Here is a 55033-nt window from a genome sequence, read left to right on the forward strand (position 1 = left end):
CCGGTACGAACGCGATGCCGTCAACTACTGCGCCTTCGCCACCCTGGCCGCAGCGCTGACCTGCTTCAAGCAACTCACCAAAGCAACCACGTGAGACCGGCTCTTAGGACAAATTTTTCACAAAGCGCGTCTTTGCTCGCAGCGCGTTATTGAATCGAAAGTGATCACGTGCCTGTAGGTTGATCACCATGGTCGAGGTCGAGGGTGCGCACCGGTTGTCGCCTGCGAAGCGTGAGGTGCTGCGGTTGCGGGTGGTGGCGGCGTTGGAGGCCGGGAAGGTCGAGGGGTATCGGCAGGCCGCTGAGGTGTTCGGGGTCTCCGAGCGGTCGGTGGGCACCTGGTGGCGGGCCTATCGGCGGGACGGTCGCGACGGGCTGGCGACCCGCAAGGGGCGTCCCGGCCCTGCCGAACTGATCAGCGCGGAGGACCGGGGCACGCTGTTCGCGGCGATGGCCGACTACACCCCCGAAGAGCTGCTGATCGGCGGGCCGCTGTGGACCCGTCAGGCGGTGGTCGAGCTGATCCGCCTGGTCGTCGGGGTCGACATGACCGAACAGGGCGTGGGGTTGTGGCTGCGTCGCCACGGGTTCACTCCTCAACGCCCTGCGCAGCGGGCCTACGAGCAGCAGCCCGCCGCCGTGCGCGCCTGGTTGGACGAGAACTGTCCGGTGATCGAGGCGCGTGCGAAGGCCGACGGTGCGGCGATCGCCTGGGTGGACCAGTGCGGGCTGCGCCCCGATGCCGCGCCGCCCGGCCGGTCCTGGGCGCCGAAGGGTCGAACGCCGATCGTGCGGGTGACCGGGAAACACTTGCGGGTCAACGTGATGTCCGCGGTCGCCTCACGGGGCGCGTTGTGGTTCACCGTGTTCACCGAACGCTTCACCGCACCGGTGTTCACCGCGTTCCTCGACCGCGTGGCCCGTCAGGCCGGCCGGAAGGTGCACGTCGTCGCCGACCGGCACCCGGTCCACCGCGGCAAGGCCGTCCGCGCCTGGCTGCGGGACAACGCCGACCGGATCGAACTGCACCTGATGCCCGGCTACAGCCCGGAGCTCAACCCGGACGAACTGCGGGGCGCCGATCTCAAACGCAACGTCAACGCCTCCCGCGCCCACACCGCCGACCACCTCGCCCACGAAACCAGACGCTTCCTGCGCCGCCGCCAACACCAGCCGCACATCGTCCGCGGCTACTTCCGAGCCCCACACGTCCGCTACGCCATCATGTAGGCAACTGAGCACTTTCGGCTCAATAACCTCATCGAAATTCCGTTGGCAATCTGTCTGGCGAAATTCAGTCGTGTCGTTCGACCAGGGGAAAACGGAGCCAAGAAATGCCGTTTTCGCTATTGCTTGCGGTCGGTGTGAGTGCGAACGATCCCAGGAGCGCCAGTTTGTCGGCGTCGGCGGTCCCGGTTTCGGCGTAGCACAGGACGAGGGTGATGCCTTCGGTTCCGGTGATCGGGAACCTTTCGCGGTGCAGACGCATCCTTCCCACCTGGGGATGGTCGAACGGGACCGCGGCGCCGTGCTGCCTGCCCACGTCGTGGCGGTTCCACAGAGCGCGAAAGCGTGGACTGGCAAGGGAAAGCTCGCCGACGAGCTCGATGAAGCGGTGGTCGTCGGTGTCGGTGCCCACGGCTTGGCGCAGGTGTGCGACGTAGCACTCCGTGGTCCCCTCCCAGTCCAGGTGGAACGTGCGCTCCTCCGGAGCGAGGAACACGTCGAGCAGCTGGTTGCGTCCGACCGACAGGCGCGGCGACAGCGCGGTCGCCGTGGCGTTGGCGGCCAGGACGTCGAAGTAGCGCCCCTCGACGAACGCGGGACACGGCAGGATCGGCAAGAGCTGCAGGATGCCGGCGGGCACCGATTCCGTGCCCGACCTGCGGCGCTTCCGCCGGGGCTTGTCGGCACCGAGGCCGAGCAGGTAGACCGTGTGCTCGTCGTCGAGCCGCAGGACACGGGCGAGCGACTCCAGCACCTGCACGGACGGGTTGCGGTCGCGCCCCCGCTCCAGACGCAGGTAGTAGTCGCGGCTGATCCCGGCGAGCATGGCGACCTCGTCGCGCCTCAAACCGGGCACCCGCCGCCCACCACGATCGGCGAGGCCTGCTTGCGCGGGCGTGACAAGCGCGCGTCGGGCGCGGAGGTAGTCACCCAAGTGGTTCGGCTTTTCGGTCACCCCAGCACCGTAACCCGCCTCCGACGCGACCTGAGGGGCCCTGTCACTACCCTGGTGCACCACGGCACTTGTCCGGGTTGCGGCACAAGGCGTTGCCTGAGGACGGCATCACCGAACCTCAAGCCCCAAGGACAACCACGCATGCGTTCACCGGTGAATCGACAGATCACCCTGGCCGCCAGGCCGCACGGGAACCCGAAGGAAAGCGACTTTCAGATCGTGCAGCGCCCCGTCCCCGTCCCCGGCGACGGACAGGTGCTCGTCCGCAACGTCCTGGTCTCACTGGATCCGCTCAACCGCATCCTGATGGGCAACGCCAACAGCGACCAGCCCCCCATCGCACTGGGCGAGACGATGTTCGCCTTCACCGTCGCCGTCGTCGAGCAGAGCAACAACCCCGCCTTCGCCGTCGGCGACCACGTCGCCGGCACCACCGGCTGGCAGGACTACGCCGTCTCCGACGGATCCGACCTCCGAATCGTCGATCCGGACATCGCACCACTGCCCGCGCACCTCGGCACGCTCGGCATGACCGGCCTCACCGCCTGGGTCGCCCTGACCGTCCTGCTGAACCCGAAGCCGCGCGGAACACTCCTCGTCACCGCCGCGGCGGGTGCCGTCGGCTCGGCCGCCGCGCAGATCGGCAAGCTCCGGGGCTACCGGGTCGTGGGCACCGCGGGCGGTCCCGAGAAGATCCGGCACCTGATCGAGGACCTCGGCCTGGACGCCGCCGTCGACCACCGGGCACCCGACTTCACCGAACAACTCGCCCACGCCGTCCCCGACGGGATCGACACCCTCTACGACAACGTGGGCGCCGCCCTGTTCCCCGCGTTGCTGCCGCACCTGAACGTGAACGCGCAGATCGCCGTGGGCGGTGTCATGTCGCAGATCACCCGAACCGAGCCCTTCACCGGACCAGACCACCTCCCCGACCTGCTGAGGGCCGCGCTCTACAAAATCCTCACCATTCGCGGCGTCAACGTGACCGAGTACCACGGCCACAGCTACCCCGAGTTCCTCGCCGACCTCGCCCCCGCCATCGCGGAGCGGAAACTGCACTACGGAACCCACCTCGTCCAAGGACTGGAGACCATCCCCGCCGCCTTCACGCAGATGTTCACAGGCCGAACCGCGGGAAAGATGATCGCGCAGATCAGCTGAAAACCCTGCGGATCAGGTGGACGGATCGGGGTGTGCACGCCCGCGCCGGCTCCGGTGTGGTCGACGTCGGCCAGTGTCGGGAGCCCGCCGCGAGCGGCCTTGTACAGGGCGGGCAGTGCGTGCAGGCGGGCGGCGCGCATGTCGTGGAACGAGCCGGGTTCCACGTCGGAGACCCACAGCGGGGTGCCGTCCGGGGCGGAGATGAACTGGATGTTCCCGGCGAAGCGATGGCCTTTGCCGGAGTACCACAGGTCGTTGCCGTTCTGGGTCACGCCGGCCAGCCGGGCGCAGGGCACCGGGGTGCCGTCCAGCACGACGTGGGTCAGGCCCCGGTCGTGTTCTCGCTTGAGCACGTCGTGCAGCTCTGGTGCCTGATCGGCGAGGACGTCGACGCCCTCGTGCAGGTAGCGGTAGCCGGTGGCCTGCGAGATTCCGGCGTCGACGGCCAAGCGGTGAATCCGGTCCCGGTCGCGGAACCAGCGCAGGACCAGCACGGCCTGGCGGAACGGGCTCAGCGCGCGGCTGCCGGACGGGGTGCCGACCGTCCGGCGGTGGGCGGCCAGCAGGCGGGCGAGGAGGTCGACCACGTGGCGGGGGACGTCGAGCGTGGCAGAACAGGTGACCATCGTGAGCCCCTGGTTCAGGGACGTGATCTCGGCAGATCTGTTCCTACCAGGGGCTCACGTCCTTCCGCAGGTCAGCGCCCCGCCAATCCGGCATATGAAGCAGTACCGGCCAATTTCGTTGAGAAAACCTCACTCGCACAGGGCCCCGGCATCTCGATCGACCAACTCATGGCAACCCATCGACAACGTTGTGCTTAGGTCCAACGCGCCAGGCAACGAGGATGGACCACCTGGCTGCTCAGCCGCGGATCCAAGCGCCCGCCGACGGCACCGGTCCGCCAAGACGCCCCACAACCTGCGACGCTGACGCTCCACCGACTCCGCTCGACGGCCACAAGGCCAAGAGTAGTAACGGTTTCCTTTTGTGACAGCGAATTCCCGTATCCACGCGAGGACGGAGCCGGGCCCGCGCCCACCTGAGTCTGGGACATCATCATGACGACGACAAATGACGACACCGGCACGGCATTCGATCACGACGGCGAGGTTCGGCTCGTCGACGAGCCTCGCGAGTACCCGTACCTGGTCAAGGGGATCGATCTGGCCGAGCAAGCCCGACCTGCCGCCGGCGGAGCTGGCGCCAGCACTGTGGATGGTGAGGGGGAGCGCTTCCACCGATCTGCGATCATGCTGCGCCATGGATCGTCATGAGCAGTTCCGCAGCGCCGCAATCGATCGAGGCATCCCGCAGGACGAGATCGACAAGTTCGCCGACCAGCTCCGGTTCGCGATCTGGGCGGGTCCAAGCGCTGCCGGGGATGAGGTCGTCGGGCAGCTCGGTGGGCTTCCTGAGCTACCGGCGGGCATGGAGTGGCCGGGCGACGAGCACCCGTTGCCGTTCATCGGCTCCGTCGACTGCGCGGCCCTCCCGCGAGCCGAAGGGCTTGACCTGCCGGCGGACGGTTCGCTGCTGTTCTTCCTGCACCACGAGGAAGACATGGAAGAACATCCCACCACCGAGTTCTCGCGAGTCCTCTACGTCCCAGCCGGCACGGAAACGGAGGTGGCATCACCGCCGCCCGGCCACGACACCAGGGCGTTCTTTATGGAGCCCATCCCGTTCCTCATTCCCGAGTGCAGACTCACCGCATGGGTGCAACCGGTGCTGCCCGACTGGATCGAACGGCGCGATGTCACGTCCGAAGCGGACGCCGTGAAGCAGTTGTGCGAGCTCGTCGACGATCTCTGGCCGGCTCAGGACCGCTTCTGCACGCTTCGCATCGGCGGGTACTGCCGGGAGATCGGCGGCCACGACAATCCATACGCGCAGATGGCGTTCGATAGCGTCACGGGCCTGCGGGCAGCTGATGCCGACATGCCGATGGAGGAGCGGTTCCGCCTGCAGGACGAAGAGGAGCGCCGGTTGATCCAGGAATGGGTGCCGCTCGCCCAGTTCCCCACGAACGGCGAGTTCTACTACGGATGCTTCCTGATCAGGTTCGATGATCTCGCCGCGAAGCGCTTCGACCAGATGCGTTCGTTCACCATGTTCACCGAGTAGGGGGCGTCACTGAGGGCTGTCACGTGACTGATCCTGTGATTGGTGGTCGAGTACTTCTTGGTCAGCCGGTGAGGGCGAGGTCGTGGAGGCGAGCGATGGCGGAGGCGGTGTCGCGCAGGGTGTGGGCGGCGCGGCGGTGGTCGCGCAGGATGGTCCAGTTCTTCATGCGGGCCAGTGCGTGTTCGGCGCGGGCGCGAACGCTGCGGTGGACGGTGTTGAGGTCCTCCTGCCAGTCGGCGAGTTCGCTGCCGTCGCGGGGTGTGCGGTAGGGCATGATCACCTCGGGGTTGCCCTGGTAGCCGCCGTCGGCCATGACCGGGCGACCGTCGAGCACGCCGGAGTCGCGGTAGACGGTGCAGTCGTTGCGGTTGCCCGGTTGCGGCTCACCGGTGGCGATCACGAGGCGGGCGTCGGCTTCGATGGCCACCTGCAGGTTGGTCGAGTACCGGTAGTTCTTCGACCGTGCGGCCAGGCGGTGGTCGCGGGTGGGCACCAGGGTGCCATCCACGATCGCGTCACCACCGCGCTCGGCCAGCACCCGCACCAGCTTGTGGAACTGCCCCGGCTGCAAGCCCGTGAACGGTGCGATCCACTCCGACCGGGACGCCGAGAGCACCTGCACCCGATCATGATCCCCGATCCACCCCGGTGACCGAGCACCGAGTTACGTGACAGCCCTCAGTGCCGATCGACCGCGTCGCCGACCAGAAGCCCTACTGCTCGGGCAAACACCGTCGACGCGGCGTCAACGTCCAGGTCCTCGCCGACCCGGCGGGTCGGCTGGTGTGGGCCTCGTCGGCCCTGCCCGGCTCCGTGCACGACCTGACTGCGGCCCGCACTCACGGCCTGCTCGACGTGCTGACCGCCCACGACGTCACCACCTTCGTCGACGAGGCGTGTCAAGGCGCGGGCGGCACGGTGCGCACCCGTTCAAGCGCCACGCCACCCGGCCGCGGCTGTCACGCGGGCAGAAGGCGGTCAACCGGGCACATGCCCGCATCCGCGCACTCGGCGAACGCGCTGTATCGCTGCTCAAGGGCTGGAAGGTCCTGATCAAGCTGCGCTGCTGCCCACGCCGGGCCACCGCGATCGTCGCGGCCGTCCTCGTCCCGCACCACATCGAGACCCACCGTCAACCACGATGAAAAAGGTTCTCTCATGCCTTCAGGCTGACGTCGAAGTTCTGGGTGAACACCCGGTCGGGATCCCAGCGGAGCTTCAGCTCGCGGAGCCGGGCCAACGTCGCAGCAGGGAAGGCGCGGAGCACGTCGTCCGCTTGGTGATCGGACTCGAAACTCAGGTAGATCCCGTCCATCAGTGTCCGGAGCGGCCGCCAGGCATCCGCGAAAGCAGCTCGGTCGCCCGTCGTGACCGCGGTGACGGAGAAGTTCTGGTGGCGGTGGGCGTAGGCGGTGGCATCGGCCGGGACGTCGTTTATGGCACCTCCGGCGGAGCGGATCTGCACCATGTCGGCAGCGCCGCCCCGCAGGAGCACGGCTGTGGCACGGGCCAGGTCCGGGTCGAGGTGGTCTGCCAGCCCGGTGTGCGTGACAGCCGCCTGCTGTCCGGTGTGCGTGGCGTTGGTGGTCAGTGGGACCGACGCGTAGGGCACCAGCTGAGCGCGCTGTCTCACGACTCCGGGAAGTCGGACGAAGGGCTCCAGGGCGTCGGCCGCCGCCGCTGTGTCGTCTCCGGCGAAGACGACGGTGGCTTGCGCGAAGGGCGTCGGGCCGCCGATCAGGTAGAGGAACGCGGAGACCTCCCGGGGGGCGGTCTCGAGGACGTGCCCCCACCTCTGGAGGAAGCCGGCGACGTCAGGCAGCGCGTAAGCCACCGTCGCCTGCACCACGGACGGTGTCGGGGCGGCCCGGAACTCGAACGAGGTGACGATCCCGAAGTTGGCGCCGGCTCCACGCAGGCCCCAGAACAGGTCCGGGTGATCTGATCTCGAGGCCCGCACGGTGCATCCGTCGGCGGTGACGACCTCTGCGGCTGTCAGGTGGTCGATGGTGAGTCCGTGGGCGCGGCCCATGAGCCCGATGCCCCCGGTGGTGGCAAGGCCCCCGACTCCGACGTCCCCGGAGTCCCCGGAGCTGATGGCCAGTCCCATGGGGTACAGCGCCCTGGCGACACCGCTCCATCGCGCACCGGGGCCGATCCGGACGTGCTGGTCGTGCAGGCGCTCGACGGTGTTGAGCGCGCCGAGGTCGATGACGACGCCGCCGGTGTTGGTGGAGATGCTGCTGATGCCGTGGCCACCGCTGCGGATGGCGATCGGCTGGTCCTTCGCGCGAGCGAGGGCCAGCGCTTCCGGGACCTCGGCAGCCGAGCGTGGTCGGATCACAGCAGCGGGGGAGCCGGTCGCCACGTAGACGTGTTGGACGCTCGGGTACCGGGCGTCGCCGGGACGGATCACATCGAGCATGGCCGTCAGTCCTGCGGCGGGGTGGCCTGCGGACCGGCCACCTTGTCGACGAAGTACTGCAGGACGGTCCCGGTGAGAGGGCTCACCGCTGTGGCCAGCTCGGCGACGTGTTCCCCGATCTGGGTGCCGTCGATCCACCGGTTGTCATCGACGCCGGCCAGTTGGCGGGCCCTGGTGCGGACGACGCCCAACACCATCTCGTACACACGCGGACCCCGGCTGCCCAGCTCGGCAGCGAGAGTCCGGGTGAGCGACTTGGTGGCCGCCGCCGCCGACGCGACTCCTCCGGCACCGGGGAAGGGGATGTCGGCACTCATCCCGTTGAGCTGCACAAGGGAGCCGGTCCGTGCCAGGGCGGGCACCAGCGCTCGGTAGAGCCGGAAGACCACTGTCTGGTTTGCCGCCACGAGCGCGTCCCACTCCTCGTCGCTCAGCGCGAGGAGCGGCTTTCGCCCCTGATCGCCCCAGGAGGCGACGCTCACCACCGCCACGTCGAAGCGGCCGTGCTCGGTCACCAGCGACTGCACTGTCGGGCCCAGGTCTGCCGACAGGCCGTCGAGGACTGCGGTGGTCAGCTGGCTGACGTCCGCACCGTCGGTGCGCAGTCGAGCCGAGAAGGCATCCAGTCGGCCCTGGTCGCGACCGCCGACGACCACCTTCGCACCGGCGCTCAGGAGGGCTCGCACGACACCCTCACCCACGCCTCCGGCGCCTCCGACGACCAGTGCCGTCGTGCCGGTCATGTCGGCTGGTGACCCCCTCCACGCGGGGATCGTGTACACGTCCGTCATCTCTGTTCCTCATCAGTGCGACCGGTGTCGCGTTGGTCCACGAGTCGACCGCGCTGCGCGAGCAGGGCGTGCCCGACATCATCGGAAGTGGGGGTGGGGGTGTTCGTCGGTGAGCGCAGTCGAGCTCCGACAGCCGGCCGACGGCACAGGCGCGCGGTCCCTCGGTCGGCCAGGTCGGGTCCGATCGTCCATCGACACGGACGCTCGGTGTCTGGTGGGCTCATGGCCTGCGTGGGCGAACGAAGCGGCGGCGGACTGCGCGCCGTGCGCCGGCTCCGTCCGGTCCGCGAGGCGAGAGACTCCGGTCAGCCGTTCGCGGCGACTGCCTGGGTGGCCGCAGCGGCAGCGCTGGCCTGGATGAACATCCCGAGCGTCGAGGTGTGCTCGGACATCAGGCCCATGAAGTGGCCCACCTTCGCCACGTTGGCGTAGCTGCGCTGGAACTCCGATGCCACGGACAGCCAGGTGACCGGAACCACCCCCGCCTGGATCATGCGCTGGACTGCTGCCTCGTGGACCTCCAGGTTGACCCCCGCGGTGACGTCCACGGCGACGTGGACGTCGTAGCCCCGGTCGATGCCGGACAGTGCCGTCTGCAGCACGCAGCCTTCGGTCATCAGACCCGAGAGAACGAGCTTGCGGCGGCCGGCGGCCTCGACGGCCTGGGCGAACCTCGGGGTGTCGAAGGCATCGAAGTTCCCCTCGCGGACGATGACCTCGGTGTCGCCGAGCACCGTCTTCAGGGGCGTGAAGAGAGGACCGGACGGGTCGGTGTCGGCGCCGTTGGTGACGACCAGAGGCACGTCGTACGCCTGTGCGGTCTTCGCGAGGCCCACGGCGTTGTTCACGTGGTACGTGACGTCGTGCGAGCGGAAGAGATTACCGAAGCCGACCGCGTGGTCGATCATGATGATGGTGCTGTCCTCGGGGCGCAGGATGCGCATGACTTCTCCTCGGAGATGGGCTGGCCTCCGCTGTTGCGGTGGACGAGACAATGCTACGACGCAAGATGATACGAGTCAAGAGTATCTCCGCTGGGATCATGTGATATCTTTCGGACGTGACATCACCGGCTCACTCCCGCTCCGCGGACGTACCGCAGCCGTTCGGTACGGATCTGAACTGGCTGCTACATCGTGTCGGCTTTGCTCTCGGCAGCTTCCTCAGCGAGGTGGTCGCGCCGCACGGACTGAGCATTCGCACCTATGTCGTCCTGTCCACCGTGGCGTCGAATCCCGGCATGACCCAGCTGGCGCTGGGGTCGGCCCTCGGCCTCGACAAGACCACCGTGACAGCCGCGATCGACCGTCTCGAGCAGGCGGGCCTGATGTCGCGCCAGCCGGCGCCGGGTGATCGCCGCGCACGAGTCGTGCACGTGACCGACCCAGGTCGGGCGCTGGCTCACCAGGTGCAGGCCGAGACGACGGCACGACAGGCGGCACTCTTCGCCGATGTCGACCAGGTCGATCTCGATCAGATGGTGCGCACGCTGCAGCATCTGGCCTTCGGCCCCTTCGTGGAGAGCGCCCCGGTCACCGGTTCGTGCATCTGAGGTCATCCGCCGGGGGAACCAGCGCCGCGGGCGGCGCTCTGGCGGACCGGCTCGCTGCGATCGCTGCTCCCCGCCCGTGCAGACGCGCCTCGGCGCCAGCGCGGCGACGGGGATGCCGTCGAGCAACTGCGCGCACATCCGGTCCCCGGCGATCGCGACCGGAGCCTCGACGCGGTGGTCGCCGAGATCGCACGCAGCGACTGCTGGCCGGTGCGCCCCCACACCACGCACCTCGGCCAGTACATCGTCCGCTACGAGCGGGCCCTGACGCAGGGTAGGCACCCGCACGCAAACCGCCGGGGAGGAACGTCTCACCGGCCTGTCCGCGCGGTGCCGCGCGCACGGCAGGGAGTGCCTCGCACAGCGAGGCCCCGCTGGCCGTCTCCGGTGCACCCCGCACCGCCCCGTCAGCGACCACGACTGTCGGTCGAGCCCCTGCCGCGCCGGGTGCCACCCGCGCTCGTAGCAGTCACCGCGCCGATCAGCGGGTCCACCGCGACCAGGCCACGGCCTTCGTGCGCGCCACCGGACGGCCAGTGGCACCGGTGGTACCGGCCAGCAGTTCGGCCAGCACCGGCACCGGGCCGGTGGCCAGGCTCTGCAGCGCCGCGGTGGCACGCGCGGCGCAGTGCCGCGTGGCGCAGAGAATCAACAACTCAAGACACCGGTGCGCGGTTGTGGATTCGGTGCGTTCACGCTTCTGTTGGCGTGTACCACCTCCCTCGCGTCGGGCACCGGTGCGCGATCATGTCTGTATGCCGAGCAGGTCCGAAGACACGCGTTACCCGTCGAACGAGCCACACGAGTCAGGCATGCTCGAGGTCGGCGACGGTCATTCGCTGTACTGGGAGGTGTCGGGCAACCCTCACGGCAAGCCGGCAGTCGCCCTGCACGGCGGTCCCGGGTCGGGGAGCTCTCCGAGAACGCGGAGCCTGTTCGACCCGAACCGTTACCGCGTGGTCCTGTTCGATCAGCGCAACTCCGGGCGCAGCACACCCTCGGCGACCGATCCGGTCGTCGACCTGTCGGCGAACACCACTCAGCACCTCGTCGCCGACATCGAGGCGCTGCGGGTCCACCTGGGAATCGAACGATGGCTGGTGTGGGGTGGCTCGTGGGGCGTCACACTCGCTCTCGCCTACGCGCAGGCACATCCGGAGCGGGTGACCGAGATGGTGCTCGCGGCCGTGACCAACGGCGACCGCCGCGACACCGACTGGATCACTCGTGACATGGGCCGCGTCTTCCCGCGTGAGTGGGAACGGTTCCGCGACGGCGTGCCCTCCGCCGAACGCGAGGGCGACCTGTCGGCCGCCTACGGTCGGTTGCTCCACGATCCCGACCCCGAGGTCCGGGCCAAGGCCGCACGCGGGTGGTGCGAGTGGGAGGACACGCACATGTCGCTGGCCCCCGACGCCGCGCCGTCCTTGTCGGTCGCCGACCCGACATTTCAGCTGGCCTTTGCCCGCCTCGTGACCCACTACTGGTCGCACGGCTGTTTTCTGGAAGACGGGCAGCTACTGCGTGAGATCGAACGGCTCCACGGGATTCCTGCCGTGTTGATCCACGGGCGTCACGACGTCAGCAGTCCGCTCGGCGCAGCCTGGGCGCTGCACCGAGCCTGGCCCGGAAGCGAGCTCGTGGTTCTCGACCACACCGGTCACGGTGGCGGCAGCATGACCGCGGCGATCATCGCCGCCACCGACCGCTTCGCCCAGGATCAGGGCGAGCAGTCGTCGCCGTTCACCGGAGATCACGACAGAGATCGTCGGTGACGCGCGTCGTCGCGGTCGGCGAGCACTCCCACTTCATCGACGAGTTCCTGTCGCTGCGTCAGCGGACACTGCGCTTCCTGGTCCAGCGCTGCGGGTTCACCGTGCTGGCGTTCGAGCACGGCTTCAGCGAGGGCGTCCTGCTCGACGGGTGGGTGCGGGGACGGGGTGCGGACGGCGACCTGTCGGCTCACCTCGCCGACGCGGTTCCCGTCGGACTGGACGGGCCACTGCGCTGCCGGTGATCCAACGACGATGCGGATCGCCGAGTCGTTCGCGGGCCGCTCCGCCGCCGCGGCCGCACCCGCGTGGGCACGCCTGGCCACCGCCGAGCAGGACGCGCTCAGCGCGGGCCTGGTACGTCTGCTGATCCGGTTCCGCGTCGTGCAGAACCTCTGCGTCTCCCGCAGCGACCAGCACGGCTACGACATCGCCGTGCGCCGCTTGGCGGCCGCCTGTCACGGTGACCACACCTTCCGCGCCATGGTCGACCTGTTCGCCGGGCACGGCCGATCGCTGGCACCCCGGGTCGAGACGTCTGCACGGCCGAGTCGCTCCTGTGGTACCTGCGTCGATCCGAACCGGGGACCCGCATCGTGCTGATGGCCCACAACGCCCACATCCAGAAGACGCCGATCTCCTTCAACGGCCAGCTCACCGGGTTTCCGATGGGACAGCACCTGCACAGCGCCCTGGCAGGGGACCACTTCGCCCTCGGTGTGACGAGCACCGCCGGACGCACGGCGGAGATGCGGCCCGACGAGGGCACACCCTCGGGTTCGCGGTCGAGGACACCGCACCGCGGTCACCCGAGCCCGGCAGCGTCGAAGCCGCCTCGCCACCGCCGACCTCGGACTCGGCACCGCCGATCTGCGTCAGGCACGACGCGGCGCCCCCGGCGCCACCGGCCCCCACCGCATCCAGATGCAGAGCACCTACCTGCACACACCCGTGCTCGACGCGTTCGACGACATCCTCAACACCCCGAGATCCACCATCGCCACCGATCTGCCACACCCGACGACCTGAGAACCGGCGGCGGCCCGCTCTCCGGCCAGGACCAACGCCAGCGGGCGGCAGAGCGGACCGAAAGCGGAGCAGACCTCGCTGATCAAGCCACCGCGCGAGCGCCCCAGCATGGCCGCGCTCAGCCCCGCCCGCACACGGCGGCGCAGCACTCGCCGACACTCCCGCATCATCGCTCCCCCCACTCGCAACGGGCTCCAACAATGATCACGACGCACCACTCCCCCGCTGACCCACGAGCGCCGCACCCGACGGCACGGCCCCGCGTTGGTAGGGATGCCGGTAGCCCCGGGACCGGGGTGACCGGATCAGTCGCGGTGCCCGGTTACCAGCGCGCGAATCTCCGCCAGCAGCGCCGGGGCGTCTTCGGCGGACAGCCCCGACGCGCACCGCCCGCTCCACCGATCAGCGACCCGACAGCCGGGTGACGCCCACGGTCCTGGGCCGCCCGCGCGGGTGGCCGCGCCCCTCGGCGGCGCGCAGCGGCGGTACCACGTCGGCCGACACGTACCGGGCTCACCGGCGCGGGGCGCGTCAGCGGTGTCGTCGGCGCGGTACCAGCGCCGGACCGTGGCCGGAGTGACCCGCAACGAGCGGCCACATCGAGAAACGCCAGCGGACCTGTCTCCGCGGCACCACGACACCGCGCACAAGCCAGCAGCGGCGCATCTCGACCACAGACCACCGTCACCACCCGGTCAGACACAGTGATCACGGCCTCGTGGAACTCGGCGCGACCCCCTCAGCGGGCCGGAACCCCGTCACCACTCCGCGCGTCCGCCTGGCCACCTCGTAGCAGACACGCCGCAACTCCCGAACACCACACACCCGACCAGAAAACCCTTTCACACCACCAAGCACACGCCAGCCAACGACAGCGGACCCGCTGAGGTCGAAACCCTGCGAGACGAGGACCGCTGCCTGCTCGACCACGTGCGGCGGGGCGAGCAGGGCACGACCCGGACGCGCCGGACGACGATCACTCTCGCGTCGTCGTCCGGGACACCCGCGCCGTCGATCACCCGGCTGGTCACCGCAGATGCCGACACGCTCCTGAACGTGATCCACGACGTCGACCACCACCCGCGGCCCGGCGGCGCCGAACCCTGGCTTGCCGGGAGGCCGTCCCCGCCTGGTCGGCCCCGACGACCTCGTGCTCGTCGTGGCCACAGCCAAGACCCGCGTCGTGGGCTACTTGGTTTCGACCTTCGCCAGGGGCGTCTGCCGGGTTTCCAGGGCTTTCACGGCGATGTCCCAGGACGTGTCGCCGGGGAACAGCTGGGAACGGAGGTAGGCCCACACCAGTGCGCGCAGCGCGGCAACCCGTTCGGGGTTCTCGTCGGAGGTCTCCGCGGCGTCGTAGCCGGAGATGCCGCCGAACAGGTGCTGCGCGCCGAGGAAGGTCAGCAGTGTCTTGTTGCCGTTGGGGCTGTGGGTGTAGGCGTCCCAGCGGTAGCTGAGCCGGGAGGAGAAGTGGGGGTTCAGGTCCTCGTCGCCGGCGATGACGAGCGCGGCGCCGGTCATCTGCCCGAAGTCGATGTGCTTCATCATGGGGTAGTGCTCGGCGGCCCACGGCGAGAAGTGCTCGTCGGCGATGCCCGGTCCCCCGATCACGACGCCGGCCTTGATCCTGGGATCGGAGAGGTCCTTCTCCCGAGGGTCGTTCGGGTCGGTCACCTGCGAGCCCAGCAGCAGCGAGACCGTGTGGCCGCCGGCCGAGTGCCCGACCGCGGCCACCTTCTCGGTGTCGACCCGGCCCGGCAGCCCTGGAACCGCGGCGAGGACCTCCTCCAGGTGATCGAGGACGGTGCGCATGTCGACGGCGCGGTCGTACCAGAACAGCGGCGCGTCGGGCAGGTCCTGCTCGCGCAGCCCGAGCACTGTGGAGTCCAGGTGCGTCGGCTGGACGACGACGAACCCGTGGGCGGCCCAGAAGTCCGCGACGGGGCCGTAGCCACGCATCGAGGAGATGAAGTTGGCCATGCCGTGCCCGTGCGAGAGCAGGATGACCGGCAGGTCGGTCCCGGTCACGGGCGCTGAGACCTTGATCTCCAGCGGCACGGGCCTGCCCGGCACCTCGAGGGTGACGGGGCTGTAGCTGAGGATCGGGGTGGGGTCGCTGACCGGGAAGCCGGCGGCGTCCGCGTAGGTGGTGCTCATGATCGTTCCTTTCGGGCCGTTGGTCCGTGAACCGATTGCTCGACGGACTCGGTGAAGTGATCAGCTCGGCCGCTCGACAGAAGATTGCCATACGTAGCAATTTTGCGCAAGCAGGCATTTTAGCCATGGAGTGCATGTATGCTGGGGTGCACGCAGCGGTGATCGACGGAGTGACAGGAGAGTGCTGGTGACCAGTGACGGTCCGGGGCTTCGGGAACGGTCCAAAGCACGACGACGGCGGCTGATCCTGCACACGGCCCTGCGCCTGTTCGCCGAACACGGGTACGAGCGGACGACGATCGCCGACATCGCCGACGCGGCCGAGGTGGCGCCGCGGACCGTGACGGGCTACTTCCCGTCGAAGCTCGACTTCATCACCGAATGGCCGGCGTCCATCGAGCAGCGGGTCATCGCGCTGCACCAGCAGGACCCCACCGTGGAGTTCATCGATCTGGTGGACAGGTGGTGGCACGACCTGCGCGACAACGTCGACCACGAAGAAGCCGCCCTCACCCGCGCCATGACCCTGGCCAACCCCGGCGTGGTCGCCATGGCGGAGGCCGAGGTCTCACAGCGGACCCCCGGAACCGGCTTCCCCTTCGACGGACCCGATCGCGACGGCCTGTTGGGAGCCGCAGGTCGAGCCGCGATCAGGGGCGTCAACCACGTGTTCCTCCGCGGTGTCGCCGAGGACCGCATGACCGACGAACTCCACGACGACCTGCTGCGCCTGATCCGCGCCATCGCCGACAGCACCAACGTCGGCCACGGCTCGCTCAGGCTGGACCCCTAGCGATCAGGGTGCGACCTGCTGGCGGCGGTCGACCGAGTGGTACGAGGCCGGAGTCTGGCAGCAACTGCATGAACTGCCGCTCGCGCAACTGCGCGCCGTCGGGTTACCGGACCTGTCCGGGGCCCCGGTCGACTCCCCCACCTGCATGCGCTCCACAGGGGGACCACACGGGGCCGAGCCCGGTCGACCGGCGCAAGCTCGGTCCCAAGCACCACCTGATCACCGACGTCACCGGCATTCTGTTGGCCGTCACGCTCACCGGCGGGCATCGCAACGGCGTCACCCAGCTGATCCCCGCTGATCGACGCCATCCCGCCGATCCGCGGCGCGGTCGGCACATCACGCCGTCGGCCGAGGCGGCTCTGCGCCCGCCGTGCCCTCCACTCGATGCCGTTGTCGACCACGTTCAGAATCGCGTCCACGATCACCCGACGGCAGTGCTTCTCCCACCGTCCGCCCCGAACGGCCGGGCACGCCGGGTCGGGCAACAGCGGGTCCAGCTCGGCCCACTGGGCGTCGGTGACGTCGGTGGGATACCGCCTCGACCGTCGAACCGGGTGGTGGGAGGCGGACAGGCGGCAGCACGGGGCGCCTGCGGTGGACCCGACCCGTCCGCGGGCATCGGGCACGACAACAACGGAACTCCTGGCAGAACGGCGCTTCGACAACGTCCGATCTACCAGGAGTTCCTTCGTCTGCACACCAAAGGCCCCCGCCTGCTCAAGCCCGGAAACGGGCACTGATGCGCGGGCTGAAAGAATTCCTGCCCGATTCCGGTAGCGGTCACAAAGTGGCCTGAGTGTGAACTACCTTGGTTGACCGGCACAAAGGTGGGGAGTGAAAGCCGTGACGATCTTGGTAACCGGTGCGACGGGGCTGGTCGGGCGGCACGTCGTCGACCAGCTCCTGCGGGCGCGCGAGTCGGTGCGGGTGCTCACCCGCAACCCCGCGAATGCCCGATTTCCCGACGGCGTCGAGGTCTTCACGGGCGACCTTCTCGAGCCCGGATCGCTCGTGTCCGCGTTCGAGGGCGTGGAGAAGCTGTTCCTGTTTCCGCAGCCGGAGACTGCGGTCGAGGTGGTCGACCTGGCCAAGCAGGCAGGTGTGCGGCGCGTCGTCGTGCTCTCCGCCGCGGCCGTGACGCTCGGCTTCGACACCGACTACCACGTCCGCGTCGAGCGCGCGGTCGAGGAGTCCGGGCTCGAGTGGACGCACGTGCGACCCGGCGAGTTCATGACGAACATGCTGCCGATCTGGGGCCGGATGATCAAAGAGTCTCGGACGGTGCGTTACCCGTTCGGCGACGACCCCGGCAACGCCTCGATCCACGAGGCGGACATCGCGGACGTCGCCGTGGTGGCGCTGCTGGAGGACGGGCACGTCGGCAAGGCGTACACGCTCAGCGGTCCCGAGCAGCTCTCCGTGCGCGGGCAGGTCGAGGCCATCGCCGGCGCGCTCAGCGAGGAGGTGCGTTACGAGGAGGTTTCCCGTGAGGAGGCACGCGACATCCTCACGGCGATGGGGGGCTTCGCCGCCGAGAGCGCCGACCTGCTGCTCGGATTCGTCGACTACGACGGCGGTGGGGGCGGCAGCGGCGACGGCTACTCCGACCAGGACTACTCGGAGCTGATGAAGCCGCTGCCCGGCTACGGGGAGGCCACCGGCAAGGCCGGCCGCACCTATGCGCAGTGGGCGCGCGATCACGTGGAAGCCTTCCGCTGACCTCCGACCCTCCTGCCGAGCCCACCGGCCGGCCGGTCGGCTTGTTGCGGCACGGGGAGTGCGTCAGCGCGCAGGACCGCACGCTGACCGCTCGCCTCGGCTCGCCGCGTTGGCGCCGCGGAGCAACAGTTCCGCGGTGCCGCACAGGAAGTGGATCATCGGACACCGCCGCTGCGTCCGCGACCAAGAACGCCTGCCCCGCCATCACGAAGCCATGGTCCGCTGGTCCGTGATCCGAATCGCCACCCGTCGACTCACCCAACCCTCGTAGCTCGGAAACAGCTACTGAGATCCGTGGTCATGCCGTGCAGCTCGGTGGACACGGTGTTCCGGGTCTGCGCGTGCGCCCGGACCACGTCCTGCTTGCCGGTCAGCTCGTCGAGCACCTCCCGCAGCGGCTCGAAGTACTCCATCGCCCAGCCCAGCGCGTTGGCCAGCAGCGCTCAACACTGTCGATGCGTGCCCACGGCTGGCTTGCCGTCACCGAATTCCTTGGCGCAAAGGGGGAATCGGTGTCGGCGAGTCGGACAAGATCGGATTCACGCCACCGGAGATCCGGCGGCTGCTCACCAGAACCGGTCCCGCACGTCGCCGACGCCGCCGACCGCGTCCGGGCCTGGTCCTGCTGCCGTTGCAGTGCTGGGGCGTTCCTGGCGGAGCGCTACGACCTCCTGCCTGTTCCGATCCGGCACACGCTGCCGGACCTGCTGCGAAGCGAACCGGTGCGAGCCCTGTTCCAGGAGTTGCGTGAGGACGCGAATGCCACCAGGGACGCGCAGGCGAAGATCCTCGGGCGCCGAGCCGGCCGAAGGTCGGGCTGCCGTGCGCGACGTTCTCACCGCGACGTGCCGGACACCGCCTGGGCTCGCTGACCGTCCGCCTCCGTCGCCGGCCGACGTCCGCGGACCCTGCGGACCAGACCGAGGAGGACCGAACGCAGCGCCTCGGCCCGACGGCTGGACGGGACGAACATCTGCTGCTTGAGCCGCGCGGTGCGCTGGTGCTTGGTGATGAACGGACGCAGCCCGGCCTCCCAGGCGTCCAGAGCGGCCGTGAGGTCGTCGGGGTGCTCCAGCAGGGCCGCGCTCAGTGCGGCGCCGCCGCGAAGCGAGGACGTGGCACCCATGCCCGAGTAGAGGTTCATGCACCACGCCGCGTCCCCCACCAGCACGACCCGCCCCTTGCTCCACCGCGGCATCCGCACCTGGTGCACCGAGTCGAACAGGTGCTCGGAGGTCTTTTCCAAGGAGTCCAGGACGTGCCGCACCACGGGATCGTCCATTCCGGAGAAGACCGAGCGCAGCCGCTGGACCCGCGACCCGCTGAACTGCTCCTGGATGTCCGCCGTCCGGTACGTCAGCAGCGCGGTGGGCGCGTGGTCGGCGAGCCCGAACACCCACACCGCCCGCTTCGCACGCGTGATGATGATGCTGTCGCTCGCCTCGTAGGAGGGCACCTGCTCCTTCAGCTGGAAGGCGCAGATCATCGCGTTCCACGTGGTCAGGTAGTCCTCGTCCGGACCGAACACCATCCGGCGAACGCCCGAGCGCATCCCGTCCGCGCCGACGACCACGTCGAAGCTCTCGCGGTACTGCGCACCGGTGCCGGCCTTCTCGAGCAGGACCTGCACTTCGGCAGGACCCTCGGTGATCGCGACCGGAGTGGTCCCGAACCGCACCTCGACGCCGGTGATGCCCTGCCACAACGCGGCCTCGACGTCGCCGCGCAGCACCGCTGCCGGCTCCCCGGGCTGATCCAGGAATCCCAGAGCCGGCCTGCGCCTGCCCCGGCGATCCACCGACCACGAGTTCCCGCCCGATCGCCGTTGCGGGTTGCGGGTGTGCAGGTGGTCGGCGATGCCCAGGTCGACCGCGGCCTGCCGGCCCTCCGGGAACAGCCCGACGAAGTAGCCTCCGGTGCGCCGCTCGGGCGCCCGTTCGACGATCACCGGCGTCCACCCGGCCCGGCGCAGCCCGATCGCCGCGGACATCCCCGCGATCCCGAGCCCGACCACCAACGCCCTCTTCCTCACGGCCGTCACCGCGCCGTCCCGGACGGGGCAGCAGCCGTCACCGCGGTGAACTCCGCTGCCAGCCGGCGGTGGACGACCCTGCGGATCAGATCGAGAACGCCCGAAACCAGCACCTCGACCGGGCGGCTGGACGGGACGAACCGCTGTTGCTTGACCCGTGCGGAGCGCCGCTGGCGGGTGATGTAGGGACGCAGGCCGGTCTCCCAGGCGTCCAGAGCGGCGACGAGGTCGCCGGGGTGCTCCCGCAGGGCCACGCCCAGTGCGGCGCCGCCGCGCAGCGAGGACGAGGAGCCCATGGCCGAGTAGGTGTTCATGCACCAGGCCGCGTCCCCCACCAGCACGACCCGGCCCTTGCTCCACCGGGGCATCTTCACCTGGTGGATCGAGTCGAACACGTGGTCGGGGGCCCGCTCCAGGGAGTCCAGGACGTGGCGCACCACGGGGTCGTCGTCCATCCCGGAGAAGGCCGCGCGCACCTGCTCGATCGACGGCCCGGCGAACCGGTCCGGGACGTCCTCGGTGCGGTAGGTCAGCCATGCGCAGGGCGCGTGGTCGGCGAGTCCGAACACCCACATCGCACGTCTTGGGCGCGAGACGATGATGCTGTCGCTCGCCTCGTAGGAGGGCACCTGCTCCTTCAGCTGGAACGCGCAGATCATCGCCTTCCAGTTCGCCAGGTAGTCCTCGTCCGGACCGAACACCATCCGGCGCACGCTCGAGCGCATCCCGTCCGCGCCGACCACGAGATCGAAGTCCTCGCGGTACTGCTTCCCGGTGCCGGCGTCCTCGAGCAGGACCCGCACCCCGCCGGCGCCTTCGGTGATCTCGACCGGAGCGGTCGCGAACCGCACCTCGACCGCGTCCTCGGTCCCGTCGCCGGTGATGCCCTGCCACAACGCGGCCTCGACGTCGCCGCGCAGCACCGCTGCCAGCCCGCTGGGCGCGTCCAGCAAGCCCAGAACCGGCTTCCGCCTGCCTCGGCGATCCACCGACCACGAGTTCCCGCCCGGTCGCCATTGCGGGTTGCGGGTGTGCAGGTGGTCGGTGATCCCCAGGTCGGCCGCGGCCTGCACACCCTCCGGGAACATGAAGATGAAGTAGCCCCCCGTCCGACGCCCGGCTGCTCGTTCGACGATCACCGGCGTCCACCCCGCCCGGCGCAGCCCGATGGCCGCGGACATCCCCGCGATCCCGAGCCCCACCACCAGTGCCCTCTTCTGCATGACTCTTCCCCTCCACGACGACGATCGATCGGTGGACAGCTCAATCCGGCACGACGACGGCCCGGCTGCGCCCGGTGTGCGCCCACGCCTCACCGATCCGGCTCAGCGGGAACGCGGTGTAGGGCACCCGCAGCGACCCGTCGGCGAAGCGGGCCATGACCTCGGGCGCCTCGGCGAGCATCTCCTCCGGGGACACCGATCCGACGCCGCTCCCGGTGATCCGTATCCGCCGACTGCGCAGCAGGTCCGCAGGCAGCGACGCCTCCAGACCCGCGAGCGAGCCGATCTGCGCGTAGGCGGTGTCCGCTTCGGTGTCCTCGCCGCTCCGCCCCAGCACGGCGAATGCGGCCTCGGCGACAGGTCCCCACAGGTAGTCCAGCACGAGACCGGGCTGCGCCTCGGCAACAGCATCGGCCAGAGCCCTCTCCAGGCCGTCGGGCCCGTCCTGGGCCAGCGACACCGTCGTCGCCCCGGCACCACGCAGCCGCTCCAGCGCCTCCGGATCACGCCCGGCGGCGATGACCCGCTCCGCCCCGAGAGCCAGCGCGCCCTGCACCGCCAGGCTTCCCGACGTCCCGGTCGCGCCCAGCACCAGCACGGTGCCCAGGGCCCCCACCTCCTTGCGCCGCGCGGCGAGCACCACCCAGCCAGACAGGCCGGGGTTCATGCCCGCGGCGATCGCGAGCGGATCCGCCCCCGCCGGAACCTCCGCCTGGAACGGAGCGACCAGCCGCTCGGCCATCGTCCCGAAGGGCGGACGCGCGTATCCGGTGTAGACCAGGCGCCCGTCACCGGTGCGTGCGACCGCGTCGATGCCCGGCACCAGCGGATACGTCATCTGGCCGCGGCCGTAGTGCTGGCCGGAGGCAAGTCCGCGGACGACGTTGTGCAGGCCGGCTCCGACGAGGTGCAGTGGCTCGTGACCGGGCGGGACCGTCGGCTCGGGGAAGTCGGCGCACGCGGGTGACACATCGGGGGCGGTGACGACCGCAGCACGCATCAGGTTCTCCTTAACTAAGTTAAACGACGTGGCCAGTGTGTCTGAACACCGTTAAGGTGTCAACCATGACCAAGGGCATCACCCGGGAGCGGATCGTCACTGCGGCGCTCGAACTCCTCGACGACAAGGGCATGGACGGCCTCACCGTCCGCGCGCTCGCCTCTCGGCTGGACGTCCGCGCCCCCGCCCTGTACTGGCACGTGCGCAACAAGCAGGAGCTGCTCGACGAGATGGCCACCGAGGTCATGCGCCGCGTGGCCGGCGCCTTCGCAGCGATCCCGCCCGGCGTCGGCTGGCACGACGACCTCACCTTCTTCGCCCGCGTCCTGCGCTCGGAGTACCTGCTGCACCGCGACGGGGCCCGCATCTTCAGCGGCACCCGGATCACCGACCCGGACGTGGTCCGCATGAAGGAGCCGTTGTTCGAACGCTGGACCGCGGTCGGCTGGAAGCCCGACGACGCCGACGACGCCGTCGACCTGGTCACCGCCTTCGTCGTCGGCTTCGTCATCGAGGAACAGGAACGACGCCAGTCCGCCGAGACCGATCCGACGCGCTACTCCACCACGCAGCGCGACGCCTGGCTGGGTGAAGGCGCGTCACTGGTCAAGGAGGCCGGGCACCTCCACGACGACGGCGACCAGCGGTTCGAACGGCACCTCGGCATGGTCCTCGACGGGATCGCCGCCCGGCTGGACGCGTGACTCATCCGCGCCTGCGCACCAGCACCGTCGCGAGCACCGCGGCCACGACGAGCGCCGCGCCACCCATCAGGATGTAGAGCTGCACCCCGGCCAGGGAGTTCGCGGCGACCTCCGCGACGAGCGTGTCGGTGGCCGTCGCGTTGAGCACCATCACGCCGACGACGTTGAGCACGACCGACCCGACGGAGAGCACGACCGCCACCAGGCTGCCGATCGCACCGTGGTGCTCGGGCGGGGTCATGACGGTCGCGAGGTTGAAACTGGAGGCGATGCCCGCGCCGGCAGCCACGCCGAGCACGGTGGCGCAGACGAGCCCGACCGGGAGCACCGAGATGCCCGCGAGCATCCCGAACGTGGCCAGCACGCCCACCGCGATCCCGGCGAGCAGCGTGCGCGCCGGACCGATCCGGGACGCGAGGACACCGGACACCGAACCACCGATCATGATCCCGACCGCGGACAGCACGAACAACGCGAGCACCACGTCGCCACCGCCGAGGCCGTAGCCGAGGCCGAGCTCGGGCGGGACTTCCGCGACGAGGCTCATCAGCTGCAACATGCTCTGCACCGCGCCGGCCGTGAGCGCCACCGCTGCCAGCGTCGACGCCAGCGACCCGCTGTGCCCACGCAGGTCGACGATCGGTTCGGGGACCCGCAGCACGTGCCTCACCCCGGCGACCAGCGCGATGACGCCGCCGACCAGCGCGGCCAGCAGACCCGGGTTCGCCCAGCCCAGCTCCGGGGCCGTGCTGACGCTACCGAGCACCGCGATCAGACCGGAACCGAGCAGCAGCGCCCCGGCGACGTCGACCGACCCGCCGGAGCGGATCGGCGGTTCCGGGACGAACAGCCGCACGGTGACCGCGCAGACCGTCGCGAGAGCGGTGGCGACGACGAAGACGCTCCGGTAGCCGAACGCGTCGATCGCCGGGTTCAGCAGGAACATCAAGGGGATTCCCAGTACCGACGCGCCTGTGGTCACGACCCCGACGGCGGTCATCCCGACCCGTGGGGTGCAGAGCTGGCGGGTGATCGCCACCGTGAGCAGCACCGCCCCCATGGTCGCGCCCTGCAGGAACCGCCCGAGCACGAAGACGACGACGTTCGGCGCGATCAGGCAGACCAGCGACCCCGCCAGCGTGACGAGCATGGTGACGACGAGGATCCGGCGCTTGCCGTGGATGTCGGCGGTGCGCCCGAGCAACGGCGCCCACATCGCGCCCGCCAGCATCGCGCTCGAACTGAGCCACGCGGCCTGGTCGGTCTGGAAGTGCCGCATCATGTCCGGCAACGCCAGCAGCGGGGCGACGATGACCACGTCAGCCAACAGGTTCGCCCCGACGAGGATCATCAACCAGCCGACCAGTCGACCGCTCCACCTGTCTTCCGCGACACCCGACGGGCGCGCTACCGACGTGCCTTGCACCATGAGTTCTCTCCAGGTAGCGGCAGCCGGGAACGCCCGACCGCCTCGAGGGTTTCCTTCTCCGGTTCCGGGAAGCGCTCGGTCTGCAGCGCCACTGCCCCACGCCCGTGACGGGGCGGCGGACGCGCACGCGGGCGACGCCTCGGCGCACGTGGGAGTACACGTCCTCGAACGCGTCCGGGGTCGCGTCGAGATCATGTGCCGCTGCCGCCTCCCGGCGATCCGCGCCCATCCGCACACGGATCGCCGGATCGTCGAGCAGGGAGGTGAGCGCCGTGGCGAGCCCGGTCACGTCTCCGGGCCGGTACAGCAGGCCGGGGTGCACGAGGTGCGGGAGCGCGACGGCGCCGGCGGCCACCACGGGCCGCCCGACTGCCATCGCCTCCAGCGTCACCAGGCTCTGCGACTCGGCGATGCCCGGCATGCAGAACACCGCGCGGCCCGAGAGCCCCGTGCGGGCGCCGAGCAGCTCGACCGCCCGGGGCGTGGGCGCGGTGACCACATCGGCAGCCCCGTGGACGCGGGCGAGATCCCGCCGGGCCCACGGCGAGACCCGATCGACGAGCACGCCCAGCGCCGGGGGGGGTGCTGCAGCGTGTTCTCCGGCATGGGGTGGTCGGTGGCCACGGTCGGGTACCCGACGCCGAAGGCAACCGCGAGCAGATCGCATCCGACCTGGAAGGGCGACTGCACGTGCACGGCATCCGGGCGCACCGCCCGCAGCACCTGCTGCGCCCCGGCGACGGCCGGGCCGGGCAGGCAGGCGCGGAATCAGTCCTGACCGGGAACGCGGTAGGAGCGGCGAGGCCTGCGGCAAGTCGTGCGGCGCCGTCGATGTCGGGTGGGCAGGTGTCGGCGCCGATCAGGACGCGCAGCGGACGGGGCACGGTCGTTCCGTGGACACGGACACTCCTGGATGGTCGGGGAGAGGTACCCCACCACGATCTCGATCCTGGGTGAATCGCGATCACGATGCGGTTCGGAATCCGGTGAGAGGCGCTGCGGTCAGTACGCCGTGGGTGTTCCGCCGGGCGCCGGGCCCCGGACGAGGAACGCCCCGACGATCGTGAACGACGACAGAGTGGCCGCTACCAGGAACGCCGCGTGCACGCCGCCCGCCGTCTGCTCCACGATCGGCACGCCTTCGGCGGTGAGCGCCGCCGAGCGCACCGACAGCACACTGACCAGCAGCGCCACCCCGGCAGCCCCGGCCAGCTGCTGGGCGGTGCTGAAGATCGCGCTGCCGTAGGAGTACGACTCCGGCGGCACCGCCCCCAGGCCCGCGGCGAACAGCGGCGTGAACACGAACGCCAGTCCGACCGACAGCAGCAGGTGGAACCCGACCCCCTGCAACAGCGAGCTCCCGGCGGTGAACAGGGTGGTCGACCACAGCGCCGCGCTGGTGGCGACCGTGCCGGGCACGAGCAGCGTCCGCGCGCCGAACCGGTCGTACAGCCGCCCGACCACCGACCCCAGCGCACCCATGAGCAGACCCCCCGGCAGGAGCAGCAGGCCCGTGGTGAGCGGCTCCAGCATCAGCACGCTCTGCAGGTAGATCGGCAGCAGGACGGACGTGCCCAGCAACGTGGCCGTCGTCAGCATCATCATCACGCTCGCGACCGTGAACGTCCGCGACCGGAACGCGCGCAGATCCAGCAGGGCGCGGTCGGTCCGCTGCAACACCAGCTGCCGGGCGACGAACGCGACCAGGCCCCCGACACCGACGGCGAATGCGGCCCACACCACGACCTGCGACGTGCCACCGGAGTGGCCCAGGCTGCTCAACCCGTGGACGAGGCCACCGAAGCCGAGCGCGGAGAGCACCACGGACACCACGTCGATCGGCGCCGCGGTGGTCTCCCCGACGTTCGTGATCCGCCGCAGCCCCAACCCCAGCACGGCGAGCGCGATCGGCAGCACCAGCCAGAACGTGTAGCGCCAGCCGAACAGGTCCAGCACGACGCCCGACACCGCGGGCCCGATCGCGGGTGCGACGGAGATGACGATCGCGATGTTGCCCATCAGGGCACCCAGGCGGGCCGGCGGCACGAGCGTCAACACCGTGGTCGTCAGCAGCGGCATCATGATCGCAGTGCCACCGGCCTGCACGATGCGGCCGGCGAGCAACACGCCGAAGCCGGGCGCGACCGCCGCGACCAGCGTGCCCGCGCTGAACAACACCACGGCCGCGGCGAACAGGGTGCGCGTGGGCACCCTCCGGATCAGGAACCCGGTGACCGGGACGACCACGGACATCGTGAGCAGGAAGCCCGTGGTGAGCCACTGCCCTGCGCTCGCCTCGACCCGCAGGTCGGTCATGAGCACCGGCAGTGCCACGCCCATGGTCGTCTCGTTGAGGAAGGCGACGAACGTGGAGACCAGCAGTACCCCGATCACGATGCGGTTGCGGGAACCGAGCTGCCCCGAGGCCCAGGGTCCGTCTTCGACTTCAGCCGTCGACCGGTGCGCGCCTGGCACGATGCCGCCCTCCGCACTCCTCGAACCGGTCCCGGTCAGTCCGGGACGACGACGGCGCGGGTCCGCCCCTGGTGCACCCATGCCTCGCCGGCGCGACTGAGCGGATGACGGCGTACGGCGCGTCGAAGGTCCCGTCGCCGAACCGGGCGATGATCTCGGGAACCTCGGCGATCGTGCGGACCTTCGAGACCGAGCCCGCACCGCTGCCGGTCAGCCGGATCCGGCTCCGCAGCAACGCGGTCGGCAGCGGCGCCGCGGTCCCGGGGAGCGAGCCGATCTGCACGTGGTCGATGGCCGCGTCGTCGTCCGTGCCGACCCCTCCCTGCGAGGCGAAGGCGGCCTCGGCAGCGGGGTTCGTGCCCACGGCGACCGGGCGAGACCCCTGTGGACCAGGTGCCCGTCCTCGGTCCGGGTTGCTGACTGCTGCTGCACGCACCAGAGACTCCTTAACGATGTTCAACTCGTCTGGCGCTCACCGTGCCTGAACTTTGTTAAGGTGTCAAGCGTGGCAAAGGACGCTCGGGGCGAGGACGCCGCGCCTCGGCCGGTCGCTCGGTCTGGGGGCGGTCGTGATCGCCTCCGCGGTTCAGGCGGTGCTGATCCCCCTCTGCGGGCTGCTCTCCGGCCACGTCGAGCGCAAACCCTCTCGGTCGCGGACGGCGAGCTGCTGGCCGGGGTCCGCGCCGCGGCCGGGCCCGGCGTGCCGGTGGTCGCAAGCGTGGACCTGCACGTCAACACGTCGGCTCGGATGTTCGACGCCGCCGACGCGCTGGTCTGCTACCGCACCCACCCGCACATCGACACGGCCGCGACGGGGGCGGCGGCCGCCGGCCTGCTCGCCCGGCTGCTCGACGGCGAACGGCTCCGGCTCGCGTGGCGCCGGGTGCCGTTCCTGACCCCGATAAACGCGGGATGCACGATCTGGGCCCGCCCGGTCTGTCCACGGCGGTCTGGAAATCCCTGAGCGGAGACCGCACCACGGTGTCGTTCACCGCCGAGTTCCCTGCGGCCGACATCCCGGACTGCGGACCGGTGGTGCGGGCGTACGGCACCGGCCCGGTCGAGGAGATCGCCGACACGCAGGACAACCCGGCGCCGGCGGCTCCGGCCGCACCACCGGGCTGCTCCGTGCGCTCCTCGCGGCCGACAGCGACGAGCCCGGCGCGCTCGGGCTCATCACCGATCCCGCGGCCGCCGCCACGTCCACCGGGGCGGGCGTCGGCGCCACGGTGGACCTGGCGATCGGCGGTGATCCCGCGGTGCCAGGGGACGAACCAGTGCGGGGCCGGTTCGTCGTCGAGGCGCTGTCGGACGGACGCCGTCGCTTCGACGGGCCGATGCTGCACGGCACCGAGGTCGACCTCGGTGCCGTGCAGCTGCCTGCGCTCCGGGTCCGTGCGGGTGGCGGTGACGACCGGGCGCTCCCGGGTGTTCGACCGCACCCTGTTCCGGGTGGTCGGCATCGTCGCGGAGGAACAGCGGCTCCTCGTCGTGAAGAGCTCGGTGCACTTCCGCGGGAATTTCGAGCCGATCGCCCGGAAGATCGTGGTCGCCCGCTCCCCCGGTCTCGTCGCGGCAGATCCCGCCGATCTCGAATGGCGTCGGCTGCCGGAATCAGTCCGCGTGCCCCCGGTGGCGGACAGCCGTGACGAGGCACCGAGCGTTGCCCAGTGCCGGCCTCGACGCGGTGGGACACCACGAGATCGTCCTGCCGGCACGGCGACGGCGGCTGGGCTGCGAGGTGGTCACCGGGCGGCGGTGGAGCGGTCGGGCCGGACCGGTCCACCACTCCGGCCGGACCGCTCCGCCGCACTCGCCTGCCGCAACAGGGCCACGGCCGCCTCCGACGGTGACCCGGCAGGCGTCGTGCACACCACGACGGACTGTCCCGGCGAACGCGCGAGGACGAGGGTCTGCTGGGTGACGGTCACCGTGCCGACGACCGGATGGCGCAGGTCGTAGGTGGCGGCGTCGCACGGCGTCACCCGGTGGTCACCCCACAACGCCACGAATTCCGGGCTCTTCATCGTCAGCTCGCCGATCAGCTCGGCGAGCAGCCGGTCCTCCGGATGACGGCCGACGGCGACCCTCAGGTTGCCCACGACCGCGCGCGCCTTGCGCCGCCAGTCCCCGTAGAGCTCCCGGCAGTGCGGGTCCAGGAACAGCATCCGGCTCGTGTTCGGCCGGCGCGCGGGGTCCTCCGGGCTCAGCGGGTCGACGTGCCCGGCGAGCAGGGCGTGGCCGAGCGGGTTCCACGCCAGCACGTCCGTGCGCCGGCCGAGGACGAGCGCCGGGACGCCGTCGAAGGAGCGCAGCAGGTCCCGCGTCTCGTCGGCGAGCTTCTCGGGGCGGGGCCTTCGCGCCTGCGGTACCCGGCGGGAGGCCCAGGCGAGGCGTTCCAGGTGGTCCCGCTCGTGGTCGTCGAGCAGCAGGGCGCCGGCGATCGCCGCGAGCACCTCCGCCGACGCGCCACGGGACAGGCCCTGTTCGAGCCGGGTGTAGTAGGACACGCTGACCCCCGCCAGCTGCGCCAGCTCCTCCCGGCGCAGCCCCGCCACCCGCCGGCGCGGCCCGAGGTCGTGGAGCCCCACGTCTTCCGGGCGCAGCCCGGCCCGCCGTGCCTGCAGGAAGTCGCCGAGCGGGCTTGGTCCGTCCATCGCTCCACTATCCACGCCGGCGACGCCGCCCAGCCACACCCTTCCAGGGGTAGGACAAGGCGGGGCTGGTCGGCGCGCGCGGACGCGATCAGGCTCGACCTGGTCAGGGCAACCGCCCGCGACTCACGAGGAGTGATCATGGATCAGATCGAGCTGGGCGACGTGACCGTCACCCGCGTCAAGGAGTACTACGGCTCCGTCGAGATGGGCCCCGCGGACTTCTTCCCCGAGAGCCCCGAGGGCGCCTGGGACGAGCACCGGAGCTGGCTCGCCCCGGACTTCCTGGACGCCGGCACCGGCGAATGCCGCTCGGCCATCCAGACCTGGCTGCTGCGCAGCGAAGGCCGCACCATCCTCGTCGACACCGGAGTCGGCAACCACAAGGACCGCCCCTACGCGCCCGTCTGGAACCGGCTGAACACGAACTACCTGGACAACCTCGCCGCCGCCGGAGTCCGGCCAGAAGACGTCGACGTCGTCATCAACACCCACCTGCACATCGACCACGTGGGCTGGAACACCTACCTCGACGGCCGGACCTGGGTGCCGACCTTCCCGAACGCCGAGTACCTGATGACGCGCCAGGACTTCGACTTCTGGAACCCGGCCAACAACCACGAACCGGTGCTGGGTCGCGGCAACCAGAACGTCTTCGAGGACAGCGTCGCCCCGGTGCACGAGGCCGGGCTGACCCACCTGTGGGACGGCTCGTACCGGATCGACCGGAACCTCCGGCTGGATCTCGCGCCCGGCCACACCCCCGGGTCGTCCGTGCTGACCCTGGAGTCGGGCGGCGACCGCGCGCTGTTCGTCGGCGATCTGGTGCACACCCCGCTGCAGCTCGTGGAGCCGGAGACCAACTCCTGCTTCTGCGAGGACCCGGCCGAGGCACGGGCGACCCGCCACAAGCTCCTCGGCCGCGCGGCCGAGGACAACGCGCTGGTCTTCCCCGCTCACCTCGCCGGCCGGGGCGGCGCCGAGGTCGAGCGCGACGGGTCGAAGTTCGCCATCAAGGAATGGGCGGGCTTCTCCCGCATCGCCTGAGCCCGGTGGGGCCGGTCTCCTGCCCCGCAGCAACCCGAGAGAGGAAGCGTTTCCCGTGTCCCAGCAGGCAAATCCGGTCGTCGAGACCCCGGCGGGCGCCGTGCGCGGTGTTCGTGACCGCTTCGGCGAGCTCTACCGCGCCGTCCCGTACGCGGCGGCACCCACGGGCGCCGGCCGGTTCGCGCCACCGGCGTCCCACCCGGGCTGGTCCGGTGTCCGGGACGCCACCGCACCGTCGCCGACCGCGCCGCAGCCGACCCGGGACTTCGGGCGGCTCGACATGATCCCCTACTTCGGCCCGGGCTGGGTGCGCGGCGAGGAGTACCTGACCGTCGACGTCCGCACGCCCGGCACCGGCAGCGGGAAGCGGCCGGTCATGGTCTTCGTGCACGGCGGCGGGTTCGTCACCGGCTCCACCCGCGCCGCGCTCTACGACGGCCGGGCGTTCGCCCGCGACGGCGTGGTGCTGGTGACGGTGAACTACCGCGTCGGCATCCCCGGCTTCCTCGACCTGGAGGGCGCCCCCGCCAACCGCGGGCTGCTCGACGTCCTCGCCACGCTCGGCTGGGTGCGGGACACGATCGCCGCGTTCGGTGGCGATCCCGGGAACGTCACGCTGTTCGGCCAGTCCGCGGGTGCCACCATCACCGGAGCTCTGCTGGCGACGCCGGAAGCCAAGGGGCTGTTCCGGCGCGCGATCGTCCAGAGCGGCAGCGGCACCGGCGCCTTCACCCCCGAGCAGGCGCACCGGGTCACCGCGGCGGCCGCCGGGGCACTGGGCGTGCCGCCCACGGCGGAGGCCTTCGCCGAGATCCCGGACGAGAGGTTCCTCGAGATCCTGCCGGATCTCGCGGGGATCGACCTGCGGACCGCGACGGCCACGGACCCGCTCGTCGAGCTGAGCCCGTTCTCCCTGGTCCTGCCCGTGCAGCCGGCCGACGCCCTGGCGGAGGGGCCGGCGGGAGAGGTCGACCTGCTCATCGGCACCAACACCGAGGAGGGCCACCTCTACCTGGTACCGCAGGGCAAGCTGGAATCGTCCACGGACGACGACGTGCTCGCCGTCGCGGCGAAGGTCGGCTCGGACCCCACCGCCGTCGTCGCGGCCCATCGGGCGGCCCGGCCGGGGGCGACCCCTGGCGAGCTGCGCTCCGCGGTGCTGGGCGAAGGCCTCTTCGGGGCCGGCACCGCGCGGCTGACCGATGCCCACGCCCGGCTGTCGGGTGGCCGCACCCACGCCTACTCGTTCGGCTACCGCTCGACGGCGTTGGACGGGCGGCTGGGCGCCACCCACACGGTCGAACTGCCCTTCGTCTTCGACGTCGCCGACGAACCGTGGCTGCACGGCGACGCCGGTCTGCTCGGTCCCGATCCGGCGCCCGCCGGGCTCGCGGCCCGCGTGCACGGCGCCTGGGTCGCCTTCGCGACCCACGGCGACCCCGGCTGGGCCGCGTACGACCCGCAGCGGCCCCAGGCGGAAGCCCTGGGAGGCTGAAAGATCCATCGGTTCCGGGGCGATCGATCGCCGAGCGCGGGGCGATCGATCGCCCCGATCGACTCACCGACATGCCCGCGCTCCAGGACGTCGCCGGTGCCCGGCTGGCGACCCGTCACCTGGTCGAGCTCGGGCACGAGCGCATCGGCCACCTCGTCGGCGTACCGCACCACGACACCGCGGTCCGCCGACACCAGGGCTACCTCGAGACGATGGCCGAAGCCGGGCTGACGATCGCGCCGGAGCAGGTGGTGCGGGCGGGCTGGGAGGCTGCCCACCGGATCCCGGGCGCGCCGCGGCTGGTGCTGCGGGAGTCGACCCGCGCACTCTGACCCCGCCGGAGAACGGCCGGTGATCGTGCGCGGCCGTGGCCGCGAACTCGTTGTGGTACCGGCGGAATCGGTCGTGCCGATCCCACCGGCTTCCGTACCGCGATCAGCGTCCGGTGAACCTCGGCGTGCGCTTCTCGACGAAGGCCGTGATGCCCTCGCGGCCGTCGGCGGACGCGAGACGTGTCCGCCCAGCACCATGATCTCGTGCGAACCGGTGACTCCGCCGGGACAGGGCCAAGCTGAGGGAGCGTGGACTCGCGTAGATCACCGCCCCGTGGCCGTTGATCGAGGCGCTCGCCACCTTTCCGGAGTTGCGGACGTGCGTGTCGACCACCGGCGACGCCAACCTCGCCATGACCTTCTGGACGTGATCGCCGCACGACGTGCTCCGCGTCGAGCGCAAGCTGGGCGAGTACGTGCCGGGGCTGCGGCTCCGGGACAGCGCGATCAACCTCCGCACGCCGAAACGCACGGGCTGGCTGCTGGACGGCGCCGGCCGAGCGACCCGCCGACTGCGCTCGCGGCGTGCTGAGCCGGCCTCGGTCAGCCGTCGTCGATCAGTACCTCGTGTCGGCCGCGGGCCTCATGGGCACGAAGTCGGGCAGCGTGAGGGCCGAACGGGCCGGTCGCGGCTCGGCGGAGGGCGTGGTGCCGAGCTTGCGCAGCCTGTCGTTGCGCTGTTCCAGGGCTTGGGCGGTGGTCGGGAAGAGCGTGGCGCCGCTCTCGCTGGCCAGCCCCTGGTTCGCGGCCACGAACTCACGCGTGCCGTCTTCGTAGGCGGCGAGCCCGGTGGTGAGGTCCCGGCTGGCCACGGAACCGGCGAGCATGTACGCGCCGACGAGCGCGAGGCTGGAACCCTGTCCGGTGAGGAACGAAGGCGCGTACGCGGCGTCGCCCGCCAGCGCGACCCTGCCGCGGTGCCAGCGGGGCATGCGGATCTGGCTGACACCGTCGAAGAACACGTCGTCCGCCTCGTGCATGGCGGCCAGCATTCCGGGGACCTCCCAACCCGCGTCGGCGAAGACCGCGGCGACGAGATCCCGTTGTGCTTGCGGGTTCGCGAACACGTCGGACGGTGGTTCCGGCCGGGCGAAGTTCAGGAAGGCGTGCAGCTCGTCGTCCTCCCCCACGGCGTAGAGCGCCGCGGCCCTGCCCGGGGTGTTCCACATGACGGTCTCGTGGGAGAGCCCGAAGGTGTTGCGCATGGGGAACACGGCGAAGCAGTAGCCGAGGTACCGGTGGAACTGCTCTTCGGGGCCGAAGACGAGCTCCCGGGTCCGGGAATGCGTACCGTCCGCACCGAGCACCAGGTCGAACGTGCGTTGGCCGCCGCCGCGGAACGTGACGTCGACCCCGTCGCCGGACTGGACGAGGGTGTCGACGGAGTCGTTGAACAGGAACTCCACGTCGTCGCGGACCGCCAGGTGAAGCGCGGCGGTCAGATCCCCGCGCCGCACCTCCAGGTCCCTTCCCCCGGCGCCGCCGGTGACCGCGTGCGGGTGGACCGAGGCCACCTCACCGCCGTTCCCGTCGAGAAAGGTCAGCCGGCGCAGGTCGATGTGCGCGTCGCGCAGTCGTGGGAGGATCCCCATCCTCCGGACGACCTCCAGCGCGGTGCCGCGGACGTCGACGGGATAACCACCGCTGCGCACCGCGGCCGCCCGCTCCACCACCGTGACCGCGTATCCGTAGCGGGTCAGCCAGTACGCGAGCGTGGGACCGGCGATGCTGGCCCCGGAAACCAGCACCCTGCCCCTCGGGGTGCTGTGAACGTCCTTCAGGTGAGCGGTGCGGATCATGCCTTGACTCCCTCGTGCATGGTGCGGGTGACGAGCAGGGCCAGCGCCGTGACGGCGCCGGCGACGACGAATCCGGTGGTGTACGACGATTCGGCCGCGACGTCCGACCCCGACGGGGTCCCGGCGGCGAGGAGCACACCACCGAACATCCCGCCCGAGGCCATCCCGAGCACGCGGGCCACCAGGATCAGGCTGGTGGCGACGCCGGTCTCGTTCGGCGCGGAGGAGGTCGCGATGCCGGTCGTCATCGCGGTGACGACCAGGCCGTTGGCCAGTGCGACCATCGCCTTGCCGACGACGAGATGCCACGCCTCGGTGTGCACGACCGCCATGACGACCAGGGCCAGGGTCATGATGACGACCCCGGCGGTGGCCACGGAACGTGAGCCGGAACGCCGCTCCCAGTTCCCGCCCACCGGTCCGGCCAGCGTCGCGACCACGGTGCCGGGCAACAGGAACAAGCCGATCTCGGTGGCGCCGGCCCCGAAACCGTACCCGTCACCGGACGCGCTCCACAGCTGCGTGACGAGGAAGATGGCCATCGAGGTGCCGACGCAGATCGTGAACGTCAGCACACCCGACTTCCACATCGTGGGCCGGGCCAGCACACGCAGATCGATCAGCGGCGAGGCCGCACGACGCTCGACGGCGATCCAGCCGGCCACCAGTGCGGCCAGAAGCACGACGAGGCCGCACAGCGCGAGCGGCTGCGAAGCGAGGTCGAGCGCGAAGTTGATCGTGAGCATGAGCGTGATCAACACCCCGCTCAGCAGGACCAGCCCTGGCCAGTCGACCCCGGTGTCGTCCGACCGGTCCGCCGAATCCGCCGGCACCAACCGGTTCACGAGAAGGGTGGCCACGATGACGGCGATCGTCGGCAGCGCGAACATCCAGTGCCGGGACAGCTGTTCCGCCACGGGCCCGGCCAGCAGCACGCCCGCCATCCCGCCTCCCACGAACAGTCCGCTGACCGCTCCGATGGCCACCTTCGACTCTCCCGCGGACAGGTGCTTGCGCACGACGATGAACGACAGGGGCAGCGCGCCGACCATCGCGCCCTGCAGGACCTGGCCGACCATCAGCACGGGCAGGCCCGGCGCGAGTGCGGACACCGTGCCGCCGACGCACACCACGATCATCAGCCGGATCAGGACTCGTTTTCCGCCGTAGCGGTCGCCGAACCTGCCCGCCAACGGTGTGACGAGTACGCCGGTGATCGGGAGCAGGATGCTGAGCAGCGCCCCTCCGGTGGGGCCCATGCCCAGTTCGCGTTGCAAGAGCGGGACCGTCGGCTGCACCACCGACTCCAGGGCACCGCTGGCGAGGGCCAGCATGCCGAGAGCCCCGACCGCGGCCTTCCCCGCGCGCACCGGAGGTGCCGGGGTGGTGGTCATGGGAATCCTTTCTACGACGGGAAAGTGTGTGAGGAATCTGCCGGGCTACTCGACGGCGAGCGCCGCCTCGGCCGGTCGGCCACGAGTCGAGCCCGAGAGCCGCTGCGGCCCGAACTCCCGCCGCCTCGCCGTCGTGGTCGACACCAGCGTGTTGATCACCGTGATCGCCGCGTACCCCGCGATCACGACCACCACGAGGTAGATCGCGAAGTTGGCGGTCGTGTTCTGCTCGTCGAACTCCCGGAGCAGGACGTCGCGGCCGGTTACCGTCAGACCGCCCTGGGCGGAGGTCATCTCGGTCAGGTCCGCCACCAACCGTCCGGGGTCGGTGCCCTCGTCGGCTTTGACCAGGATTCGCGTCGCGCGTGCTTCGGTGGTGTGCGCGGCCAGGGTGTCGGCGGGAAGCAAGAGGGTGTCGTAGCCGTCCGGGGCGGAGAACAGGGCCGCCACCCGCACGTCGAGGGTGGTGTTGTCGCCCATCCGCAGCGTGATGGTGCCGCCGACGCCGAGGCTCTCGGCGTGCCGGTTCCCGATCGCGATCGTGTCATCGTGCAGGTCGGCGAGCCGGCCCGCGGTGACCTGGACCGGTGTGGTGGCGTCGGCGCCCTCGGCGGTGACGCCCTGGAGGGTCCAGCCCTCGTTCGCCGGCGAGCTGTCAGCCGGCTCCTCGACGAAGCCGACGCTGTTGACGTACTCCGAGGCGCCGGCGGTGTGCGGCAGGTCGTCGATCAGGTCCACCAGGTCCGGGTCGACACGGTCCTGAGTGGTCACCACGGCGTCGGCGACGAGGTTGCCGGCAAAGTCCTGCCGGTCGGCCTCGTCGTTGGTCGTCTGCAGGTGCAGCATGCCGGTCGACACCGCGGTCAGCAGGATGACCGGCCCCAGCACGGCCGCCATCCGGCCGCCACGGCCACGTGCGTTGAGCACGGCGAGTTGGCCGGTCACGCCCCCCAGCGCGCGCACGGGCCACCGCACGGCGAAGGTCGTGACCTTCGTCAGCACGGGTGCGAGCACGGCGAACCCGATGGCGAGCAGGATCACGGCGGGCGCGGCGGTGGCGGGCGTGAGTGGCCCACTCACCACGGCGGTGGTCACGATGGTCATGGCGATGCCACCGGCCAGGGAAGCACCGCCGGCAGCACGCGCCCGCGGCCGATCGGCCCGCCCTCGGCCGAGACCTCCGAGAGCGCCCGGGCCGGCTTGACGCGCGACGCCCTCCGGCCGGCGCCCAGTGCACCGGCCAGGGCCATCACGGTGACGCCGCTCGCCCTGGCCTGGCGCAGTTCGGCCTGTCCCCGCTCGTCACCGACCAGGGTGACGGTTGCGGCGGCCAGCTCGGTGTCGATCCGCTGCTGGAGCTCGCTGACGGCCACTCCCGGCTCGGCCAGCACACCGATCGCATCGACGGTCCCCGGCGGCGGGGCTCCCTCGAAGGCGAAGCTCTCGGTCTCCCGCACCCCGGGCAGCGCCGCGATCGTGTCCGCCAGCCCCGCGTCGATGTGGACCCGCTCGGGCAGGATCGGCGGTTCGTCGGGGTCGCCGCCGGAGTCGTGGTACTCCTGGTCGCCGGTGACGACCACGTCGGCCGAGGCCAGCCGCTGCGGCGGCACAGCCGTGCGGATGCCGGTCTCGATCGGGCCGCCACAGGCCATCACGATGGCCGCCGCGAAGAACACAGCGAGAAAGGCCGCCACGAACAGGCCCGCGCGGAACCGCAGGGTGCGCAGTGCGAACTGAAGCATCAGCGCTGTCCTCCTCGGTTCGCCACCGGCTGCGGGCGCGGGCCTTCGTCGGCGAAGGCGCCCAGTCGGGGCATCCGGTCGGCCACGGATTCGGCGGTCGGCGAGTGCAGCTCACCGGTCAACCGCCCGTCGGCGAGGAACAGGACGTGATCGGCGTGCGATGCCGCGACCGGATCGTGGGTCACCATCACGATCGTCTGACCGGCCGCCCGCGACGAGTGCCGCAGCAGGCTGAGAACGTCCCGCGCGGCCCTGGTGTCCAGGGCGCCGGTCGGCTCGTCGGCGAAGATGACGGCGGGGTCGCTGAGCAACGCCCTGGCGATGGTGACCCGTTGCTGCTGCCCACCGGACAGCTCCGCCGGAGGGTGGTTGCTCTGCTGGGCGAGGTCGATCTGGTCGAGGATCCGCGCAACCCGGTCCCGATCGGGTTTGCGGCCGGCGAGCCGCAGCGGCAACGTCACGTTCTGCCGCACGGTCAAGACCGGAAGCAGGTTGAACGCCTGGAGGACGAACCCGATCCGGTCCCGCCGCAGCTCGGTCAACTCGGTCTCGGTCATGTCGCTGAGCTCGTGCTCCTCGAGCAGCACCGCACCGGACGTCGGCTGGTCGAGCCCGGCCGCGCACTGCGACGAGGTGCTCTTGCCGGAACTCGACGGCCCCACGATCGCCGTGAACGCTCCCCGGCCGAACCGCGTCGTCACCTCCTCCAGCGCCACCACCCGGTTGTCGCGCCTCCCGTGGAGCTTGCGAACGGCAGTCAGCCGAATCGCGTCGGTGCTGTCTCCGGGGTTCATCGACCTTCTTCCTGCGCTTTGCCGTCCGCGCCGGTGCCGGACGATTCCGCCACCAACCCTGTCGCGCACCGCGGTGCCACACATCGTTTGCCGAGACCGTCTTCGCCTGGTGCGCACGGACCGGTCCGGCCCGCTTCTGGTGCGAACGCACTACACGCGTGCGGGGCGGCCGTCCCCTGGATGTGGGGTTGCCCGGGGGCCGGACGCGCGGTCCTGATGGGGCTGGTCGGCGCCGATGACAGCCCGGCCACGTCCGGCCCGCAGCAGCGCCGGGTCGAGGTCGAGCAGGCGACGGATCATCTGTGGCCGGGCGGCGGCCGACCAGCCGGGTTCCCCCGATCGATGCGATGATCGACGCGTGGAGCTGCGTCGACCGGAGTGCTCCGTCGCCGTCGTGGAGGAGTCCGGCTTCACCCGCGCCGCAGCTCGGTCGCACGTCGTGCAGTCCGCCGTGTCCGCGACGATCGCATCCCTGGAACGGGAGCTGCGGGCTCCCTCGCTGGTGCGCACCGGCCGGCAGATCACGCTGACCGATGCCGGTCGGCAACTGCTGCCGGAGGCGCGGGCGGCGCTGGACGCCGCCCGCGCTGCCGCGCTGCCCGAGACACCGTGCACGAGGTCATCGGTGGCATCCGCGACACGTTGCGCGTCGGCACCACGAGTTCGCCGGGAATGATCGATCTGCCCGCCGTGCCGGGCCAGTTCCACCGCGAGTACCCCGAGGTGTCCGCACGGCCGGCGATCGTGGGCACCGAGCGCTTCTCGAGCGACGTCGGGCAGGTGGGGCGATCAAGCGGACCGCCGACCGCGGAATCAACCGGTTAGGCTGAACACGTGCTGCGGTTGACGGACGTCGATGACGAACCGGCGTAGTCCGCCTTCGACGCCGGCCTGGTCGTGCTGGCGGGAGGGAGCGGTCGTCGCGGTGGCGTTCGCGCTCTGCCTGCTCGGTGGTGCGCTGCGAGTGGACGACACGGTGACCTCGCCGCCGGTGACGGCCCACCTCCTCGCCGCGGTGTCGTCCGGGTTGCTCCCGGTGCGGCAGCGCGCGCCGGTCGCCATCGTGATCGCCACCACCCTGTGCGGTGTCCTGGTCGCACCGATGGGCCTGCTGTCGACCCCGCTCGTGGTGGCCCCCGCCGCCATCAGCGCATACTCGCTCGCCGTCCGCACCGAGCGGCCGGTGACGCCCGCGGTCCTGCTCCCGGCGGCTGCGCTGCTGGTCGCCGTCCCCCCGTTCTTCGAAACGGACCTCTCGTGGGCGGACACCGGCAGACTGGCGACCGTGGCCGCGACACCGCTCGTGTCCGCCGTGTTCGGTCGCTCGACGCGGCACCGGCGGGCCTACCTGACGATCATGGAGGATCGAGCACGCCTGGCCGAGGAGACCCGGGACGACGAGGCACGCCGAAGGGTGGCCGGGGAACGGCTTCGCATCGCCCGCGAGCTGCACGACCTGGTGGCCCACCAGATCACCCTGGCCAACGCGCAGGCCACCGTCGCCGCTCACCTGTTCGCGACCCGCCCGGAACAAGCCCGCACGAGCCTGGACGAACTGGTCGGGACCACCCGCCACGCCCTCGACGAACTGCGGGCCGCGGTCGGTCTGCTGCGCCAACCCGAAGACACCTCCGCACTCACCGAGCCGGCGCCGGGGCTGTCGCAGGTTCCCGAGCTGCTGAGCACCTTCCACCGCGCGGGCCTGGCGGTGTCGATGCACGAGGACGGCACGGCCAGACCGCTACCGCCGGCGGTGGACCTCACCGCCTACCGCGTCATCCAGGAGGCCCTGACCAACGTTGCCAAGCACGCCGCCACCGGGAGCGCCGAGGTGCGCCTGGCCTGGAACCGCGACCACGTGATCATCGCGGTCACCGACGACGGCGGGGGTTCCCGCGAGCCGCAGGAGCGCCCGCCCGGCTACGGCCTGATCGGAATGCGTGAACGGGTCACCGCGGTCGGCGGAAGCCTCAGCGCCGACGTGCGTCCTCAGGGGGGTTTCCTGGTCTCCGCCCACCTGCCTCTTCCCGCCGCCGGCAACCCGGCGCGGAGAACCGACGGAGCGACCGATGGTGAGGGCCGATGATGCACGACGCACCAGGCGACGGACCGGACGCCGGCGAAGAGGCCGGGGACGACGCTGTGCCGCTCCGGATTCTCCTCGCCGACGATCAGGCGTTGCTGCGCGGCGCTTTCCGCACTCTCCTCGACAGCGCCGACGACATCACCGTGGTCGGCGAGGCGGGCGACGGCAGGGAGGCGGTGACCCTCACCCGCGAGTTGCGCCCGGACGTGGTGATCACGGACATCCGAATGCCCGGCACCGACGGCCTCGCCGCCACCGCGGAGATCTGCGCTGATCCGGATCTGCGTGCCACCCGCGTCCTGATCCTCACCACCTACGAGACCGACGAGTACGTCGCACAAGCCCTGCGCGCCGGGGCCAGCGGCTTCATCGGCAAGGGGATCGAGGCGCAAGGCCTGCTCGACGCCGTGCGCACGATCGCCAACGGCGACACCCTCCTGTCCCCGGCGGCGACCCGCTCCCTGGTGGCCCGTTTCCTCGCCGCACCGGTCGACACCCCACCACGCCGTCCCGAACGACTCGCCGCGCTCACGCCGCGCGAACGCGAGATGGTCGCTCTCGTGGCGACCGGTCTGTCCAATGCAGAGATCGCCGATCGGATGTACCTCAGCCCCTTCACCGTTCGCGCCCACGTGCAGCGCGCCATGTCCAAACTGGACGCACGCGACCGCGCGCAACTCATCGTCATCGCCTACCAGACCGGTCTGGTGACCGGACCGGAGAGACCCGCCCAGACAGGTCCTGACTGATCGTCAGGCTCGACGGGGCGGGCGTCTCCAACCGGAAGGCCGTACCGCTGTGACTGCGCGTCTCGCTGCGGTAGCGTCCGGGCGTGCGTCCGTGGGCCCTGGTGAAGGCGCGGGTGAACGCCGGCACCGACCCGTAACCGACCGCCTCGGCGATCGTCTCGAGGGAGTCATGACTGTCGCGCAACCGCACGGCGGCCAGATCCATCCGCCAGTTCGTCAGGTACGCCGCGGGCGTGTGTCCCGTCGCGGCCGGGAAACGGCGGGCGAGGGTCGCACGGGAGACCGAGATGGCTTCTGCGAGCATCGAGGTCGTCCAGGGAGTGGCCGGATTCGCGTGCAGGTGCCGCAGTGCCTTGCCGATGACGGGGTCGTAGAGCGCACCCAGCCAGGTGCCGAAGCACTCGGGGGGATTCACCGCGAGCCAGGCACGCAGCATCTGCACGAGCACGATGTCGACGAGGCTCTTCAGCACGGCGGGCGTGGCGAGCTGCGGATGGGCGAGTTCCCGGGCGAGCATGCGCACCGCATCGGCCAGTCCCGGCGTCCCCGCTTCGGCCCGCACGTGCACCAGACCGGGTAGCAGGGTCAAGATCTGGGTGAGCGCGGCCGGGTCGCAGTCGTAGTGGATGGTGACGATCCGCGTGGTCGCGGGCTGCGACCCGAGGCTGATCACCTCACCGGTACCGCGCCCGCGAGCGGCCACGTGCTCGCACCGGCCGCGCGTGTCCGCAGGGTCGTCGGTGAGGCCGTGCGGGGTGCCGACAGGCAGCAGGACCACGTCACCGGCCGCCAGTTCCACCGGTTCACGGCCGGCGACCGTGAGCCAGGCACTGCCTGCGGTCAGGGCGTGCAGGGCCGCCCCGGGATAGTCGTCCAGGGCGATCGCCCATCGGCCGCCCGCCTCGACACGGGTGCTCAACGCCCCTTTGACGCCCGAGATCGCCAGGGCGTCGGTCAGTGGATCCACACGGTGACTCTAGCACCCGGACCAGACACAGATGAGGCAGGCAATCAATAATCCGAGCCGTGCGAGCATGGTTCGCCTCACCGGTTGTTACATATGGTCCTGGGAGCCGGGACGCACGTCCGGCGACACCGAGAAGGAGTCACCATGGACTACCGCAGCTGGGCAGGCCTCGAGATCACCGTCGCGGACGGTGTGGCCACCGTGTCGCTCGACCACCCGCCCCTCAATCTGATGGACGGCGTGCTGCTGCCGTCGTTGCGCGGGTTCGTGCATCAGGTGCGCACCGATGCGGACGTTCGGGTGATCGTGTTCCAGAGCGCCGATCCGGAGTTCTTCAGCGCTCACGGCGACATGGCCTACCTCACCGACCCGGAGGCCCTGCCCGCCGCCACCCGGGCCGCGATCGACGCCGCGCCGGGCGCCGTGATCCCCGAGGGCCTGAACATCCTCCAGGCCACGGGAGCGGAGGTCCGCGACCTCCCGCAGGTCACCATCGGCAAGGTGGCCGGTCTCGCCCGTGGCGCCGGCAACGAGTTCCTGATGTTCCTCGACATGCGGTTCGCCGCGATCGACGCATCGGGGCAGGCCCAGCCCGAGTCCACCCTGGCGATCCTTCCCGGGGGCGGCGGCACGGTGAACATGGCCCGTCTGCTCGGCCCTGCCCGGGCTCTGGAACTGCTCATCGGCGGCCAGCTCGTCGGCGCCGAAGTGGCCGAGCGCTACGGCCTGGTGAACCGGGCTCTGCCCGCCGACGAGATCGACGCCTTCGTCGACACCCTGGCCCGCCGGATGGCGGGAGTACGCCCCGAGGTCGTCGCCGCGATCAAGGCCACCGTCAGGGCCGCGACCCCGCCCGCCCCCGACACGGCCTACGCCGTCGAAAACGCCTCCCTGTACTCACTGTTCACCGAGGACATGGTCGAGGTCGCCCGCAAGCATCTGGCAGCGGGCGTGCAGACCCGTGAGGGCGAGCGGGATCTCGAGGGACTCGTCGACAGCCTGTCGCCCGGCTTCCGGCACGCAGCTCAGCAGTAGCCCTCACGTCCCGGAAGCGACGGCGTCCGTCGCGGATCCGGCCAGATGTCCCCGAACCGATGGGCACCGGCAGGTCACGGCCGGACCGCCCGGTGCCGCCGTCGTACCCCGGTACTGCGGGAGGGACCGGATCCCCTCCCCCGGTACCACGTTTCGCCGCGGGCCCGCCCCCGGTGTGAAGGGTGAACGGACCGGGCTGTCCGGTCCGGAATCCCAGGGGACGAGCACATGATCGAAGCACTCCAGCTGACGAAGCGGTACGGGGTGGACACCGCGGTGGACGGCTTGGACCTCACCGTCCGCCCAGGCGCGGTCACCGGATTCCTCGACCCCAACGGCGCGGGCAAGTCGACCACGATGCGGATGATCGATGACGCTCGGGTTCTCGCGGTTCCTGACTGCGACGACGATCCCGTCGCGGCAGGCCGGCGACATCCTGTCCGGCATGTGGCAGCTGATCAACGGGATCGGGCGGGTCGCCCGCTTGCTCCCCGGACACTGGCCACTCGCGTTGAACTGCGGCGTGGCGAGGGTGGACGGTGAGGCTTCCGTGCGGCGCGGAGCGCATGGCCGGCCAGGTGGGTCCACGCGCCGCACCACCGTCGGTCGTCCAGAACGTTGATCCCGTGTGCTCAAGACGTTTCGCCATCCGGGTCGCAGGCGTGCCGGCGAACCAGGCCGCAGTGGAAGGCGTCCTGCACGTGTGTGCACCGGACTCAGCTGGAACCGGCTGCCCCGGTCGACGCGCTGCCGCCCCGCCCCGCGACCTCATCGCCCCGGGTGACGAGGTGTGGCTGGGCCCCAGGTCACCGACGCCCACGTGCAGCAGGAAGTCGTCGCCGCCCGCGAGCACGAACACCGCCACGACCTCGGGCGTGGCCAGCGCCTCGTCGCGGAGCTGGCCGACCAGCGCGCGGATCTGCGCGAAGACCGGTGCCTGCACCGACCGGCCCGGTGACGCGAGGTCGACGTCGGTGTGGAAACCGGTGATCAGGCCGCGTGAGCGCAACCGGCGGATGTGTTCGGAACAGGTGGAGGCGGCCACCCCCACCATCTCAGCGAGTTCGCGCACGGGGATGCGCGCGTCCTGATGCGGGGCACGCACCAGCTGCCGGTCGACCCGATCCATGTTCGAATTCCCGATCACGCATCGCCATTGCCTCAACCGCGACCGCCGGGTGGCGGCCTGCAAACGCAGGCCGCCACCCGGTGGTTGATTCATTCAATCCGTCACGGTCTACGCCTCGACGACCTGACGTCGTGGTCAGCTGGCGTCGTTGCCGCTGCTGAAGCCGTTGACGTACCTCTGGTTGATGTTGGTTTCGCCGACGTTGGAAAAGCAGCGCCCGGCCCCGCGCGCCGCCCCGGCTCCTGAAAATCGACGACGAAACATCCGCTCTTGAAGAAGCTGACGATGTTCACCTCGTTAATCGCACGAGTCGGAGTTGCGCCGACGACTCCGATGGCCGGCGCGGCTGAGACGGCGGCGGCAAGACGACGTTGCGCAGAATTCCTCTTGCACTGCTCCTGTTTCGCGATCCCAACTCCTCCGTGCCCGACGGACCGGCTGAGGTCGCTGCGGATCTGACGCCCCTCAGAGGATCTGAATCTCGTCCAACTTCACTCCGCCGGGGGTGTTCGGCCAGGTGAAGGAGGTCCACTGTCCGATCGCGGTGGCCGGCCGCCACTGCCCGTCGCCGTACCACTTGGCGCGATTGTTCCCCGTCCAGATCTCGGTGACCCAGACGCTCCGGCCGAACTGGTCGTAGATACGCCAGGATCCGGCGTTTGCGAAGCAGTCCGTGTAAGTGCCACCAGTGGTGTAGTGGTACTCGACCCGCAGGTATTCACTGTTGCCGCAGGCGACTTTGCCGATTGCCGATGCCGATCCCGCGGGAATCGCGGCTGTCATCGCGAAGGCGGCCAACGCGGCCGCTGCCAACTTCTTCAACTTGTGATTCAACTGACCCTCCGTGCAATTGATGACAACTGGCCGGAAATCGACTGTGGCTGTGTGCTTCAACGACAAGAAGTAGCGACGGGCCGGTGAGAAAATCAGATTGAGCGCACCAGAACCGGCATCGGGTTCTCGCTGGATCAGAAGGGCTTGATGCCGATGTCACGCAGGCAGCGATGGGTCTTGAACTGGATGTCGCGCCCCCTGGGCACCTCGACCAGATCACCGTTGCAGTCCCGGAAGGCGACATCGTTGTTACCGGTGTGGAGGTCCATCATCCAGCTGGTTTCACTGGACGCGCCGGTGAACGAGTTCCACCCCGCGCCGGCGAAACAGTCTTCATGGCGGTAGCCCGAGTTGGTGGTGTGCCAGCCGACCTTCACGAAGTTCGGATCACCACAGTCGACCGCCGCGGCGGAGGCCGCCGGAACCGGCAGCAGGATCGCCCCCAGCGCGGCTACGGCAGCGGCAGCGCTGACGAATTTGCTCTTCTTCATCACCGTTCTCTTTCTTTTGTTCCGGGTGGCCGCTCGGAAGCGGTCGGCCCGCCCTTGTCGGCGGGCCACGGCACAGGTGACGCAGCAGATGCACCCACGACGGGAATCCGGCTATTTCTTCGCTTCGGCGATGACGTGCTCGACGGCCTCGACGGCGATCGCGGGCTGCTTGAGGTAGATGTAGTGATCACTGTCGGCAGCCACGACGGGCTCGCTGCGGCTGGACAGGTCGAGCCATTTCTCCTGCCCCTTGGTCCACGCGTTTTCCAGGGCCTCGCCGTACTGCGGGATCTGCTCGGCGAGGTAGGGCTGTCCGTGCTGGATCACGACGACCGGGATGTCGCCGGCGTAACCCACCTCTCCGTCCTGAACGGACAGCTGTTCCGGATTCTGGCCGGTGTAGCCCGCGACGGCCCCCGCGCGAGCTTCAGCCGCCGGCCCGGTGGCGGACTCCGGGATTCCCGCACCGGTGTCGGCGACGATGGTCGACGGGGTGGCGTCCACCAGGACCAGCCCCCGCGACGCGGTCGCGGTGCGCGGGGGTGTAACGGGCGGCGATCAGGCCGCCCACGGAGTGCCCGGCCAGCACGACCGGGCGGCCACCGGACACGCGGTCCAGCACCCCGGTCAGGACGTTGCCGCTGCTCTCGAGCGTCTGCGGGCCCGGCGGCTGGTCGCTGGCGCCTTCGCCGAGCCGGTCGTAGGAGCAGACCCGGCCCTTCTCGCTCAGTTCCTTCTGGAAGGCGGCCATTTTGTCCAGGCCGTCGCCGAGCCCGGCGAGCAGGACCACGACCGGTCGGCCGTCGACCTGAGTGCCCGAGCAGGACACGTTCACCGACCGGCCCTCGACGGTGATCGCCGTGGTACCGGAAACCTGGCCCTGATCGGCGCTTCCGGCACCGACCGCCGCCGGGGTGCCCTGCTCCGAGGCCTCGTCGCACCCGGCCAGCACCGGCCCGGCCATGACGCACAACAGTGCGGCGACGGCGGTTGCCTTGACATCGCGGAACATCTTTTCTCCAGTAATGGTTTCGACGTGAACCGATCTGGATTTCACGGCCCGAACGCCAGGGGATCGGCGGACTCTTGATCGTCACCACTGAGTGGACACTTGCGCGCAGATCGAGCTCGCGGAGAATGAAGCGCGGCACCCACCGCCGCGAGCATCGACTATACCTATAACTAAGTTAAATTATCGCTGCGGCTCAGTATGCCTGAACCTTGTTAAGGTGTCAACCGTCATCTCCGCACCCCTGGTGGTCGCCCCGGCGTTCCTCCTGCTCCGGCTTGTCGACATCTGCGCGATGCGGCTGCTTCGGCCTGACCGACAGCCTCGACCTCGAGCTCGTCACCCGCGCTCGGCCGGGCCGGGTCGCATGCGCCCCGCCATGTCACAACGTCGCGTCGACGCCCCTCACCGGTCGCTACGTTCGGCTGTCGCCGAGGTCACCTCGCCGAAAACGGGGTTGGAACGCGAAAAACTCGCCCTGCTCGGATCTTCGAATCCGAGCAGGGCGAGTTTCGTCGAATAACCGAACTAAACACTCACGACCCTGACCCCAGCGGGGTCCGGGGTACCGCCCCAACAAGCCACCTGCCGAGCGGAACCAGTGGGCTGAAAGGTCCCTTCAGCCCACGCCGAGCGATGGATCCGGTGCTGTGTCCCTCACCGCAAGAGCACCCGATGGCATTACCCGGCGGAAACCGCACCGCCCCGGCTCGCGCCCAACCCGGTCTGCCGGGCGAACCGGCCCACAGCCAACTCGTACTCCCTCGAGTTCCGGGCATCGGCGCTCAGGGGCGGACGAGCACCTTCCCGACCGCGCCGTTCTCCACAGCCTCTTGCGCCGCGACTATGTCGTCGAGTCCGTAGTCGGAGATGGGCAGCGCGGACAACGCGTTCACCTCGATGGCGGCATTCACCCAGGACAACAATCGCTTGAAATCATCCGGGGAGACGGTGTACATCAGCGCGAACTGAATAGTCGCGTTCGCCACCGCCAACGGCAGAATCGGGATCCTGGGCTGTTCGGACTCCCCGGCGTACACGGCGATCGTGGCATTGGGCGCCAGGACGGCGGCGTCGGTTTCGATGTTCGCCCCCAACGCGACCTCAACGATTCGATCGACACGTCCGACGGATTCCAAAATCCTTTTAGCGACGTTCTCCTCGCGGTAGTTCAGCACGAGGTCGGCTCCCGCGGCACGCGCCAGCTCGCCCTTCTCCGGGGAGCTGACCGTCGTGATCACCCGGGCCCCCGCGTGCTTCGCCAACTCGATGGCGAAGTGCCCGACGGCTCCCGCGCCTCCCGCGACCAGGACCGTCCGCCCACGTACCGCGCTGGGATCGCCGCCGAGGCAGTACGCCGCGGTGAGCGCGGGCACGCCGAGGCAGGCGCCGAGCTCGTCCGACGCGTTGTCGGCGAGCGGAACCACTTTGTCCGCCGGTACCACCACGAACTCCGCGGCCGTGCCGTACGGGTTCTCGGCCGCGGCGAGGTAGAGCCATACGCGTTGACCGACGGCGAGCCCGGTCACCCCAGGGCCGATGGCATCCACCCGGCCGGCGCCGTCGTGGTGCGGAACCTGGAAGTCGTCGGGAGCGCGGCCGGTGAGTCCGGCGCGGGCCTTCCAGTCCGTGGGGTTCACGCCGGAGGCCGAAATCGCGACGCGGACCTCCCCCCACCGGGGTGCGGGCACGTCCAGCTCGACGACCTCGAGCACGTCCCGGGCCGGCCCGGTGGTCCGATAAATTGCTGCCCTCATGCACCTCATGATGCCCGGTCATGGTGGAGCGCGGCACAATCCCGTTGTGGCTTTGCTCACGAATGCTGATGTCGGTTGCTCGTCAAATCCGACGACGGCACGATCGGTGGGCAAGTCGCGTTCGCGAATCTCGACAGCCCCGCTGGACCAGGCCTTGAGCTGGCCGTTCGGCCTGGTGAGCGTCGAGGGCGGGGTCTGGGTTCGACGACACCGCACACGTGCACCAGAGCCTTGTACCTCTGCGATTCACCGACAAACGACGTCACAATTCACGGACACAGCCACCGTTGCGGCGGAGTTGGTCGCACCGTCATCCCCCTCCCTGCCCGGCGGCCAAGAGTGATCATCGCCATACCGGAACCGCTCAGCCAACGAGGTCAGCGGGGGCCATTCGTGAGCAGGACCGACGACCCGGTGGTGACCGACCCCCTGAGCGAGCGCGAAGTCCTCGCCATTCAGCACCTGATCGCCGAGATCGCGTTCGCCTTCGACAGCGGCGGCGGTTGTACCGAACCGGCTGAGCGAACCGCTGGCCGACGACGTTCGGTACCAGAACCCCGGGAAGACGTACCTCCACAGCCTGGCGGAGCTCGTGGACACCCTCGAGAACTCGGCCGACCCCGCGTTGAGCCACCACCTGTCCACCACGGGCGTCCAGCCGGCTCCTGTTGTGCCTGCTCGGTTCCCGTTTCGGCCGAAGCGGGACAAGACGGTGGAAGGGTCGTGGTGCCGATCGACGTGTGAACAGTGAACCCTTGTCATCGTGGTTGGCGGCGGTTCTCGATGTGGTGCGGGACGAGGACGGCCGCGACGATCGCGGTGGCCCGGCGTGGGCTGTCGGTTCGGTCTGGGCGGTGTGTCAGGCGGCTTCGTACTCGTCGGGGGCTGCCCCAGCCGAGGTCCTTCTGGATGCGCTCGGTGTTGTAGAACCCGTCGATGTATCTGCGCGGCAACTGCGACGCCCTGCACACCGCAAGCGGCACGTCCCTGTGGGAACCGGACGTGCAGGCCGTGCTGGCGCGCGCCGGGCCGAGTCCGGGCACCGCCGGACAGGTCACCGCCGCCATCGACCGCGTCCAGCAGATCTGGGCTGCGCCTGCCGCGTGGTGCTGGTGTCCACCACGCGGCTGGTCGCCTCCCCATCCCCGCTGGCAGTGCTTGTCCTGCCGTCGGCCCCGACCGGCCTACCCCTGGGATCGGGTGGCAGCGGATCCAGTTCGGCCCGCTGGGCATCGGTGGTGTCGGACGGATGACGGCCCGTCCTGCGGTGGGGCTGACGGGGAAACCGCCGGAAGATGATGCGGAGCACCTGCGGTAGCAGCACCTGCGAGCACCGCTTCGATGGCACGAGAACTCCTCGCGGCGCGGCGCTCAGCACGCGTGTGATGTGCCGGGAGTTCTTTCGTGTGCGCACCGAAGGGGCCACCGTCCGCATCAGGTGGGTGCGAGCACGTGGAGGACCAGGTTCAGAGGAACAGCGGTACGGGATTGAGGTCCTCGTAGGCCATCGGGCTGCTCAGGCGGCCGAGCTGGACGGGTACGTCGTAGAGCCTGCCGGGTGCGAAGCGCGCCCAGAACCCCCGCATGCCCGGCACGACGACCTTCACCACGGGCAGGCCGATGTCCGGGCGGGTCTGGTCGAGCAGCAGCACGTCCAGATCTGCGCTTTGCAGCCGCTGCTGCACCGTGCGGACGTCGGTCAGCAGGTCGGGCGAGTGCGCGTAGTCGTAGTCGCCGGGTCCGAGCGCGGGTCGCGCGGGGTCGGGCAGCAGGTGCGGTTGGTCGTCGGTCGTGGCCTCGCGGAACCACCATTGCGCGTCGGGGTCGTCCCAGCCGTAGCGGCCGTCTGCTCCGGTGTCCAGGACCGCCGGCATCAGCTGGTTGAGCTCGCTCAGCGCGCGGCGCAGTGCGACGGCGGGGTCCAGGTGCGCGCCGCATCCGAGCACGATCTCCTCGCGCGTGTGGCCGGTGCGCCGGGACAGGGCCACCATCGCGGGCACCCCGATGTCGGAGGTGACGTCGAGCACCCACACCTCGCGACCCAGGCTGGCGTGGACCTGGCGCAGTTCGGCGGTCCACGGGTCGCCGAAGGCGTCCGGGTCGACCGCCGGTTGCCGGGTCCGGTTGTACCACCACAGCGCGACGGCGTCGCGTTCCACCACTTCCAGCATGCCCTGCAGCACCGCGTCCTCCAGGCACCCTCCTGCGGCGTTGCCGTTGGAGTCGGCGAGCACGTACACCGGTCCCGGTTGTGCGGGCACGCCGAAGTACAGCATCGCGGTCGGGAGCAGCCGGTGCTCGCCGCGGGTCAGCGACCACACCGGGGTCCAGTCCAGCACCGCGTCCTCGTCGAAGGGGTCGCAGACGAACTGGAACGCCCCGTGGTGGGTGTTGGTGCGGGCGCGGTCGGTGTACTGGTGGCGGTGGTAGAGCTGGCAGGCGTTCGGGTGCACCGCTGCCTCGCCCAGCGATCGGTAGCTGCCGCGCACCCGTTCCTCGTCGCCGTCGTGGTGGCCGCTGTGCCGCTCCAGCGCCTCGCACAGCGCGCTCACCTCGGCCTGCAGCGGCGTGACGCCCTTGCCGCCGTTGTGGGTCCGCAACGCCGACCGCAGCCGCTGTGCGCCTCGCCGCCCCAGCGCGGTGGTGGGACCGGAGCGGAAAGAGTTGAAGAACGCGGGACCTCGGGGGTCGCGCCGCAGTTCCTTGACCACCCCGGTCACCGGGCTGACGAGGTGGCGGTAGGTGTCGAGCACCTGCTCGGGCGGCAGTGCTCGGTGCCCACCGCCCGTGGTGTGGGCCTTGGCGCGAGAGCACAGGAGCACCGGTCGTCGAGTCCGCTCGCGCACCAGTTCCGGATCGCCGCAGGACGGGCACTGCGGGCGCGGGCGCACCTCGTGGTGCCGGCCGGTCAGATCGCGGCTGTCGAACGTCCACACGGCACGCCGGTCGCGGTGCTGCCCGGCGGTCAGCCACGTGACCGCCTGCAGTGCCACCAGGTTGACCGCGACGGCGGCCAACGGCGGCAGGGTCGCCGCGGGACGGGGCACCGGGCCGGTCAGTCCCAGCGCGCCGAGCACGTGCGCCTCGGCGGGTCGGTTGACCCACAGCCGCGCGGCCAGGCAGTGCCAGCACGCGCCCTGCCCCGGCGTGAAGACCGGCCCCAGCCACACCCGCACGCCCGTCGGCTTGGCCAGCAACCACGGCCGGCCGCAGGCGCGGTGCACCGCGTCGACCTCCGAGAGTTCCTCGGACAGGTAGTCATCGCACAGCACCACTGACAACTCCGCCGCCTCGTCGTCGCCGACCACGACGAGTCCGGCCGTGCGCAGCGCGTGCGCAGCGGCCGAGTCGGCGTGCGCACCCAGCAGCACGACACGGCCGGGCCTCGGGCCGGCCTCGACGGCGTCCACGCCCACCGCGTCCCAGTAGGCCAGAGCTTCGGCACTCGCTCGGAGCGGAGTCGGCGCTCGCAGAGCGAGCAGGCCGGCGTCGGCGAGGCGGGACAGCAGTCCGGCGACCTGCTCGGCCGGGACGTCCTCGGGCAGCTCCCGGCACAGCGCGGCGAAGTCCCTGGTGCCGTCCAGCAGTGGCACCAGGGACTCCAGGTGGGAGCCTCGCAGCGCGGTCGCGCCGTCCTCCGACAGCACGTACACCGCGTCGCCCGGCACCACCGCCGTGCTCAGGTGCCGTTTGAACCCGACCAGCGGTCGCGGTGCGTCGTTCACCCGGCGATCGGCAGCGCCGGGGTCGTGCGATCCGCCGCGACTGCACCGCAGCCGGACACCGGCGCCGGCGGCTCGCCCCAGCACGTGTTGGTCGGTACCGCGACGTTCTCGGCCCCGGTGGTCTGCCATTCGTCGAACAGGTCGACCACCAGCTCCGGCACCTCGGCCGGCCGCACCCCGAACGCAGTTGCGAAATCGTTCACGACAACCCCCTCATCATTGTTTCCCGTTCACCCCTGCCCTCCACAGTGCCCCAGAGGCGGACGGTTGGCCACCCTTCACAGAGCAGACCTCTGACCCGCCACGCCTCTGGCCGCGTCCGGCTGACGCAGGCCCGGGTGGTGCTCGCGCAGTCGGTGGGCGGGGCCGGGTCGGTGGGCCGGTCCGGTTCACCGTTGCCGACGCTGTGGGGTGCTAGGGGCTGTTTGGGCCAGGAGCTGCTCCTCATGCACGTGTGGGACTCGGGCCCGGTGCGCCAGACGGAACTGATCGCGGTGCTGAACTCCGACTCGGCGACCGTCACCGGGATGGTGCAGCGCCTGGAAAAGGCGGGCTCGGTCGAACGGACGCCCGATCCCGTGACGGGAGGGCCACACTGGTGTCCTCCATCTCCGCGGGCGACGCCATGCAGGCAGAGATCGAGCGGATGTGGCACGACCTGGAGACATCGACTGTCGGCGACCTGCCCCGGCACTCTGGCACCGTCGCTGGACCCGCTCGCCAAGATCGAAACCAACCTGGCGGCTGCGCCCGCCAGGTCCTGAAGGCGAGGTGCTCGGCTTGATGTCGACGTTCTGCGGGTGTCGGCCAGCTCAGTCCACAGAGGACGTTTCCAGCGCCGCCACCCGCTCGGTCTCGCGGATCGAGGCCGTCAGCCGCTCGCGCACGTAGCACTTCCACATCGGTCCGATCAGCCGCACCAGCACTCTCGGGCCCGGTTCCGGCGTGAAGTGGTAGGAGCAGCGCATCGCCACGCCACCGTCCAGGACGGGCATGAAGGTCCACGAGCCCTTGGCGCGCTTCACCAGCAGCCGCAGCACGTTGGTGAAATCGGTTACCTCGTAGGCGAAGTGCTGGGGACCCGATGCGGCGCTGATGATCACAACAAGCAAGAGCCCCAGTACGTCCATGGCGATGTGCCGCTTGCGCCCCTTGATCTTCTTGCTCGCATCGACACCCTGGTTGGATGCCATTGACATGGCGACAGGTTTTCGCGCTCTGGAGCCGATGATCGCAGCCGTCGGAGTGGTTTCCCGTTCACGTGCAACACGGATCTGGTCGCGCAGCAGGTCGTGTACCGCCTCGGCGGCGCCGTCGACCTCCGATTTGGCGCAGTAGCCATAAACCGTCTTGCAAGGTGGGAAGCTGCTCGGCTGATATGCCCACGCGATGCCGCTCCGGCGCGTACAGGATCGTGATCACGATCTCCGACAAGTCGTGCACCCGCGCCGCGACTCCGGTCCGCTCCGGGCTGCACGCCACGCCGTCAGCCCGCCTCGATGAACGCCCACTGACGCTGAGGACGCGGGACAGGAACGTCAATCCTGTCGTGCTCAGTCCTCCTGCCCGAACCGGGTGGACCTGCTGGACTCTGCGGCGAGCAGGTCGAGCAGGCCGGGGAACCGGCGGTCGATCGCCGCTCGCCGCAACCGGACCCCCTTCTTGTTCCCGTAGTCGACCTCGCAGAGGAGGCCTGCGTCGCACAGCGTCCGGAAGTGGTGGGTCCGGGTCTGCTTGCTCACCGGGAGGTTGAAGGAGTGGCAGGTGCGCTCTCCGTCGGTCCGGTCCGCAGCCAGTTCGATCATGACGGCGCGTCTGTGGGCGTCGGCGAGGGCGCGCAGGACTGTGCCCAGGTCGAGGTCGTCTCCAGGCATCGCACTCGTCTCCGGCATCACGTCACCCTCTCATAGGTACGACTTGAATCGTACCTCGGCTTGTGCTCAACTTAGGTACGAAGCTTTTCGTACCTAAGTTGGGGTGAACACGTGCAAAGACGTTTGGGGTTCCTCTCCTTGGGCCACTACCAGGACGTGCCGTGGTCGAGAACCCGAACCGCGGCCGACGCGCTGACCCAGGCCATCGAGATCGCGAGCGGTGCCGAACAGATCGGCTTCGACGGCGCCTGGATCCGGGTGCACCACTACCAGCGGCAGTTCTCCAGCCCATGGGCGCTGTTGTCCGCGATGGCGGCGAGGACCGAACGCATCGAGCTCGGGACCGCGGTCGTCGACATGCGGTACGAGAACCCGCTGCTCATGGCCGAACTCGCTGCGGCCGCGGATCTCATCAGCGGTGGCCGCCTCCAGCTCGGTCTGAGCCGGGGGTCGCAGGAACCGCCTCACGGGGATAGGAGTCCTTCGGGTTCCTGCCTGCCGAGGGGCTCGACGCGAGGGAAATGGCGAAGGAGCACGCACGCCGCTTCCGCGACGCCATCGCCGGAGTCCTGATGGCGGTGAGCGATCCGGCCGAGACCGGCACGAGAACACCGCTCGCCCTCGAACCCCGGTCGGACACGCTGCCGCAACGAATCTGGTGGGGGTTCGCGACCCGGCAAAGCGCTCGGTGGGCTGGAGAACAAGGGTTCCACCTGCTGAGCACCACGCTGCTCTCGGGGGACACGGGTGTGCCGTTCGCGCGGTTGCAGGCGGAACAGATCTCCGTCTTCCGCGACGTCTGGCGACGAGCCGGCGAGCCTGACGCCATCGCGGACGACCCGCCGCGGGACGAAGCCGTCCAGGCCGCGGACACGCTGCTGGTCACGATTCCGAACCTGCTCGGCGTGGCGGAGAAGTTGCGGCTGCTCACCACCATCGCCGAGAACGTCGCGCCGGCACCCGACTGGAACAGCACGCCGACGGTCTCGGCTGCTCACTCGTGAATTCAGAGGTCATGACATGGTTTCTCCTGGTGTGCTGATCGTCGGCGCCGGCGTCGCCGGCCCCGCACTGGCCCATTGGATCGCGCGTTTCGGGTGGCGACCGACGGTCGTCGAGCGGTCGAAGGAACTGCGGTCCGGTGGCAGTGCGGTGGTACTCAGGGGTTCGGCACTTCCGGTAGCGGACGAGATGGGCATTTCGCCGCGGCTGCGTGAACTCAGGACGCGCGCGACCCACGTATCGCTCCTGGACGCCGGCGGACGACGGATCGCGCGGTTTCCGCTGAACTCGGACCCGGCGCGAGGGGTGGAGGTCACCCGGTCAGACTTGTCCGCGGTGCTCAACCGCAGAGCGGCCGATGACGCCGAGTTCGTCTTCGACGACACGATCACCGCCATCGAGCAGGACGAATCCGGCGTTGACGTCACGTTCCGGCGGGCCGCGCCCCGCCGGTTCGACCTGGTGATAGGAGCCGACGGCATCCACTCCGCGGTGCGGAGACTGGTGTTCGGCCCGGAACAGGGCTTCACGACCGACCTCGG

Annotated in this window: 56 protein-coding genes and 8 pseudogenes (1 of these 64 cut by a window edge); 30 read left to right on the plus strand and 34 right to left on the minus strand. The window is 70.2% G+C overall.

Going from position 1 to position 55033, the window contains the following annotated elements:
- Window positions 1–188 precede the first annotated feature (188 nt).
- Complete coding sequence (locus tag IMZ35_RS21330) at window positions 189–1229, plus strand: IS630 family transposase (RefSeq protein WP_199442936.1); 1041 nt, start codon at window positions 189–191, stop codon at window positions 1227–1229.
- A gap of 64 nt (window positions 1230–1293) precedes the next feature.
- Here IMZ35_RS21330 and IMZ35_RS21335 read toward each other — a convergent pair whose 3' ends face one another.
- Window positions 1294–2181: a helix-turn-helix domain-containing protein gene (locus tag IMZ35_RS21335; protein WP_199442937.1), complete on the minus strand. Its 888-nt coding sequence runs from the start codon at window positions 2179–2181 to the stop codon at window positions 1294–1296.
- A gap of 141 nt (window positions 2182–2322) precedes the next feature.
- On the opposite strand from IMZ35_RS21335, the gene IMZ35_RS21340 reads away from it, so the two are divergent.
- The gene (locus IMZ35_RS21340) at window positions 2323–3345 is read left to right on the plus strand and encodes an NADP-dependent oxidoreductase (protein ID WP_199442938.1); all 1023 of its coding nucleotides are present in this window, start codon (window positions 2323–2325) and stop codon (window positions 3343–3345) included.
- Here IMZ35_RS21340 and IMZ35_RS21345 read toward each other — a convergent pair.
- Entirely contained in the window at window positions 3243–3971 is a 729-nt protein-coding gene (locus IMZ35_RS21345; protein ID WP_199442939.1) for a transposase family protein, read from the minus strand. The two genes, IMZ35_RS21340 and IMZ35_RS21345, sit on opposite strands and share 103 nt — an antisense overlap.
- A gap of 435 nt (window positions 3972–4406) precedes the next feature.
- On the opposite strand from IMZ35_RS21345, the gene IMZ35_RS21350 reads away from it, so the two are divergent.
- A complete protein-coding gene (locus IMZ35_RS21350) occupies window positions 4407–4622 on the plus strand; it encodes a hypothetical protein (protein WP_199442940.1) in 216 nt (71 codons plus the stop codon).
- Window positions 4609–5472: a DUF1963 domain-containing protein gene (locus IMZ35_RS21355; protein WP_199442941.1), complete on the plus strand. Its 864-nt coding sequence runs from the start codon at window positions 4609–4611 to the stop codon at window positions 5470–5472. The genes IMZ35_RS21350 and IMZ35_RS21355 overlap by 14 nt, the downstream gene beginning before the upstream one ends.
- A gap of 61 nt (window positions 5473–5533) precedes the next feature.
- Here the strand turns inward: IMZ35_RS21355 and IMZ35_RS21360 are convergent, their stop codons facing one another.
- Window positions 5534–6094, minus strand: coding sequence for a transposase family protein (locus IMZ35_RS21360; protein ID WP_199442942.1), 561 nt, complete (start codon window positions 6092–6094; stop codon window positions 5534–5536).
- A 59-nt stretch (window positions 6095–6153) separates the two neighbouring features.
- Between IMZ35_RS21360 and IMZ35_RS21365 the strand changes: the two are divergent.
- Window positions 6154–6617, plus strand: a pseudogene (locus IMZ35_RS21365) (transposase family protein); the annotation flags it as partial.
- Window positions 6618–6628: 11 nt separating this feature from the next.
- On the opposite strand, the gene IMZ35_RS21370 reads toward IMZ35_RS21365, so the two are convergent.
- From IMZ35_RS21370 to IMZ35_RS21380, 3 genes are all read right to left on the minus strand, one after another.
- On the minus strand, window positions 6629–7840 hold the full coding sequence (locus tag IMZ35_RS21370; protein ID WP_199442943.1) for an FAD-binding oxidoreductase: 1212 nt from the start codon (window positions 7838–7840) through the stop codon (window positions 6629–6631).
- Between the two features lie 62 nt (window positions 7841–7902).
- Complete coding sequence (locus tag IMZ35_RS21375) at window positions 7903–8640, minus strand: SDR family NAD(P)-dependent oxidoreductase (RefSeq protein WP_199442944.1); 738 nt, start codon at window positions 8638–8640, stop codon at window positions 7903–7905.
- A 353-nt stretch (window positions 8641–8993) separates the two neighbouring features.
- Window positions 8994–9632: an isochorismatase family protein gene (locus tag IMZ35_RS21380; protein ID WP_199442945.1), complete on the minus strand. Its 639-nt coding sequence runs from the start codon at window positions 9630–9632 to the stop codon at window positions 8994–8996.
- A gap of 116 nt (window positions 9633–9748) precedes the next feature.
- Here IMZ35_RS21380 and IMZ35_RS30800 point away from each other — a divergent pair, with 116 nt between their 5' ends.
- Window positions 9749–10240: a MarR family winged helix-turn-helix transcriptional regulator gene (locus IMZ35_RS30800; protein ID WP_199442946.1), complete on the plus strand. Its 492-nt coding sequence runs from the start codon at window positions 9749–9751 to the stop codon at window positions 10238–10240.
- A 481-nt stretch (window positions 10241–10721) separates the two neighbouring features.
- On the opposite strand, the gene IMZ35_RS21390 is transcribed toward IMZ35_RS30800, so the two are convergent.
- Window positions 10722–10892 carry a hypothetical protein gene (locus IMZ35_RS21390; RefSeq protein WP_199442947.1) on the minus strand — a complete coding sequence of 57 codons (171 nt, stop codon included), beginning with the start codon at window positions 10890–10892 and terminating at the stop codon, window positions 10722–10724.
- A gap of 103 nt (window positions 10893–10995) precedes the next feature.
- On the opposite strand from IMZ35_RS21390, the gene pip reads away from it, so the two are divergent.
- The 4 genes and pseudogenes from pip to IMZ35_RS32115 form a co-directional block, all read left to right on the plus strand.
- Complete coding sequence (gene pip, locus IMZ35_RS21395) at window positions 10996–12015, plus strand: prolyl aminopeptidase (protein WP_199442948.1); 1020 nt, start codon at window positions 10996–10998, stop codon at window positions 12013–12015.
- The gene (locus IMZ35_RS21400) at window positions 12012–12257 is read left to right on the plus strand and encodes a hypothetical protein (RefSeq protein WP_199442949.1); all 246 of its coding nucleotides are present in this window, start codon (window positions 12012–12014) and stop codon (window positions 12255–12257) included. The genes pip and IMZ35_RS21400 overlap by 4 nt, the downstream gene beginning before the upstream one ends.
- Window positions 12258–12267: 10 nt before the next feature.
- The gene (locus tag IMZ35_RS21405) at window positions 12268–12615 is read left to right on the plus strand and encodes a hypothetical protein (RefSeq protein WP_199442950.1); all 348 of its coding nucleotides are present in this window, start codon (window positions 12268–12270) and stop codon (window positions 12613–12615) included.
- Window positions 12579–12728: pseudogene (locus tag IMZ35_RS32115) on the plus strand (erythromycin esterase family protein); the annotation flags it as partial. The gene IMZ35_RS21405 and the pseudogene IMZ35_RS32115, both read left to right, overlap by 37 nt.
- A 1501-nt stretch (window positions 12729–14229) precedes the next feature.
- Here the strand turns inward: IMZ35_RS32115 and IMZ35_RS21415 are convergent.
- Window positions 14230–15198 carry an alpha/beta hydrolase family protein gene (locus IMZ35_RS21415; protein ID WP_199442951.1) on the minus strand — a complete coding sequence of 323 codons (969 nt, stop codon included), beginning with the start codon at window positions 15196–15198 and terminating at the stop codon, window positions 14230–14232.
- Window positions 15199–15385: 187 nt separating this feature from the next.
- On the opposite strand from IMZ35_RS21415, the gene IMZ35_RS21420 reads away from it, so the two are divergent.
- Both IMZ35_RS21420 and IMZ35_RS30805 read left to right on the plus strand, forming a co-directional pair.
- Complete coding sequence (locus tag IMZ35_RS21420) at window positions 15386–15991, plus strand: TetR/AcrR family transcriptional regulator (protein WP_199442952.1); 606 nt, start codon at window positions 15386–15388, stop codon at window positions 15989–15991.
- Between the two features lie 7 nt (window positions 15992–15998).
- A pseudogene (locus IMZ35_RS30805) lies at window positions 15999–16366 on the plus strand (transposase family protein); the annotation flags it as partial.
- A gap of 59 nt (window positions 16367–16425) precedes the next feature.
- Here the strand turns inward: IMZ35_RS30805 and IMZ35_RS32285 are convergent.
- Window positions 16426–16731 (minus strand): annotated as a pseudogene (locus IMZ35_RS32285) (transposase); the annotation flags it as partial.
- Window positions 16732–16837: 106 nt separating this feature from the next.
- Here IMZ35_RS32285 and IMZ35_RS21430 point away from each other — a divergent pair.
- Window positions 16838–17713 carry an SDR family oxidoreductase gene (locus tag IMZ35_RS21430; RefSeq protein WP_307868539.1) on the plus strand — a complete coding sequence of 292 codons (876 nt, stop codon included), beginning with the start codon at window positions 16838–16840 and terminating at the stop codon, window positions 17711–17713.
- A gap of 254 nt (window positions 17714–17967) precedes the next feature.
- Here the strand turns inward: IMZ35_RS21430 and IMZ35_RS21435 are convergent, their stop codons facing one another.
- From IMZ35_RS21435 to IMZ35_RS21450, 4 genes are all read right to left on the minus strand, one after another.
- Entirely contained in the window at window positions 17968–18126 is a 159-nt protein-coding gene (locus tag IMZ35_RS21435) for a hypothetical protein (protein ID WP_199442955.1), read from the minus strand.
- A 422-nt stretch (window positions 18127–18548) separates the two neighbouring features.
- The gene (locus IMZ35_RS21440; protein ID WP_199442956.1) at window positions 18549–19745 is read right to left on the minus strand and encodes an FAD-dependent monooxygenase; all 1197 of its coding nucleotides are present in this window, start codon (window positions 19743–19745) and stop codon (window positions 18549–18551) included.
- A 5-nt stretch (window positions 19746–19750) separates the two neighbouring features.
- Window positions 19751–20968, minus strand: a complete 1218-nt coding sequence (locus IMZ35_RS21445) for an FAD-dependent monooxygenase (protein ID WP_199442957.1) — start codon at window positions 20966–20968, stop codon at window positions 19751–19753.
- A gap of 40 nt (window positions 20969–21008) precedes the next feature.
- Complete coding sequence (locus tag IMZ35_RS21450) at window positions 21009–21968, minus strand: quinone oxidoreductase family protein (protein WP_199442958.1); 960 nt, start codon at window positions 21966–21968, stop codon at window positions 21009–21011.
- Between the two features lie 65 nt (window positions 21969–22033).
- On the opposite strand from IMZ35_RS21450, the gene IMZ35_RS21455 reads away from it, so the two are divergent.
- Window positions 22034–22672, plus strand: coding sequence for a TetR/AcrR family transcriptional regulator C-terminal domain-containing protein (locus tag IMZ35_RS21455; protein WP_229372909.1), 639 nt, complete (start codon window positions 22034–22036; stop codon window positions 22670–22672).
- A gap of 1 nt (window position 22673) precedes the next feature.
- Here the strand turns inward: IMZ35_RS21455 and IMZ35_RS21460 are convergent, their stop codons facing one another.
- The 4 genes from IMZ35_RS21460 to IMZ35_RS21475 form a co-directional block, all read right to left on the minus strand.
- Window positions 22674–23990, minus strand: coding sequence for an MFS transporter (locus IMZ35_RS21460; protein ID WP_307868614.1), 1317 nt, complete (start codon window positions 23988–23990; stop codon window positions 22674–22676).
- A gap of 1 nt (window position 23991) precedes the next feature.
- Window positions 23992–24666 (minus strand): glycosyltransferase, encoded by a 675-nt coding sequence (locus IMZ35_RS30815; protein WP_307868541.1) that lies wholly within the window; start codon window positions 24664–24666, stop codon window positions 23992–23994.
- A gap of 437 nt (window positions 24667–25103) precedes the next feature.
- Window positions 25104–26495: a DHA2 family efflux MFS transporter permease subunit gene (locus IMZ35_RS21470; RefSeq protein ID WP_307868542.1), complete on the minus strand. Its 1392-nt coding sequence runs from the start codon at window positions 26493–26495 to the stop codon at window positions 25104–25106.
- Between the two features lie 52 nt (window positions 26496–26547).
- Window positions 26548–26940: a hypothetical protein gene (locus IMZ35_RS21475; RefSeq protein ID WP_199443210.1), complete on the minus strand. Its 393-nt coding sequence runs from the start codon at window positions 26938–26940 to the stop codon at window positions 26548–26550.
- A 141-nt stretch (window positions 26941–27081) separates the two neighbouring features.
- On the opposite strand from IMZ35_RS21475, the gene IMZ35_RS31830 reads away from it, so the two are divergent.
- The 3 genes and pseudogenes from IMZ35_RS31830 to IMZ35_RS31840 all read left to right on the plus strand — a co-directional run.
- A complete protein-coding gene (locus IMZ35_RS31830) occupies window positions 27082–27540 on the plus strand; it encodes a M81 family metallopeptidase (RefSeq protein WP_199442962.1) in 459 nt (152 codons plus the stop codon).
- A 157-nt stretch (window positions 27541–27697) separates the two neighbouring features.
- Window positions 27698–27847 (plus strand): annotated as a pseudogene (locus IMZ35_RS31835) (MlrC C-terminal domain-containing protein); the annotation flags it as partial.
- Window positions 27848–27941: 94 nt separating this feature from the next.
- Window positions 27942–28121, plus strand: a pseudogene (locus IMZ35_RS31840) (MlrC C-terminal domain-containing protein); the annotation flags it as partial.
- A gap of 200 nt (window positions 28122–28321) precedes the next feature.
- Here the strand turns inward: IMZ35_RS31840 and IMZ35_RS21490 are convergent.
- Window positions 28322–29233, minus strand: a complete 912-nt coding sequence (locus tag IMZ35_RS21490) for a helix-turn-helix domain-containing protein (RefSeq protein WP_199442963.1) — start codon at window positions 29231–29233, stop codon at window positions 28322–28324.
- Window positions 29234–29371: 138 nt separating this feature from the next.
- On the opposite strand from IMZ35_RS21490, the gene IMZ35_RS21495 reads away from it, so the two are divergent.
- The 3 genes from IMZ35_RS21495 (at window position 29372) to IMZ35_RS21505 (ending at window position 32104) form a co-directional block, all read left to right on the plus strand.
- Window positions 29372–30277 (plus strand): MBL fold metallo-hydrolase, encoded by a 906-nt coding sequence (locus tag IMZ35_RS21495; protein WP_199442964.1) that lies wholly within the window; start codon window positions 29372–29374, stop codon window positions 30275–30277.
- Window positions 30278–30332: 55 nt separating this feature from the next.
- On the plus strand, window positions 30333–31772 hold the full coding sequence (locus IMZ35_RS21500) for a carboxylesterase/lipase family protein (protein WP_199442965.1): 1440 nt from the start codon (window positions 30333–30335) through the stop codon (window positions 31770–31772).
- Between the two features lie 71 nt (window positions 31773–31843).
- A complete protein-coding gene (locus IMZ35_RS21505) occupies window positions 31844–32104 on the plus strand; it encodes a substrate-binding domain-containing protein (protein WP_199442966.1) in 261 nt (86 codons plus the stop codon).
- A 557-nt stretch (window positions 32105–32661) separates the two neighbouring features.
- On the opposite strand, the gene IMZ35_RS21510 is transcribed toward IMZ35_RS21505, so the two are convergent.
- Genes IMZ35_RS21510 through IMZ35_RS21530 form a run of 5 tightly spaced genes read right to left on the minus strand, consistent with a single transcriptional unit; the run spans window position 32662 to window position 37833 of the window.
- Window positions 32662–33903, minus strand: a complete 1242-nt coding sequence (locus tag IMZ35_RS21510) for an FAD-dependent monooxygenase (protein ID WP_199442967.1) — start codon at window positions 33901–33903, stop codon at window positions 32662–32664.
- Window positions 33900–35297 (minus strand): MFS transporter, encoded by a 1398-nt coding sequence (locus IMZ35_RS21515; protein ID WP_229372910.1) that lies wholly within the window; start codon window positions 35295–35297, stop codon window positions 33900–33902. The genes IMZ35_RS21510 and IMZ35_RS21515 overlap by 4 nt, the downstream gene beginning before the upstream one ends.
- 45 nt (window positions 35298–35342) lie before the next feature.
- Window positions 35343–36401, minus strand: a complete 1059-nt coding sequence (locus IMZ35_RS21520) for an ABC transporter permease (protein WP_199442968.1) — start codon at window positions 36399–36401, stop codon at window positions 35343–35345.
- Window positions 36398–37039 (minus strand): hypothetical protein, encoded by a 642-nt coding sequence (locus tag IMZ35_RS21525; protein WP_199442969.1) that lies wholly within the window; start codon window positions 37037–37039, stop codon window positions 36398–36400. Before IMZ35_RS21525 ends, IMZ35_RS21520 begins: the two co-directional genes overlap by 4 nt.
- Window positions 37039–37833 carry an ABC transporter ATP-binding protein gene (locus IMZ35_RS21530; protein WP_199442970.1) on the minus strand — a complete coding sequence of 265 codons (795 nt, stop codon included), beginning with the start codon at window positions 37831–37833 and terminating at the stop codon, window positions 37039–37041. The genes IMZ35_RS21525 and IMZ35_RS21530 overlap by 1 nt, the downstream gene beginning before the upstream one ends.
- 358 nt (window positions 37834–38191) lie before the next feature.
- Here IMZ35_RS21530 and IMZ35_RS21535 point away from each other — a divergent pair, with 358 nt between their 5' ends.
- From IMZ35_RS21535 to IMZ35_RS21545, 3 genes are all read left to right on the plus strand, one after another.
- Complete coding sequence (locus tag IMZ35_RS21535; protein WP_199442971.1) at window positions 38192–38509, plus strand: LysR family transcriptional regulator; 318 nt, start codon at window positions 38192–38194, stop codon at window positions 38507–38509.
- Between the two features lie 249 nt (window positions 38510–38758).
- Window positions 38759–39919 carry a sensor histidine kinase gene (locus IMZ35_RS31845; RefSeq protein ID WP_199442972.1) on the plus strand — a complete coding sequence of 387 codons (1161 nt, stop codon included), beginning with the start codon at window positions 38759–38761 and terminating at the stop codon, window positions 39917–39919.
- On the plus strand, window positions 39916–40668 hold the full coding sequence (locus tag IMZ35_RS21545; RefSeq protein WP_229372911.1) for a response regulator transcription factor: 753 nt from the start codon (window positions 39916–39918) through the stop codon (window positions 40666–40668). Before IMZ35_RS31845 ends, IMZ35_RS21545 begins: the two co-directional genes overlap by 4 nt.
- On the opposite strand, the gene IMZ35_RS21550 is transcribed toward IMZ35_RS21545, so the two are convergent.
- Window positions 40604–41635 carry an AraC family transcriptional regulator gene (locus IMZ35_RS21550; protein WP_199442973.1) on the minus strand — a complete coding sequence of 344 codons (1032 nt, stop codon included), beginning with the start codon at window positions 41633–41635 and terminating at the stop codon, window positions 40604–40606. The two genes, IMZ35_RS21545 and IMZ35_RS21550, sit on opposite strands and share 65 nt — an antisense overlap.
- Window positions 41636–41779: 144 nt before the next feature.
- Here IMZ35_RS21550 and IMZ35_RS21555 point away from each other — a divergent pair, with 144 nt between their 5' ends.
- The 3 genes and pseudogenes from IMZ35_RS21555 (at window position 41780) to IMZ35_RS30835 (ending at window position 43628) form a co-directional block, all read left to right on the plus strand.
- Window positions 41780–42670 carry an enoyl-CoA hydratase/isomerase family protein gene (locus tag IMZ35_RS21555; RefSeq protein ID WP_199442974.1) on the plus strand — a complete coding sequence of 297 codons (891 nt, stop codon included), beginning with the start codon at window positions 41780–41782 and terminating at the stop codon, window positions 42668–42670.
- A gap of 228 nt (window positions 42671–42898) precedes the next feature.
- A pseudogene (locus tag IMZ35_RS31850) lies at window positions 42899–43039 on the plus strand (ATP-binding cassette domain-containing protein); the annotation flags it as partial.
- A gap of 421 nt (window positions 43040–43460) precedes the next feature.
- A complete protein-coding gene (locus tag IMZ35_RS30835) occupies window positions 43461–43628 on the plus strand; it encodes a hypothetical protein (protein ID WP_229372912.1) in 168 nt (55 codons plus the stop codon).
- A 39-nt stretch (window positions 43629–43667) separates the two neighbouring features.
- Here the strand turns inward: IMZ35_RS30835 and IMZ35_RS31855 are convergent.
- The 8 genes and pseudogenes from IMZ35_RS31855 to IMZ35_RS30855 form a co-directional block, all read right to left on the minus strand.
- Window positions 43668–43892: pseudogene (locus IMZ35_RS31855) on the minus strand (AsnC family transcriptional regulator); the annotation flags it as partial.
- A 372-nt stretch (window positions 43893–44264) separates the two neighbouring features.
- Entirely contained in the window at window positions 44265–44621 is a 357-nt protein-coding gene (locus tag IMZ35_RS21565; RefSeq protein WP_199442976.1) for a hypothetical protein, read from the minus strand.
- Window positions 44622–44767: 146 nt separating this feature from the next.
- Complete coding sequence (locus tag IMZ35_RS21570; protein ID WP_229372948.1) at window positions 44768–45124, minus strand: beta/gamma crystallin domain-containing protein; 357 nt, start codon at window positions 45122–45124, stop codon at window positions 44768–44770.
- Window positions 45125–45235: 111 nt separating this feature from the next.
- Window positions 45236–45628: a hypothetical protein gene (locus IMZ35_RS30845; RefSeq protein WP_229372913.1), complete on the minus strand. Its 393-nt coding sequence runs from the start codon at window positions 45626–45628 to the stop codon at window positions 45236–45238.
- Complete coding sequence (locus IMZ35_RS30850; protein WP_229372914.1) at window positions 45552–46136, minus strand: alpha/beta fold hydrolase; 585 nt, start codon at window positions 46134–46136, stop codon at window positions 45552–45554. Before IMZ35_RS30850 ends, IMZ35_RS30845 begins: the two co-directional genes overlap by 77 nt.
- Window positions 46137–46918: 782 nt before the next feature.
- Window positions 46919–47890 carry an NADPH:quinone reductase gene (locus IMZ35_RS21580; RefSeq protein WP_199442978.1) on the minus strand — a complete coding sequence of 324 codons (972 nt, stop codon included), beginning with the start codon at window positions 47888–47890 and terminating at the stop codon, window positions 46919–46921.
- Window positions 47891–49356: 1466 nt separating this feature from the next.
- Window positions 49357–51615 (minus strand): TOMM precursor leader peptide-binding protein, encoded by a 2259-nt coding sequence (locus IMZ35_RS21585; RefSeq protein WP_307868549.1) that lies wholly within the window; start codon window positions 51613–51615, stop codon window positions 49357–49359.
- Window positions 51612–51764: a hypothetical protein gene (locus tag IMZ35_RS30855; protein ID WP_229372915.1), complete on the minus strand. Its 153-nt coding sequence runs from the start codon at window positions 51762–51764 to the stop codon at window positions 51612–51614. The genes IMZ35_RS21585 and IMZ35_RS30855 overlap by 4 nt, the downstream gene beginning before the upstream one ends.
- 297 nt (window positions 51765–52061) lie before the next feature.
- On the opposite strand from IMZ35_RS30855, the gene IMZ35_RS32120 reads away from it, so the two are divergent.
- Window positions 52062–52379: a MarR family winged helix-turn-helix transcriptional regulator gene (locus IMZ35_RS32120; protein WP_368857022.1), complete on the plus strand. Its 318-nt coding sequence runs from the start codon at window positions 52062–52064 to the stop codon at window positions 52377–52379.
- Between the two features lie 48 nt (window positions 52380–52427).
- Here IMZ35_RS32120 and IMZ35_RS21595 read toward each other — a convergent pair whose 3' ends face one another.
- Together IMZ35_RS21595 and IMZ35_RS21600 are read right to left on the minus strand one after the other, a co-directional pair.
- Window positions 52428–52814 carry a hypothetical protein gene (locus IMZ35_RS21595; protein ID WP_199442981.1) on the minus strand — a complete coding sequence of 129 codons (387 nt, stop codon included), beginning with the start codon at window positions 52812–52814 and terminating at the stop codon, window positions 52428–52430.
- A gap of 354 nt (window positions 52815–53168) precedes the next feature.
- Window positions 53169–53489 carry an ArsR/SmtB family transcription factor gene (locus tag IMZ35_RS21600; protein ID WP_229372916.1) on the minus strand — a complete coding sequence of 107 codons (321 nt, stop codon included), beginning with the start codon at window positions 53487–53489 and terminating at the stop codon, window positions 53169–53171.
- A gap of 111 nt (window positions 53490–53600) precedes the next feature.
- Between IMZ35_RS21600 and IMZ35_RS30860 the strand changes: the two genes are divergently transcribed.
- The 3 genes in view from IMZ35_RS30860 to IMZ35_RS21610 are tightly spaced (at most 31 nt apart) and all read left to right on the plus strand, a layout consistent with a single transcriptional unit that may run on beyond the window.
- Entirely contained in the window at window positions 53601–54062 is a 462-nt protein-coding gene (locus IMZ35_RS30860; RefSeq protein WP_307868551.1) for an LLM class flavin-dependent oxidoreductase, read from the plus strand.
- Window positions 54062–54493: a hypothetical protein gene (locus IMZ35_RS30865; RefSeq protein WP_229372917.1), complete on the plus strand. Its 432-nt coding sequence runs from the start codon at window positions 54062–54064 to the stop codon at window positions 54491–54493. The genes IMZ35_RS30860 and IMZ35_RS30865 overlap by 1 nt, the downstream gene beginning before the upstream one ends.
- Window positions 54494–54524: 31 nt before the next feature.
- On the plus strand, window positions 54525–55033 hold the 5' end (the start) of the coding sequence (locus tag IMZ35_RS21610) for an FAD-dependent monooxygenase (RefSeq protein ID WP_307868553.1). Its footprint extends 628 nt past the window's final position; the window shows 509 of its 1137 coding nt (coding positions 1–509); its start codon is at window positions 54525–54527; its stop codon lies off the right edge, out of view.

The organism is Umezawaea beigongshangensis (assembly GCF_016464305.1).
Classification (GTDB): domain Bacteria; phylum Actinomycetota; class Actinomycetes; order Mycobacteriales; family Pseudonocardiaceae; genus Umezawaea_A; species Umezawaea_A beigongshangensis.

What these genes read in the sequence shown, in the direction of transcription:
- IMZ35_RS21355 (WP_199442941.1), top strand. Translation starts at nt 4,609, where the DNA reads ATGGATCGTCATGAGCAGTTCCGCAGCGCCGCAATCGATCGAGGCATC.
- IMZ35_RS21525 (WP_199442969.1), bottom strand. Translation starts at nt 37,039, where the DNA reads ATGCTTCAGTTCGCACTGCGCACCCTGCGGTTCCGCGCGGGCCTGTTC.
- IMZ35_RS21515 (WP_229372910.1), bottom strand. Translation starts at nt 35,297, where the DNA reads ATGACCACCACCCCGGCACCTCCGGTGCGCGCGGGGAAGGCCGCGGTC.
- IMZ35_RS21345 (WP_199442939.1), bottom strand. Translation starts at nt 3,971, where the DNA reads ATGGTCACCTGTTCTGCCACGCTCGACGTCCCCCGCCACGTGGTCGAC.
- IMZ35_RS30850 (WP_229372914.1), bottom strand. Translation starts at nt 46,136, where the DNA reads ATGTTCCGCGATGTCAAGGCAACCGCCGTCGCCGCACTGTTGTGCGTC.
- IMZ35_RS21350 (WP_199442940.1), top strand. Translation starts at nt 4,407, where the DNA reads ATGACGACGACAAATGACGACACCGGCACGGCATTCGATCACGACGGC.
- IMZ35_RS21555 (WP_199442974.1), top strand. Translation starts at nt 41,780, where the DNA reads ATGGACTACCGCAGCTGGGCAGGCCTCGAGATCACCGTCGCGGACGGT.
- IMZ35_RS21340 (WP_199442938.1), top strand. Translation starts at nt 2,323, where the DNA reads ATGCGTTCACCGGTGAATCGACAGATCACCCTGGCCGCCAGGCCGCAC.
- IMZ35_RS21510 (WP_199442967.1), bottom strand. Translation starts at nt 33,903, where the DNA reads ATGATCCGCACCGCTCACCTGAAGGACGTTCACAGCACCCCGAGGGGC.
- IMZ35_RS21595 (WP_199442981.1), bottom strand. Translation starts at nt 52,814, where the DNA reads ATGTCAATGGCATCCAACCAGGGTGTCGATGCGAGCAAGAAGATCAAG.
- IMZ35_RS21580 (WP_199442978.1), bottom strand. Translation starts at nt 47,890, where the DNA reads ATGAGGGCAGCAATTTATCGGACCACCGGGCCGGCCCGGGACGTGCTC.
- IMZ35_RS30865 (WP_229372917.1), top strand. Translation starts at nt 54,062, where the DNA reads ATGGCGGTGAGCGATCCGGCCGAGACCGGCACGAGAACACCGCTCGCC.
- IMZ35_RS21570 (WP_229372948.1), bottom strand. Translation starts at nt 45,124, where the DNA reads ATGAAGAAGAGCAAATTCGTCAGCGCTGCCGCTGCCGTAGCCGCGCTG.
- IMZ35_RS21520 (WP_199442968.1), bottom strand. Translation starts at nt 36,401, where the DNA reads ATGACCATCGTGACCACCGCCGTGGTGAGTGGGCCACTCACGCCCGCC.
- IMZ35_RS21380 (WP_199442945.1), bottom strand. Translation starts at nt 9,632, where the DNA reads ATGCGCATCCTGCGCCCCGAGGACAGCACCATCATCATGATCGACCAC.
- IMZ35_RS21415 (WP_199442951.1), bottom strand. Translation starts at nt 15,198, where the DNA reads ATGAGCACCACCTACGCGGACGCCGCCGGCTTCCCGGTCAGCGACCCC.
- IMZ35_RS21330 (WP_199442936.1), top strand. Translation starts at nt 189, where the DNA reads ATGGTCGAGGTCGAGGGTGCGCACCGGTTGTCGCCTGCGAAGCGTGAG.
- IMZ35_RS21490 (WP_199442963.1), bottom strand. Translation starts at nt 29,233, where the DNA reads ATGGACGGACCAAGCCCGCTCGGCGACTTCCTGCAGGCACGGCGGGCC.
- IMZ35_RS21455 (WP_229372909.1), top strand. Translation starts at nt 22,034, where the DNA reads ATGACCAAGGGCATCACCCGGGAGCGGATCGTCACTGCGGCGCTCGAA.
- IMZ35_RS21545 (WP_229372911.1), top strand. Translation starts at nt 39,916, where the DNA reads ATGATGCACGACGCACCAGGCGACGGACCGGACGCCGGCGAAGAGGCC.
- IMZ35_RS21495 (WP_199442964.1), top strand. Translation starts at nt 29,372, where the DNA reads ATGGATCAGATCGAGCTGGGCGACGTGACCGTCACCCGCGTCAAGGAG.
- IMZ35_RS21405 (WP_199442950.1), top strand. Translation starts at nt 12,268, where the DNA reads ATGCGGATCGCCGAGTCGTTCGCGGGCCGCTCCGCCGCCGCGGCCGCA.
- IMZ35_RS32120 (WP_368857022.1), top strand. Translation starts at nt 52,062, where the DNA reads ATGCACGTGTGGGACTCGGGCCCGGTGCGCCAGACGGAACTGATCGCG.
- IMZ35_RS21375 (WP_199442944.1), bottom strand. Translation starts at nt 8,640, where the DNA reads ATGACCGGCACGACGGCACTGGTCGTCGGAGGCGCCGGAGGCGTGGGT.
- IMZ35_RS21435 (WP_199442955.1), bottom strand. Translation starts at nt 18,126, where the DNA reads ATGGAGTACTTCGAGCCGCTGCGGGAGGTGCTCGACGAGCTGACCGGC.
- IMZ35_RS21600 (WP_229372916.1), bottom strand. Translation starts at nt 53,489, where the DNA reads ATGCCTGGAGACGACCTCGACCTGGGCACAGTCCTGCGCGCCCTCGCC.
- IMZ35_RS21450 (WP_199442958.1), bottom strand. Translation starts at nt 21,968, where the DNA reads ATGCGTGCTGCGGTCGTCACCGCCCCCGATGTGTCACCCGCGTGCGCC.
- pip (WP_199442948.1), top strand. Translation starts at nt 10,996, where the DNA reads ATGCCGAGCAGGTCCGAAGACACGCGTTACCCGTCGAACGAGCCACAC.
- IMZ35_RS21445 (WP_199442957.1), bottom strand. Translation starts at nt 20,968, where the DNA reads ATGCAGAAGAGGGCACTGGTGGTGGGGCTCGGGATCGCGGGGATGTCC.
- IMZ35_RS21530 (WP_199442970.1), bottom strand. Translation starts at nt 37,833, where the DNA reads ATGAACCCCGGAGACAGCACCGACGCGATTCGGCTGACTGCCGTTCGC.
- IMZ35_RS21505 (WP_199442966.1), top strand. Translation starts at nt 31,844, where the DNA reads ATGCCCGCGCTCCAGGACGTCGCCGGTGCCCGGCTGGCGACCCGTCAC.